A 57,671-nucleotide genomic window follows, 5' to 3' on the forward strand; every position below is an offset into this window, starting at 1 on the left:
CCTCGGTGGCCTGGGCCGGGATCTCGGCGTCGGCGACGGCCTTGCGGGTCCGGCGGCGTACGGGCTTGGCCTCGGTCGCCTCGGTCGCCTCGGCGGCCTCGGCGGTGTCCGTGGCGGTGCTCGCTGCCTTGCGGGTGCGTCGGGGCTTGGCCTCGGCGACCGTCTCGGTGACCTCGGTCGCGGCGGCCTCGACGGTGTCCACGACCGCTTCCGCCGCCTTGCGGGTGCGTCGGCGGGCGGCGGGCTTGGTCTCCGTGGCCTCGGTGGCCTGGGCCGGGATCTCGGCGTCGGCGACGGCCTTGCGGGTCCGGCGGCGTACGGGCTTGGCCTCGGTCGCCTCGGTCGCCTCGGCGGTGTCCGTGGCGGTGCTCGCTGCCTTGCGGGTGCGTCGGGGCTTGGCCTCGGCGACCGTCTCGGCGATCTCGGTCGCGGCGGCCTCGACGGTGTCCACGACCGCTTCCGCCGCCTTGCGGGTGCGTCGGCGGGCGGGCTTGGCCGGAGCCTCGGCGGCCTCGGTGACCGTCTCGGCGGCGGGAGCCGTCTCGACGGTCTTGCGGGTCCGGCGGCGGGCCGGCGCGGCCTGAGCCTCGGCGACGACCTCGGCGGCGGCGCTCTCGACCACGGCCTCGGCGGCGGTCACCACCGCCTCCGCCGTCTCCACGACCGTCGCGGCGGTCTTGCGGGTCCGGCGACGGCGCGGCGCGGCCGGCTCGTCGGTGACACCCTCCGCCGTCACCACGGCGGCTTCCGCGGCCTCGGTCACGGGGGCGGCGACGGCTGCCACGGCCTCGCCCGTTCCACCGCGCGTCCGCCGACGGCGGCGCGGCGTGCGGGGCTCGGCGGTCTCGACGGACGCGGGCGACTCCGTGGTCGCCGGAGCGGCCGTGGACGCGGACGTCTCGTCAGCGGGAGCACCGTTGCGGGTACGACGGCGCTGGCGGGGAGTGCGCGGCGCGCGCTCGTGCTCGGTGGGCGCGGGTGCGGCCGTACGGCCACCGCGGCCACGCGGACCGCCACGGCCGCCGGTCTCGCCCAGGTCCTCGACGGCTTCGGCCGCGAGCCCGGCGCGGGTGCGCTCGGAACGCGGCAGGACACCCTTGGTGCCGGCCGGGATGCTGAGCTCCTCGTAGAAGTGAGGAGAGGTCGAGTACGTCTCCGGCGGGTCCGGGAAACCGAGGTCCAGCGCCTTGTTGATGAGCTGCCAGCGCGGGATGTCGTCCCAGTCGACGAGGGTGATCGCGATGCCCTTGGCACCCGCGCGGCCGGTGCGGCCGATGCGGTGCAGGTACGTCTTCTCGTCCTCGGGGGACTGGTAGTTGACGACGTGGGTCACGCCCTCGACGTCGATACCGCGGGCGGCGACGTCGGTGCAGACCAGCACGTCGACCTTGCCGTTGCGGAACGCGCGCAGCGCCTGCTCGCGGGCACCCTGGCCGAGGTCGCCGTGGACCGCGCCGGAGGCGAAGCCGCGCTGCTGGAGCTGGTCGGCGAGGTCCGCCGCCGTCCGCTTGGTGCGGCAGAAGACCATCGCGAGACCGCGGCCGTCGGCCTGCAGTATGCGCGAGACCATCTCCGGCTTGTCCATGTTGTGAGCGCGGTACACGAACTGCTTCGTGTTCGCGACCGTCGCGCCCGAGTCGTCCGGCGCCGCGGCGCGGATGTGCGTGGGCTGCGACATGTAGCGGCGCGCGAGACCGATGACCGCGCCCGGCATGGTCGCCGAGAACAGCATCGTCTGACGGCGGGCCGGCAGCATGTTCATGATCTTCTCGACGTCGGGCAGGAAGCCCAGGTCGAGCATCTCGTCGGCCTCGTCGAGGACGAGCGCCTTGATGTGCTTGAGGTTGAGCTTCTTCTGGCCCGCGAGGTCCAGCAGCCGCCCGGGGGTGCCGACGATGACGTCGACGCCCTTCTTCAGGGCCTCCACCTGGGGCTCGTACGCCCGGCCGCCGTAGATGGCCAGAACGCGTACGTTGCGGACCTTGCCCGCGGTCAGCAGGTCGTTGGTCACCTGCGTGCACAGTTCGCGCGTCGGGACGACGACGAGCGCCTGCGGGGCGTCGGTGAGCTGCTCGGGCTTGGCCCGGCCCGCCTCGACGTCCGCCGGGACGGTGACGCGCTCCAGGAGCGGAAGGCCGAAGCCCAGCGTCTTGCCGGTGCCGGTCTTGGCCTGGCCGATGACGTCGCTGCCGGAGAGGGCAACGGGGAGCGTCATCTCCTGGATGGGGAAGGGGTTGATGATGCCGACGGCCTCAAGGGCTTCGGCGGTCTCAGCGAGGATTCCGAGGTCTCGGAAAGTCGTAGTCAGGGTGCTGCCTCTTCTGTGTGCGCGGTACGAGGCGAGCGCGGGGGTCGTGTCGGGACCGTGCCGGGGACGTCGGCCGCTCTTGACGGGCGGGCCGAGTGGCATGGGACCACTGCCGACGCTCGAGCTCTCGTGCCGCTGAGGGTTCCCTCCGGATGCCGTACGCAATGTGCCGTACCGACGGGGAGGGCTGTCGGGTCGGAGCCGATCGGGCCACCGACCGGGCATCCTCATTCGTGCGGCCCGTCGAATTACTCGCCGGGCGCATTACCACCATACCCCGGAATCGCGCACATGCGATGGCCGATTTGGTCACGTAGTCGTCGTCACACTGGTTGAGCAGGGACTTCCCTCGTACGGTGAGCGGGCTATTGTGCGCTTCATGACGACGCCTGACAACGCCGCTGAGAAGCCCGCCGAGGCCACCGCCGACACCGCCCCCGCGGCCACCGGAGTCGCCGCGCAGAACTGGGAGACGGCCTCGGCCGAGCCCCAGTACCGCGCCGCGGTCGTGGACCTGCTCGGAGCGCTCGCGTACGGCGAGCTCGCGGCGTTCGAGCGGCTCGCGGAGGACGCCAAGCTGGCGCCCACGCTGAGCGACAAGGCGGAACTGGCGAAGATGGCGTCCGCCGAGTTCCACCACTTCGAGCAGCTGCGGGACCGGCTCTCCGCGATCGGCGCGGAGCCCACGCAGGCGATGGAGCCCTTCGTCGCCGCGCTCGACGGCTTCCACCGGCAGACGGCTCCCTCGGACTGGCTGGAGGGGCTCGTCAAGGCGTACGTCGGCGACTCGATCGCCAGTGACTTCTACCGCGAGGTCGCGGCCCGGCTCGACTCCGACACCCGCGGGCTCGTCCTCGGCGTCCTCGACGACACCGGTCACGCCGGTTTCGCGATCGAGAAGGTGCGCGCCGCGATCGACGCCGACCCGAGGGTCGGGGGCCGGCTCGCGCTGTGGGCGCGGCGGCTGATGGGCGAGGCGCTGTCCCAGTCGCAGCGCGTGGTCGCCGACCGCGACGCCCTGTCGACGATGCTCGTGGGCGGTGTGGCGGACGGATTCGACCTCGCGGAGGTCGGCCGGATGTTCTCCAGGATCACCGAGGCGCACACCAAGCGGATGGCCGCGCTGGGCCTGGCGGCCTAGGACGGACACGCTCAGGACGGACCGCGCCTGGGGCGGACACGCCCTTGAGGACTACCGATGGGGACTACCGGCGCGGTTCGCGGTCGCGGGAGCGGGGCCTTCGCAGCGGCCTACGCCGTCGCCGAGCGGCGTCGAAAACGCTCCTCGGGGCGCAGCAGCAACGACAGCAGCGCCGCGGACACGGCCACCGCGCCGAGAAGGATGGCCAGGAAGTGGCCGGAGCCCAGTGCCGTGTGCGTCAGGAAGGCGCCGAACAGGGCTCCCGCCACGCCCGTCGACAGGACCAGGCTGCGTGCGGGCAACCGGTGGGGCAGGCGGTACGAGGCCGCCCACGCCAGCGCGAGACCGAGCAGCACGGAGCCGAACGCTTCCAAGAACATGGGTGGGGTCCCTCCCGCACGGCCGGTGCAAATCGGTCGTAGCCGGTCCTACCCCTGACGTCCGGAACGCAACCCTCCTCCGTGCCCGGCATGTGCTCCATCTGCCGAGGTGCCCGGCGCGCGGGAGCGGCGCTGATACGGATCGGAGTGCGCGCCGGATCGGAAGCGGGCGTGCGCCGGTCGGACAAACCGGCGAACCGGCGAACCCGGCGGGCCGGGCAGCAGGACGCAGTACGGACAGCGCGAAGCAGAGCGGTACGGGCGGCACGAAGCGGATGCGGGAAGGGCCCGGTGACATCGTCACCGGGCCCTTCCCGTACCGCCTCGTCGCCCAGTCGCCCTACAGGGCGCTGAATCCGACCTTGCGCTGCGTGGGCTCGCCGAGCTCCACGTACGCCAGCCGGTCGGCCGGAACCAGGACCTTGCGGCCGTGGTCGTCCACGAGGCTCAGCAGCTGCGACTTGCCGGCCAGCGCCTCGGACACCGCGCGCTCGACCTCTTCCGGGGTCTGACCGCTCTCCAGAACGATCTCGCGGGGCGCGTGCTGCACGCCGATCTTGACCTCCACGGCTTTGTCCCTCCGACGGTCAGTCATGTGCGCGTTCGTACGCGCCGTACGCAGCACACATTAGCCCGGCGAGGGGACGCGCACGCTCCGCCCGGGAACGCCAGGAGCGAACAGCCGACGGGAACAAAGAAGCGGCCGGGGGCGTGCCCCGGCCGCTTCCTTCGCGTCGGTGATCCAGCGATCCGGTGATCCGGCGGATCAGTGGTGGTCGGTGCCGTGCAGCGGGAAACCCGCGATGCCCCGCCAGGCGAGCGAGGTCAGCAGCTGGACCGCCTGGTCGCGCGGGACACTGCGGTCGCTGTGCAGCCAGGAACGGGCCACCACCTGGGCCAGACCGCCGAGGCCCGAGGCGAGGAGCATCGACTCCTCGCGGGAGAGACCGGTGTCCTCGGCGATGACGTCGCAGATCGCCTCGGCGCATTGGTGCGTCACCTTGTCGACGCGCTCGCGCACCGCCGGCTCGTTGGTCAGGTCGGACTCGAAGACCAGTCGGAACGCGCCGCCGTCGTCCTCCACGTAGGCGAAGTAGGCGTCCATCGTCGCGCGGACGCGCAGCTTGTTGTCCGAGGTCGACGCGAGAGCGGCCCGTACCGCCAGGAGCAGGGACTCGCAGTGCTGGTCCAGCAGGGCGAGGTACAGATCGAGCTTGCCCGGGAAGTGCTGGTAGAGGACCGGCTTGCTGACGCCCGCGCGCTCGGCGATGTCGTCCATGGCGGCCGAGTGGTATCCCTGCGCAACGAAAACTTCCTGGGCGGCGCCGAGGAGCTGGTTGCGTCGGGCACGGCGCGGCAGGCGAGTGCCCCGCGGGCGTGCTGCCTCTGTCTGCTCGATGGCTGTCACGCCGCCTCCCAAAATTGTCCACGTGCGGTGTGCGCCGCGCCGCCATCGTACTTTTCGGTAACCCTGCTGTGTGCGGTGCGAGCGGAGAATTTCACGGACCGGCCCCCTGCCGGGACGGCGCACAGTGTGCCGAAGGGGACGAGCTGGGCACTCGGCCGCCGCGGCGGCCCTGATCTGCGATGCCGGATCACCCGTGGATGTCAGGTCACCTGTAGTCGTCCTCGTTCAGCCGGACGACCCGGGCCTGCTCGGCCAGATCGCCGTCGTCGGCGTTGAGGCGGTCGCCCGGCGGTTCCGGGTCGACGTCGTCCGCGGGGTCCAGCTCGGCGGACTGCTCGGCGGCGTCGGCCTCGGGGGCCTCGGCGTCGGGGATCTCCCGGAACTGGTCGTCGAACGTTCCGGGGTCTGTCGGGTCGACTGTCATGGTTCCTCTTCCCGAACGGTACGAGTGCGCTCCTGATGTGCGGACGAGTGCCCTCGTTCGAAGCCTAGGAGACACGCGATCCGGACGCTATGCGATCGGCCCGCGATCTGTGACCGCGAACACATGAGCCCCCGCGTGATCGTCTCGTAACATTGCGGCATGTCTTCGACCGAACTCCCTTCCGCGCCGGCCGCCAGTGTCACGCCGCGGGTCGGCGCCGTCAGGGTCGCGGAGGGAGAGCGGCTGCGATCGGTCGGGCTGCCCGGCATCACGTTGACGATCCGGTCGAGACCCCCGGTCAGGGAGGACCTCCCGCCCGCCCTGTACGTGCACGGTCTGGGCGGTTCCTCGCAGAACTGGTCCGCGCTGATGTCCCGGCTCGACGGGCTCGTGGAGAGCGAGGCACTCGACCTGCCGGGCTTCGGCGACTCGCCGCCGCCGGACGACGGCGACTACTCGGTCACCGGACACGCGCGGGCGGTCATCCGCCACCTCGACGCGTCCGGACGTGGTCCCGTACATCTTTTCGGCAATTCCCTCGGCGGAGCCGTCACGACACGCGTCGCGGCCGTGCGGCCGGATCTCGTCCGGACGCTCACGCTGGTGTCCCCCGCGCTGCCCGAGATCCGCGCGCAGCGCACGGCCTGGCCGACCGCGCTGCTCGCTCTGCCCGGGGTGGCGGGACTGTTCACGAAACTCACCAGGGACTGGAGCGCTGAGCAGCGCGTACGAGGGGTTCTGGCCCTCTGTTACGGCGATCCCGGCATCGTGACGCCCGAGGGGTTCCGTGACGCGGTCGAGGAGATGGAGCGACGGCTCGCCCTGCCCTACTTCTGGGACGCCATGGCACGCTCCGCGCGCGGTGTCGTGAACGCCTACACGCTGGGCGGCCAGCACGGACTGTGGCGTCAGGCCGAACGGGTGCTCGCCCCCACGCTCCTGGTCTACGGCGGCCGCGACCAACTTGTCGGCTACCGTATGGCGCAGCGCGCGGCCCGTGCGTTCCGCGATTCCCGGCTGCTGTCCCTGCCGGACGCGGGGCACGTCGCCATGATGGAGTATCCGGAGACGGTCGCCACCGCCTTCCGTGAACTCCTGGCGGACCTGGGAGAGTCGACCACTTCGGTGGCAGTCGGCGCGGAGAGCTGAGGCGGGAAGTGGGACGACACAGTCGTCGGGGGCGGACCGGCAAGACGGACACCGCGCAGACGCGGGCGGTTCCGGCGGACGAGGCGGCACCGGCTCCCGCGCCGGGCCCGGACGGCGTCCGCCGCGCGGCGACACGCCCGCCCGGCTCCCTGGGTCCCTACCCGCCCTCGGGCGGCAGCCCGCAGCAGGGCGCGCCACGATTCTCCGACGGCACTCCGGCGCACGGTTTTCCGCGGGTCGCGGACGGCACTCCCGCGCGAGGGGTGCCGCGCCACCCGGACGGGACCCCGGCCCACGGAGTCCCGCGCTTCCAGGACGGCGCCCCTGTACGTGGGGTGCCGCGTTCCTTCGAGGGGACCCCGGCGCACGGAACGCCGCGTCTCCCCGACGGGACCCCCGCCCACGGAATGCCGCAGGTGCGGGGCGGGCATCCCGAGCATCGCGAACAGGGCGGCGGCTGGGGCGAGTCCAGGACCGACGGGGCTCCTCAGGGCGCGGCCGCCGGACCGCGGGTGCCCCAGCAGCGCCGGCAGGCCGTGGCGGGACCCCGGCAGGCGTACGTCGACGCGTTCGACCTCGACGAGCGGCGGAGCGGCGGCGCTGCGGGCCGGACGGCCGGCTCCCGTACGGGGTTCGACGACCCCGCCGACTGGAACGCCCAGCCCGTCGGCACCGGGGACCGGCCGCTGCCGGAGGCCGGCGACCAGGACGAGGGCAAGGCCCGCAAGGGATGGGCGTTCACCGGGATCGCGGCGGCCGCCGTCACCACCGTGCTGGCCGTCGTCGTGGCCGGACAGATGGCCACGGGAGGGCACGACGCCGACGCACGGGCGCGGTCCGCCGACGCGGGCGGCCGGGCGACCCAGGACTCCGCCTCGCGCGGCGACGACCGGCCCACCCAGTCGGGACAGCCGCAGGTGGCCGCCGCGCCCCTGACGTACGACCAGCAGATGGCCAGGACCTACCAGCTCGGGGCGAAGCTCAAGGCGTCGGGGAAGTTCACCGCGGTGCCCGGATTCGCCAAGGCGCCCGGCAAGGGCCGCAAGTACACCTACCGCGTCGACGTCGAGCAGGGCCTCGATCTCGACGGCGCGCTCTTCGCCGACGCCGTGCAGAAGACCCTGAACGACAAACGGAGCTGGGCGCACGGCGGCGCCCGGACCTTCGAGCGGATCGATTCCGGCAAACCGGACTTCGTCATCACGCTGGCGAGTCCCGGCACCACCGCCGAGTGGTGCGCCAAGTCGGGGCTCGACACCACGGAGGACAACGTGTCGTGCGACTCGGCGTCCACCGAGCGCGTCATGATCAACGCGTACCGCTGGGCCCAGGGCTCCAAGACCTACGGCTTCGGTGACGAGATTCACGCCTACCGGCAGATGCTGATCAACCACGAGGTCGGCCACCGGCTCGGATACGGGCACGTCACCTGCGAGAAGGACGGCGACCTCGCCCCGGTCATGCAGCAGCAGACCAAGTTCCTCGACCACGACGGAATCCACTGTCTGCCCAACGCCTGGCCCTATCCCACGAGTTGACGGAAAGCGACCGTATCGCTTTGACACGCGGAAAAAGATCGTTCATATTTTCCGCATGTCCTCCCGTCACGCCTCCGTTCGCGCCGCCATCGAGCTGGCGCTCATCGGCGTGACCGCGCTCTGCGTGGCCGACATCCACTGTTGCTGACGCCCGCCCCCGGCGAGTGCGTCGCTCTCCCTCCCGTCTTGTTCCCGTGCGCTCCCGAACCTCCGCGGTTCGGCGCGCCCGTGCCCCTTTCGGTCCGGTCCGACTCCGACGCCTGACGCCCTGGGCGAGCTCTGCGCTCCGCTGTCTCACTCCGTGTCATTCCGTCTCAGTATTCGAGTCATCCGAGAGGTCGTCTTCCGATGCGTCAATCGTCCGTCATAGCGCGCCGCGTGGCCGCGGCATCCGTCAGCCTGGTCGTGGCAGCGGGCGCCGCCGCCTGCGGGCCGAAGGACAACGATGCCAAGAGCTCCGGTGGCGACTCCCGGCCCCACAAGGGCGGCACGCTCACGGTCCTGAACTCCAATCCGCAGTCGGACTTCGACCCCGCGAGGCTCTACACCTCCGGCGGCGGCAACGTGCCCTCGCTCGTCTTCCGTACGCTCACCACCCGCAACCGCGAGAACGGGGCCGCCGGTGCCGAGGTCGTCCCCGACCTCGCCACGGACACCGGCCGCCCGAGCGAGAACGCGACCGTGTGGACGTACACCCTGAAGACAGGCCTCAAGTTCGAGGACGGCACGCCGATCACCTCCGCCGACGTCAAGTACGGCATCGAGCGCTCCTTCGCCGCCGAACTCTCCGGCGGCGCGCCCTACCTGAGGGACTGGCTCATCGGCGGCGCCGACTACCAGGGTCCCTACAAGGACAAGAAGGGCCTCGACTCGATCGAGACGCCGGACGCGCTGACCATCGTGTTCCACCTGAACAAGCCCGAGGGCGAGTTCCCCTACCTGGCCACGCAGACGCAGTTCACGCCCGTCCCGAAGGCCAAGGACACCGGCACGAAGTACGAGGAGCACCCGGTCTCCTCGGGCCCGTACAAGGTCGTCAAGAACGAGAACGACGGCGAGCGCCTCACCCTGGAGCGCAACACCCACTGGTCCGCGTCGACCGACGCCGAGCGCAAGGCCTACCCGGACACGATCGACGTACGGTCCGGGCTGGACTCCTCCGTGATCAACCAGCGGCTGTCCTCCTCCCAGGGCGCCGACGCCACCGCCGTCACCACGGACACCAACCTCGGCCCGGCCGAACTCGCCAAGGTGACCGGGGACAAGGCACTGGCCTCGCGCGTCGGAACCGGCCACTTCGGCTACACGAACTACCTCGCCTTCAACCCGAAGGTGAAGCCGTTCGACGACCCGAAGGTGCGCCAGGCGATCTCGTACGCCGTCGACCGCAGTTCGGTGATCAACGCCGCGGGCGGCTCGTCCCTCGCCGAGCCGGCGACGACGTACCTGCCGAACCAGAAGTCCTTCGGCTACACGCCGTACGACCTCTTCCCGGCGGGCGCCTCCGGCAACGCGGCCAAGGCCAGGGAACTGCTGGCGCAGGCGGGCCACAAGAACGGCCTGACCATCACGCTCACGCATTCCAACAGCAAGGACTTCGAGACCAGTCCGGAGATCGCGACCGCCGTCCAGGACGCGCTCAAGAAGGCCGGCATCACCGTCAAGCTCCAGGGTCTCGAGGAGAACGACTACAGCGACAAGATCCACAGCGCGAAGAACGAGCCCGGCTTCTTCCTCGCCCACTGGGGTGCCGACTGGCCCTCCGGCGGTCCCTTCCTGGCCCCGATCTTCGACGGCCGGCAGATCGTCAAGGACGGCGCCAACTTCAACTCCGGCTTCCTCGACGACAAGTCGGTCAACGACGAGATCGACGCGATCAACAAGCTGACCGATCTCGACGAGGCCGCCGAGCGCTGGGGCGCGCTGGACAAGAAGATCGGTGAGCGGGCGCTGACCGTGCCGCTGTTCCACCCCGTCTACAAGCGCCTGTACGGCGAGGGCGTCAAGAACATCGTGATCAGCGACTGGACCGGCGTTCTGGACATCTCCCAGGTCGCGGTGAAGTAGCACCGTGAGCGAGGCACTCGTCGCCTCCCCGGCCCCCGTGGCGGACTCGTCCGCCGCGGGGGCCTCGGGGGCCCGTCAGTTCTGGCGGCGGCTGCGCGCGCAGCGCGCCGCCCTCGTCGCGGCGGCCGTCGTCGCGCTGCTCGTCCTGATCGCGCTCGCCGCACCACTGCTCACGGCGATCGAGGGCCAGGACCCCACCACCTACCACCCCTCGCTGGTGGACTCCGCGCGCGGCGGCGTCCCCGTCGGCCCGCTCGGCGGCATCGGCGCCGACCACTGGCTCGGCGTCGAACCCCAGACCGGCCGCGACCTGTTCGCACGCCTCGTCCACGGCGCCCGGGTCTCCCTGGGCGTCGCCCTGGGGGCGACGGTCGTGCAGGTCCTCATCGGGGTCGTGGTCGGTGTCGCCGCCACCCTCGGCGCGCGCTGGGTCGATCAGCTGCTGAGCCGGTTCACCGAGATCATCATCGCGATGCCGCTCATGATCATGTCGCTGGCGCTGCTGGCGATCGTGCCCAGCGGCTTCCCCCGGCCCCTGCTGGTCGCACTCGTCATCGGCCTGATCGCCTGGGGCAACGTCGCGAAGATCACGCGAGCCCAGACGCTCGCCCTCAAGGGACTCGACTACGTCTCCGCCGCCCGGCTCAGCGGCTGGGGCACCTGGCGGATCGCCCGCCGTGAACTGCTGCCGGGACTCGCCGCGCCGGTCATCACGTACGCCGCGCTCCTCGTCCCGATGAACATCAGCGTGGAAGCCGCGCTCTCCTTCCTGGGGGTCGGGGTCAAGCCCCCGACTCCCTCGTGGGGGCAGATGCTCACCGCCGCCGACGTCTGGTACCAGGCCGCCCCGCAGTACCTGCTGCTGCCCGCCGGCGCGCTCTTCGTGACCGTCCTGGCGCTGACCGTCCTGGGCGACGGCATCCGCACGGCCCTCGACCCGCGCGCGGCCTCCCGCCTGCGCGTCGGCACCGGCCGCAAGCAGGAGGCCAAGGCGGACGCGGACACCAGGAAGTCCCCGGCGGACACGAGCGCCGAGGCGGAAACCGCCGGCGGGAAGGGGGCCGGGGCATGAACGGCTTCGGAGGATTCCTCCTGCGCCGCTCCGCCGGCACCGTGATCACCCTGCTCGCCATCTCGGTGATCGTCTACGTCGTCTTCTTCGTCACCCCCGGCAACGTCGCCCAGATCACCTGCGGCCCCCGCTGCTCCCCGGAGCAGGTGCACCAGGTGGCGCAGCAGCTGAGGCTCGACGACCCCCTCCACGTGCGCTACTGGCACTTCCTCCAGGGCATCCTCGTCGGCCAGGACTACTCCACGGGCACGTCCGTGGAGCACTGCTCGGCACCCTGCCTCGGCCAGTCGTACCAGAGCGGCCGGCAGGTGACCCAGCTGATCCTCACGAAGCTGCCGGTCAGCCTGTCGCTCGTGTTCGGCGCGATGATCCTCTGGCTGGTCCTCGGCGTCGGCACCGGCGTCCTGTCCGCATGGCGGCGCGGCCGGCTCACCGAGCGCGTGCTGACCGGCGTCACGCTCGCGGGCGTGGCCACGCCCGTCTTCGTGATCGGCCTCGTCCTCATGATCGTCGTCTGCGGGCAACTGCGGCTGCTGCCCTTCCCGCAGTACGTCAGCCTCACCGAGGACCCCGAACAGTGGGGCTGGAACCTGCTGCTGCCGTGGCTCTCCCTGGCCCTCATCGAGGCCGCCACGTTCGCCCGGCTCACCCGGGCGTCGATGCTCGAGACGCTCGCCGAGGACCACATCCGGACCTTCCGCGCGTACGGGGTCGGCGAGCGGTCGATCATCGGCCGGCACGCGCTGCGCGGGGCGTTCGCGCCGATCATCGCGCTCAACGCCAACAACGTCGGCGGTGCCATCGGTGGAGCGGTGCTCACCGAGACACTCTTCGGGCTGCCCGGCATCGGCCAGGAACTGGTCCACGCGGTGAACGTCGTCGACCTTCCCGTGGTCGTCGGCATGGTCCTGGTCGTCGGCTTCTTCGTGGTCATCGCCAACGCCGTCGCGGACGTGCTCTACGCGGTGGCCGACCGACGGGTGGTGCTGGCATGAGCGACTCTTCCCCGACCCTCTCCACGCTTCACGAGGCGGGCCCGGGTTCGTCACCCGGTACCTCCGCGGACTCCTCCCCGGCCGGTTCCGCCGCCCCGCTGGTCGAAGTGGACGACCTCGTCGTCGACTTCGGGGGCCTGCGTGCCGTCGACGGGCTCTCCTTCCGGCTGGAGAAGGGCGCCGCACTGGGCCTGGTCGGCGAGTCCGGCTCGGGCAAGTCCACCGTGGCGTCGGCCCTGCTGGCGCTCCACCGGGGCACCGGAGCACGCGTCGACGGCGCGGTCCGCGTGGCCGACGTCGACGTGCAGCGGGCGTCCGACGACGAACTGCGGCGGCTGCGCGGCGGAAAGGCCGCCATGGTCTTCCAGGACCCGCTGTCCTCCCTCGACCCGTACTACGCGGTGGGTGACCAGATCGCCGAGGTGTACCGGGTGCACACCAGGGCGTCCCGGCGAGCGGCACGCGCGCGTGCGGTGCGGGTGCTGGACCGTGTCGGCATCCCCGACGCGGCCCGCCGGTCCCGCTCGCGCCCGCACGAGTTCAGCGGCGGCATGCGCCAGCGCGCCCTCATCGCCATGGCGCTGGTCTGCGAACCCGAGCTCCTGATCGCCGACGAGCCCACCACGGCCCTGGACGTGACCGTCCAGGCGCAGATCCTCGACCTCCTGCACGCCCTGCGGCAGGAGACCGGCACAGGGCTGCTGCTGGTCACCCACGACGTCGGGGTCGCGGCCGAGAGCGTCGACGAGATCCTGGTCATGCGGCACGGACGCGCGGTCGAGCACGGCCCCGTGGGTGCTGTCCTGGGCGCGCCCCGGGAGCCGTACACCCGCGAACTCCTCGGCGCCGTCCCGCGGGTGGACACACCTCGGGCGGCCGGGCCGGCCAAGCGCGAGGACGGTGCCGCTCCGGCCGGGGAAGCCGGTCCGGACGACGTCCTCCGGTCCGACGACGTCATCCTCGAAGCGGTCGGGCTCCGGCGGGAGTTCGGGCGCGGGAAGCGGCGGTTCGCCGCCGTCGACGACGTGTCGCTGAGCGTCCGCCGGGGCGAGACCCTCGGCGTCGTCGGCGAGAGCGGCAGCGGGAAGACGACCCTGGGAAGGATGCTGGTCGGGCTCCTGGAACCCACCGCCGGCGTGGTCCGTCACGAGGGGCGCGAACAGTCCGGCGTCCGCCCCTCGGTGCAGATGGTCTTCCAGGACCCGGTGTCGTCCCTCAACCCCCGGCGCAGTGTGGGCGAGTCCATCGCCGACCCCCTGCGGGCGCGAGGGGAGCGGGACGAGGAGCGCATCCGGGGGCGCGTACGGGAACTGCTGGAGCGCGTGGGGCTCGACGGGGCGCACTACGACCGCTACCCGCACGAGTTCAGCGGCGGACAGCGCCAGCGCGTCGGCATCGCACGGGCCCTGGCCGCCGAACCGCACGCCATCGTGTGCGACGAGCCGGTCTCCGCGCTCGACGTCACCACGCAGGCCCAGGTGGTCGCCCTGCTCGGCGAGCTGCAACGGGAGCTCGGTCTCGCGCTGGTGTTCGTGGCGCACGATCTCGCGGTCGTACGCCAGGTCAGCGACCATGTGGCCGTGATGCGGAGCGGCCGGCTCGTCGAGTACGGTCCCGCCGACGAGGTCTACGAGAGCCCCCGGGACCCGTACACCCGGCAGCTGCTGGCCGCCGTACCGGCGCTCGACCCGGAGACCGCGGCACGGCGCCGGGCGCGGCGCGAGGAGGTGTCCCCGGCGTGATCCGGGGGCCGGTGGCCCTCGGACGCGTGCCCGCGTGATCTCGTAGCGCGACGAAACGCGACCTGCGCGGGAAAGTTACGACCGTTCACCCCTTTTGGTGGTGCGATGGACAACCGTCCGTCGTACCACCTCCTTGTCCGCATACCTTCGTCCCGCTGTGAGCCGCCGGGTCAACGGCGGCTCCCCATACGGGAGATCGGGGGTGTGCTCGTGCGCATCGGACTGCTTACGGAGGGTGGCTATCCGTATGTGAGCGGTGACGCCGGACTCTGGTGCGACCGGCTCGTGCGCGGGCTCGGGCAGCACACGTTCGACATCTACGCGCTCAGCCGCACCGAGCGCCAGGAGGACCAGGGCTGGATCCAGCTGCCGCCCCAGGTCGGCCGTGTCCGCACGGCACCGCTGTGGACGGCGCACGACGACGGCGTGGTGCACGGGCGCCGGGCCCGGCGCCGGTTCTCCGAGGCGTACGGAGAGCTGCTCGCGGCGGTGTGCGGGGGACCGCGGGCCGCGAGCCCCGGAGTCCCCGGAGCCCACGAAGTCCCCGGAGACCCGGCGGATTCCGTCGGCGCCGAGGCGGACCGTTTCGCCAGTGCCCTGTACGGACTGGCCGAACTCGCCCGGGACGAGGGCGGACTGGTGGGCGCCCTGCGCTCCGAGAACGCGGTGCGTGTCCTCGAACGCGCCTGCCGCGCACCGGGCGCACTCCGTACGGCCCGCACCGCGCGCGTTCCCGACCTGCTCACCGTCGCCGCGCACATCGAGCGCGCCCTGCGGCCCCTCTCGCTGGACTGGTACGAGGACGACGCGCTCGGCTCGGCGGACCTCTGCCACGCCGCGGCCGGTGGGGCGGCGGCGCTGCCCGGCCTCCTCGCCCGGCACTTCCTCGGCGTCCCGCTGCTGGTCACCGAGTACGGCGTGCACCTGCGGGCGCACTACCTGGCCGCCGCGACCCTCGAAGAGGCCCCCGCCGTCCGGGCGCTGCTCGCCGCGTTCCACGGCCGGCTCGCCACCGAGGTCTACCGCGCGGCCGTGCTCGTCACGCCCGGCAACGCGCACGCCCGCCGCTGGCAGGAGCGCTGCGGCGCCGACCGCGCCAAGCTGCGCACCGTCCACCCCGGCATGGAGGCCGCCCGCTTCGCGGACGTCGGGGAGGGAGTGCGGGGCAGCCGGTGCGCGGACCCCGACACGCTGGTGTGGGTCGGCCGCGTCGAGCCGGCCAAGGACCTGATGTCCCTGCTGCACTCCTTCGCCGAGATCCGCAGGGCCGAGCCGCGGACCCGGCTGCGGATCGTCGGCGCCCCCGCCGAGGACCCGGACGCCGCCGCCTATCTGGCCCACTGCAAGGCGCTGGCCGCGCAGCTCTTCCCCGACGAGGCGGAGGGGGTGCACGCCGTCGGCGACAACCCGGTCTCCTTCGAGGAGATCGGCGGCCCCGACATCCCGAGCCTCGCGGAGGCCTACGCCTGCGGAGCCCTGGTCGTCCTGTCCAGCGTCGTCGAGGGCTTCCCGGTCAGCCTCGTCGAAGCCATGCTCTGCGGCCGGGCCACCGTCTCCACGGACGTGGGCGCGGTCGTCGAGGTCATCGGCGGTACGGGTCTCGTGGTCCCGCCGCGCAATCCGCGAGCGCTGGCGGAGGCGTGCGTGGCACTGCTGCGCGACCCCGAGCGCCGTGAGCGGCTCGGCGCGGCCGCCCGCGCCCGCGCCCTCGAACTCTTCACCGTCGAGCAGAACATCACGGCATTTCACGGCATTTACCTGGAGATCGTCTCGCACTCCCCGGTGCGTCGCCCCGTCGTGGACGACGAGGGGGAGCCGCTGCCCTTCGGCGTTCCCGCCGAGGCCCATGTGCCGGGGCGCTGGACCGAGACCCGCTTCATGACCGCGTGCCGGCCGCGCTGGGCGGAAGGGGCACCTGTACGGGCCACCCTGCCCCCGTCCACGCCGGTACCCGTTTCCGCGGGGGAGGGCGCGTGACGATCGACAGCGCGGGACCGGGCGCCCCGCACGAATGCGACGACCCGGGCGAACCGGCCCGACCCGCCCCGACGACCCCCGCCCCGACGGCGACCCCCAGGACGCCGATCCCCGCCCTGGCCGGGCTGACGACACGTCCTGGCACGACGACCGGCCCCGGCACGGGGGACGAGCGGTCGGCCCGCGCCGCCGGTCCCTTCGGGGACACGGACAGCGGCGGGGACGGCGAGGGCAGGAGCGGGGCCGGGGGCGGCGACTCGGCACGCGGCATCGCTCCCCTCCGCGAGGGCGACTTCGCGCGTGAGGGCCTCCAGGGCACGCGCGGGTCCGCCGGGCGGCGTGGCGCGGTGGACCCCGTGAAGGCACTCATGCACCGGCACCGCGAGCTCTGCGAACGGGCCGTGGACCCCCTGGAGATCGCGGCGGGTCTGGAGGCGCACGGGGTCACCGACCGGACCGCCGCCCGCCTGCGCCACCGGGACGTCTTCTCGCTCGCCGAGGAGATGTACGCCCGCGCGGCCCGCGACGGGGAGGCGATCCCCCGCACCGGGCCTTCCGGACACCCGGGGCCGCGTGCCTACTGGGCGGCGCTCGCCCTGGTGCCCGGCGCCCTCGGCGCGGCCGTCGTCGTCGGGCTGCGGCTCACCGGCGGGCAAACTCGTCCGGCCGTCGCCGCGTTCGGCGCCCTGGCCGTCGCGTCGGGCCTGTACCTCGCCTTCCGTCGCGGCCCCTTGAGCACCCCGCACCGCACGACGGGCGCCGCACGCGTGGGGACCTGCTGGCTCATCGCGTACGCCCTCGCCGGAGACGGACTGCTGAGCGCCGCCCGGGACGGCGGCCCGCACGGCCCCTGGCCCCTGGCCGCCGCACCCGTGCTGGCTCTCCTGCTGGCCTGCGCCCCGGCGGCCTGGTGCGCCCACCTCTTCGCCGCCCGCGCCCGCCGCCGGCTGGGCGCGAGCCGCGGCCTGGAGGAGTTCGCCACCTCCGTACGCCCCCTGCTCCTCGGGGCGTTCGGCCTGTTCACGGTCGCGCTGTACGGGCTTCTCGCGCTGTGCGGGACGGCACTGGACGAGCCTCCCGCCCACGCCGGAGCCGGTGCCCTCGGCGTACTGATCCTCCTGGCGCGGCTGCTCACGGCACGCGGCTTCACCCGCGTCCCGGGCCGTGCGCTGGCCGGCGCGGGTGCGGTGGAGGCCACGGCCCTCGCCATGGTCTTCGCCGCGCGACTGCCCGGCTGCTCGCTCCTGGCCGCCCCCGTCGACAGCCTGGTCGAAGCGGCGGGCGCCGGGGCCGTGCCGGCCCTGGCCTGCGGGGCGGGCGCCCTCGTCCTCCTCGTCCAGGCGACCCGCACACTCACCCGCGCCTCGGCCCACGCCCTGCCCCGCGAGGGCCCATGAGCCGCGATCGATCCGAGCCCCCCGGCGCACCGAGCACGCCGGCCCGGCGGTCCGTCTCGCCGGGCGGCCGGGCGGCCGAGGCCATCCGGAACCGGCCCACGACGGCTCCACCGCCGTGATCCCTCCCCGGAGTCCGGGCAGTTTCCCGGATCCGGACCCCCCTTCTCCCGCGGGGCCGACACCGCGGGCCCTCTCCCCGACCTATGGCATCACCTTGAAGGAGACAGTCAGATGATCACCTCCCGAACCGGAGAATCCGCCCCGGGAGCCGCCCGATGAGGGTCCTGCTGATCGGAGCCAACGGCTACCTCGGCCGCTTCGTCGCCGACAGACTGCTCGCCGACCCGGCCGTGCAGCTCACCGCGCTCGGCCGGGGCGACGACGCCGACGTACGGTTCGACCTCGCCTCGGGCAGCCCCGGCGCGCTCACCCGCTTCCTGGACGCGGTGCACCCCGGAGTCGTCATCAACTGCGCGGGCGCCACCCGCGGCGGTGCCCGCGAACTGACCCGGCACAACACCGTCGCCGTCGCCACCGTCTGCGAGGCCCTGCGCCGCAGTGGCTGCGGGGCCCGGCTCGTCCAGCTCGGCTGCGGCGCCGAGTACGGGCCCAGCCAGCCCGGCTCCTCCACCGCGGAGGACGCCGTGCCGCGCCCGGGCGGCCCGTACGGAGTGAGCAAACTCGCCGCGACGGAACTCGTCCTCGGCTCCGGCCTGGACGCCGTCGTCCTGCGTGTCTTCTCACCCGCGGGACCCGGCACGCCCGCCGGATCCCCGCTCGGCCGGCTCGCCGAAGCCCTGCGCCGCGCCATGCAGGCCAGCGACGGCGAACTCAAGCTCGGCGGCCTCGGCGTCCAGCGCGACTTCATCGACGTCCGTGATGTCGCCCGCGCCGTCCACGCCGCCTCCCTGTCCGCCGCGCAGGGGGTGATCAACATCGGCTCGGGCCGCGCCGTACGCCTCCGCGACGCCGCCGCCGTCCTCGCGCGCGTGGCCGGCTACAGCGGCAGCCTGCACGAACTCGACGGCCCGTCCGGTCCGTCCATGAGGTCGTCCATCGGCCACCCCCGTCCCGAACCCGACCATGTGGCCCCGGTGTCGTACCCCTACCCGGACGGCTGCGGCAGCTGGCAGCAGGCCGACGTGCGCACCGCGCGCGACCGGCTCGGCTGGCGCCCCCGGATCAACCTCGAGGAATCCCTGGCCGACATCTGGATGGAGGCGGCATGTCGTATCTGACCAGGACCGCGACCGGCAGCGCGAGCACCGATCTGGGACTCGGCTTCGGTGTCCCCGGCTATGCGCATCCCCTCGTCGCTCCGCTGGAATGGGACGAACTCACCCGCCCCGGCACCCCCTTGCACTGGGTCGTGCTGAACGTGGACAGCGGCCCCGGCGAGCGGCCCGACCCGCGCTGCCTGGAGGCCACTGGACGGCTGCGCAACGCGGGCGTCCGGGTGCTGGGACTTCTCGACGCCGCCCACGGCGTACGCCCCTTCGGCGAGACGATCGCCGACGCGCGCCGCCATCTCGACTGGTACAAGGCCGACGGATTCCTCCTCGACCGCTGCCCCACCGAACGCGCCGCGCTGCCCGACGTCCGCCGGACGGCCGGCGCGCTGCGCGCGCTCCGGGACGGCGCCCACATCGTGTTCGGCCACGGCACCCACCCGCATCCGGGATATGCCGAGAACGCCGACCAACTGGTGACCTTCTCGGGCCCCTGGAGCGAATACCGCTGGTCGCAGGTCGCCGAATGGACCGCCGACTATCCCCCGGAGCGCTTCTGCCATTTCGTGCACGGCGTGCCGCGCGGTCACCTGGACGAGGCGCTGCGCATCGCCCGCTGGCAGGGCGCCTCGACGATCTACTTCACCGACCGCACCGATCACGGCGGGACGGCCGACCCCTGGGAGACGATGCCCGGCTACTGGGACGAGATCGTCTCGCGGATCGGAACGGGTGTCTCGGAATGAAGAAGGGCGTGGCAGTGTTACGGGGAGAACAACTGTAGTGATAGACCGACCAACGGAGTCCCCGTGTCGCTGCCACCCCTGGTCGAGCCAGCCTCTGAGCTCACCGTAGACGAGGTCCGCAGGTACTCCCGCCACCTGATCATTCCCGATGTGGGCATGGACGGGCAGAAGCGGCTGAAGAACGCCAAGGTGCTCTGTGTGGGCGCCGGCGGCCTCGGATCGCCGGCGCTGATGTACCTGGCCGCGGCGGGCGTCGGCACGCTCGGCATCGTGGAGTTCGACGAAGTCGACGAGTCGAACCTGCAGCGCCAGATCATCCACAGTCAGGCGGACATCGGCCGTTCCAAGGCCGCGTCCGCGCGCGATTCCGTACTGGGCATCAACCCGTACGTGAACGTGGTCCTTCACGAAGAGCGGCTCGAGGCCGAGAACGTGATGGACATCTTCAGCCAGTACGACCTGATCGTCGACGGCACCGACAACTTCGCGACCCGTTACCTGGTCAACGACGCCTGCGTGCTGCTCAACAAGCCGTACGTGTGGGGCTCGATCTACCGCTTCGACGGCCAGGCCTCCGTCTTCTGGTCCGAGCACGGCCCCTGCTACCGCTGCCTCTACCCGGAGCCCCCGCCGCCGGGCATGGTCCCCTCCTGCGCCGAGGGCGGCGTCCTCGGCGTGCTGTGCGCGTCCATCGGCTCCATCCAGGTCAACGAAGCGATCAAGCTCCTCGCGGGCATCGGTGAGCCGCTCGTCGGCCGCCTGATGATCTACGACGCCCTGGAGATGCAGTACCGCCAGGTCAAGGTCCGCAAGGACCCGAACTGCGCGGTCTGCGGCGAGAACCCCACCGTCACCGAGCTCATCGACTACGAGGCCTTCTGCGGCGTCGTGTCCGAGGAGGCCCAGGAGGCGGCCGCCGGTTCGACGATCACTCCCAAGCAGCTCAAGGAGTGGATCGACGACGGCGAGAACATCGAGATCATCGACGTCCGCGAGGTCAACGAGTACGAGATCGTCTCGATCCCCGGCGCCAAGCTGATCCCGAAGAACGAGTTCCTCATGGGTACCGCCCTGGAGGGCCTGCCGCAGGACAAGAAGATCGTCCTGCACTGCAAGACGGGTGTCCGCAGCGCGGAGGTCCTCGCCGTCCTGAAGTCCGCCGGTTTCTCCGACGCGGTGCACGTCGGCGGCGGTGTGATCGGCTGGGTTCACCAGATCGAGCCCGAGAAGCCGGTGTACTGACCGGCGGACCGGACCGCACTTTCGGTGGCGGGGGTTTCGTGGACCTGGTGTCCGTGGAACCCCCGCCGTCGTCATGAACAGACCTTGCCGTCCTTCGGCACCGTTCCGTCCAGCAGATAGCTGTTCACGGTCGAGTCGACACAGTCGCTCCCGCTCCCGTAGGCGCCATGGCCCTCGCCCTTCCAGGTGAGCACCACTCCCACGCCCTCGCCGAGCTCGTCCGCCATTCTGCGCGCGCCCTCGTAGGGTGTCGCCGGGTCCCCGGTGTTGCCGACGACCAGGACGGGTCCGGCTCCCGGCGCACTGACCTCGGGAGTGTCGTACTGGCCGGCCACCGGCCAGTCGTGACACCAGCCCGCCGTGTCCCAGCCCATGAAGGCCCCGAAGACGGGCGAGATCTTCTCGAACTCGGGCAGCCGCTTCCTGGTCTCCTCGGGAGTCGGCCGCTCCTTGTCGTCCAAGCACGATATGACCCGCTGGGACTGGGTCGTCGTGCCGTAGTGCCCCGAGGCGTCACGGTCGTTGTAGTTGTCGGCGAGCGCCAGCAGGGCCGAACCGTCCCCGTCCTCGGCGTTCTTCAGAGCCTCGGTGAGGCTCGGCCAGCGCTCCTGGCTGTAGAGCGGCAGCACGATGCCGGTGAGGGCCAGTGTCTGGCTCAGCTCGCGCCCGCCGGAAGCGGGCAGCGGGTTCGCGTCGATCCGCTTCAGCAGGTCCGCGATCTTCCGGGAGCCCTGCTTCGGGTCCTGCCCGGTGGACTTGAGGTAGTCGTCCAGGGCGCGCTGGAAGCCCAGCGTCTGGTTCTTGGCGTGGCCCACGGTGTCGGCGCTCGGGTCGACGACCGCGTCCAGCGCCAGGCGTCCCACGTTCTTCGGGAACAAGTGGGCGTACACACCGCCCAGTTCGGTGCCGTACGAGATGCCGAAGTAGTGCATCCGGCGGTCGCCGAGGACCTGGCGCATCAGGTCCATGTCGCGGGCCGTGTCCGTCGTCGAGACGTGGGACAGCAGCTTCCCCGCGGCCTTCGCGCAGGCTTTCCCGAAGTCCGTGGCGTCCTTCAGGTACGCGGCCTCCTCGGCCGCGTCGTCCGGTGTCGCGTCCACCGACTCGGAAGCCTGGATCGCCTTGTCCCCGCGGCACCGCACCCCTTCGCTGGCAGCCACCCCGCGCGGGTCCCAGCTCACCAGGTCGTAGCGCTGGTGGAGCGGGCCGACGATGCTCTCGTACCACGGCATCGTGGAGACCCCCGAGCCGCCGGGACCGCCGAAGTTGAAGAGGAGGGAGCCGATGCGCTTGCTCCGGCCACCGGTCGCCTTGGAGCGGATGAGGGCCAGATCGATCGTCGCACCGCCGGGCCTCGCGTAGTCCAGCGGCGCCTTGAGCGTGGTGCACTGCCAGCCGTTCCCGGGTGCGGGGGAGTCCGAAGTGCCTTTGCACCGGCCCCAGTCGAGCCTCTGCGAGGTGAGCGAGGCGGGCAGCCCCGGCGACCCGCCGGAGGGCGGCGCGGTGGAAGGCGCCTTGTCGCCGTTCTTCTCCTCGTTCTTGCCGCCGTCCGGCGAGCCCCCGCCGCAGCCGGCCAGCAGCAACGCGGCGGCGGCCGCGGCCGTCCACCGTGCGAAACGTGTCATGAGTGCCCCCCTCGCCAGTGGTCCGCACGAGTTCGCGGATCACATGCAGGCCATAGTAGGCGCCCGCCACCGACCGCCGTCGAGGCCTGTGGATAACGCTCTGACCTGCCGCTTTCTAGGAACAGACGGTGCCGGTCGACGGCACGGTTCCCTCCAGCAGGTAGCCGTTCACCGCACCCTGCACACACTTGTTCCTGCTGTCGTACGCCCCGTGCCCCTGGCCCTTGTACGTCAGCTCGACCCCGACGCCCTTGCCGAGCGCGTTCACCATCGCCCGGGCTCCCTCGTACGGCGTCGCGGGGTCGCCGGTGTTGCCGACCACGAGGATCGGTGCCGAGCCGGGGGCGCTGACGTCCGGGTGCTCGGCGGCTCCCGGCACCGCCCAGTCGGTGCAGCTGACCATGCCCCAGGCCAGATAGTCGCCGAACAGCGGTGAGGCGGCCCGGAAGCCGGGAAGCTTCGACTTCACATAGTCCGCGGTGTAACGCGGCTTGTCGTCGGCGCAGTTGATGGAGATGTTCGCGGGGGTGATGTTGCTGTACTGGCCGTTCTCGCTGCGCCCGTTCATCGAGTCCGACAGCAGCATCAGCACCTTGCCGTCGCCGTCGTAGGCCTGCTGGAGTCCCTCCGTCAGGTACTCCCAGAAGTCCTTGGAGTACAGCGACTGCGCGATGCCGCTCGTCGCGGCGGTCTGGGTGAGCCGGCGGGGGAAGACACCGGGGATCGGGTTGCTGTCGAGGTCCTTCAGCAGTCGGGCGATGCGGTCCTTGACGTCCTGCGGGCTGTCGCCGATGGGGCAGTCCTCGACCTTGGAGGTGCAGTCCTCGGCGAAGTTGTCCAGCGCGAGCTGGAAGCCCCTGGCCTGGCCGAGGGAGCTCTGTTCCGCGTTCTGGGTCGGGTCGACGACCCCGTCGAACACGGCTCGGCCCACGTTCTTGGGGAACAGGTGGGCGTAGACGCCGCCCAGTTCGGTGCCGTACGAGATGCCGAAGTAGTGCAGTTTGTCGTCGCCGAGCACCTGCCGCATCAGATCCATGTCGCGAGCGGCGTCCGTCGTGCGCACATGGGGGAGGACCTTGCCGGAGTTGTTCTCGCAGGCCGCGTTGAACGTCCTGGTGTTCCGCAGGAGCGCCTGCTGCTCGGCGTCGTCGTCCGGAGTGGCGTCCTGCTGGAAGAACCTGTCGAGCTGCTGGTCGTTCTCGCACTTCACCCCCGCGCTGCGGCCGACTCCGCGGGGGTCGAAGCTCACCAGGTCGTACCGGGTGCGCAGGGCGTCGTAGTCCTGGCCGAAGGCGGGCAGCGTGGCGACGCCCGAGCCGCCGGGGCCGCCGAAGTTGAAGACGAGCGAGCCGATGCGCCTGCCGGGGTCGCCGCTCGCCTTCGCCCGGATCAGCGCGATCCCGATCGTGTCGCCCTTGGGGTCGGACCAGTCGAGGGGCGCCTTCAAGGTGGCGCACTGCCATTCCGCGCCACCGGGCAGAGGCGAGGGGGCGCTGCCGCCGCCCTGGGCCTCGGACGGCGCCGGGCACGCCTTCCAGTCCAGCTTCTGCGCCGTCAGATCCTCCTCCTCGGAGTCACCGTCGCAACCGGACACCCACGAGGCCAGCAGGACGGCGGTGACGAACACGGCGGCGGCGCGCGGGGACGGGTTCGGCATGTTCCCCATCCTGCGGGCGGGCGTGGTGGGGCGCTCGGGCACGAGCCGTGTGGGTGAGGGCGGGACCGGGGGCCCGCGCCCGTGGGCGCGGGCCGGGACGGGGCCGTCCGCCCGCCGCCGGTGCGGACGGGGACGGGCCGTCCGTCAATCGCTGTCACGGACGGTGCCGGGGCCCGGTCCGGCCGCTGGTACGGGCCGGTGCGGGACGCGTACGGGCGGTGTACGGGCGGTCCTCACGGAGGTCCCGCGGGTGCCCTAGAGCGCGCCCTTGCGTGTCAGGTGGTTGAAGAACAGCCATCCGGGCAGCACCGGGAGCCACAGTGTCAGCAGCCGGTACAGCAGCACCGCCGGCGCCGCGACCTCCTTGGGCAGTCCGACGGCGATCAGGCCGACGGTGAGGGTCGCCTCGACCGCGCCCACACCGCCCGGGGTCGGGGCCGCCGAGCCGAGCGCGTTGCCGGCGAGGAAGACGACGGCGACGCTGGCGAGGCTGAGCGAGGTCGTCTCCTCGTTGCCGAACGCCCGGATCGACGCGTCCAGGCACATCACGAAGCAGGCCGTCAGCAGCAGCATGCCGCCGATGCCGGTGACGAGCTTCTGCGGCCGCTGCAGCACGTCCAGCATGCGCGGCACGACGCCCGCGAACAGCGACCTCACGCGCGTGGAGACGAACTTGCGCAGCAGCGGCACCGACGTCACCACGAGGATGAACACCGCGACCGTCAGCAGGCCCGCGATGACCGTGCGGGACGGCGACAGGGACGGCGTCTTCTCCGTACCGGTCAGATAGCCGAAGGACAGCAGCATCAGGATGTGGCAGCCGAGCCCGAACAACTGCGACGCGCCGACACTCGCCACCGCGAGCCCCGGCCGTACCCCGGCACGCTGGAGGAAGCGCGTGTTGAGGGCGACGCCACCGACCGCGGCGGGTGCCACGATCTTCACGAACGAGCCGGCGACCTGGGCCGCCGCCGTCCGCAGGAAGGGCACCCGCTCGGGTACGAAGCCGAGGAGGCTCATCGCCGCCGCGAAGTAGCTCAGGGCGGAGAACAGCGCGGCCGCCGCCACCCAGCCCCATTCGGCGTTGTCGAAGAGGGTCCCGAACTCGATGTGGGTGAGCTGGGTGAGCAGGAAGTACGCGCCGATCGCCCCGGCGATGAGACTGATCAGCGTGCGGGGCTTGACCCGCTCCAGCCGGGCCGGCTCCACGGGCGCCTGGGGTCTGATCAGCAGGACCTGATGGCGGATCTGGGTGAGCAGATCCTCTTCGCGTGCCTCGTCCAGGGCCTCGTCGATGGCTCGCTTCTCGGCGCGCTGCTCGGCGCGTACGGCCTTCTTCCCGGCCTTCTCCGGCAGGGCCGGGGCCGCTTCCCCGCCTTCTTCGGCCGCTTCCGCGGCGCGGGCGAGTTTGGCCTGCCGCGAGGCTTCCAGTACCGCCTCGCGTTCGCGCTGCGCGCGCTCCCGGGCGAGTCTGCGCAGCGTCGCGCGCGTGGAGCGCGTCAACGCGATCGGCTGGAGCATGGGCAGGCAGTCCGCGACGGCGTCAGGACCGAGCACGCCCACCGCGGACGCCACCGCGCGCTCGGCGCCCACGCGCAGCCCCAGGGTGGTCACGAGCTGGGCGATGTCCATGCGCAGCACCAGATCGCCCGCCGCGATCTCGCCGCCGCGCAGATCCGTGAGGATCACCGTGCCGGAACGATCCACCAGAATCGCGTCGCCCGCGAGCCGGCGGTGCGCGATGCGCCGGGACTGGAGCGCCTGCACCTGGTGCCAGGTGTCGCGCAGCAGTTCGTCGGTGATCAGCTCGTCGGGCAGGGAGTCCAGGGTGTGCGCGCCGGTGTGCTCGTAGACGAGCATCACGGCGTCCGGGCCCAGCTCGGAGGTCGCGATCAGCTTGGGCGCGTTGGCGCCGGCCGCGATGGCCGCGTAGGCGAGGAGGGCTTCCTGCTCCAGGGCCTGGCGCAGTGACTGGAGGCTGCGGCGCGTGGTGATGCCGCGCAGCGTCAGCCGGCGCCAGGCGCGGTAGAAGAAGCCCTGTGCCTGCTGCTCGCGGTCGACGACCGTGACGTCGAGCGGCGGGCCGTCCTCCAGGGTGACGAAGTAGCGCCGGCCGCGGTCTCCGCTCTCCGTGCTCTCCGGAATCTCCTCGCGGGCCGCGCTGACCGGGTGGAAGCCGACGTGCCGAAGGCCCGCCATCAGCGTCCGTCCGGTCGGCCGTACGTTCGGCGAACCGACCGCGTACAGCGTTCCGTAGGCGACGGTCCAGCCGATCAGCACCGTCAGGATGATCGAGAACGGGGTCGTGTAGCCGGTGACCAGCATGGAGAAGGCGTCGAGGAGCAGCACGACCCACAGGACCCCGCGCCAGCGCGGTCTGCGGGACATGCCGACCGCCGTCATGTAGGCGATGACGGGTGCGAGATAGCCGTGCACCGGGTCGGTGAGGGCGTGGACGTCACCGGGCGAGGGCTGGGTGAGCGCCTCCTGGATGGAGCCGGGGGCGCCCTTGGCGACCCACAGGTCCGTGGCGAGTGTCACTCCGTGCGCGAGGACCGCGGCGAGGACGCCGTCGGCGATGCGCAGTCCGTCCCGTTTGATCAGCCGCTCGATGGCGAAGGCGACCGGCACCAGGAGGATCGCGATGCTGGACGCCAGTCCGGCGATCTTGATCAGCAGATCGGGTGCCTGGCCGGTGCCCTTGTTGATGTCCTGTTCGAGACCCGAGGTGGTGCCGTGCGCGAACGCGGCGATGGCCAGCAGCACCACGATCGCGAGAACGCCGACCAGGAGCCGCATCAGGTCGGAGGGGCGGTGCACGCGCGCGGGAAGCAGCGGTTCGTCGCCCTCGACCTCGTCCGCGTGGACCTCGTCGGCGCAGAGGGCGCCGCGCTCGGCCTGCCGCTTCTCGTCCCCGGGGGTCGGGGACGGGTTCGCCCGGGTCTCAGGAGACGGGGTCTCCCGGGCCTCGGGAGAGGATTCCGCGGCCTCGCCGGAGTCCGTCCCGCCCGTCACGGAGGCGGACTCGTTCGTCCGGTCGTCCGAGTCCTTCTCGCCGACGCCGTCGGTGTCCGGGCGTGACGAGGCAGCGGAGGTGCCCTCCGCGTCTTCGGGGTGCACGCCCTGCTGCCTCATCGTCTCTTCTTGATCTCGTATCACCAGTCACCGCCCGCACGATGGTGGCATGCCCGACCGACACACGGGGGCATCAGGGTGCAAATGCGGGGCGCGCAATCTGCTACAAGCGTCACCCGGCGGGAAGGAATATGCACAGTCGCCGCGGGGTCGCGTTGTCGGTGGGGTGGGGCAGGATGGGGCGGATGAGCGAGGAGAGCCTTCCGGCGGACGCGCTGCCGGAGTACGCGGAGCGGGTCCTCGACGTCGCCGAGCAGATCCCGCCCGGCCGCGTCATGACGTACGGCGACATCGCCGAATGGCTGGAGGAGGGCGGGCCGCGCCAGGTGGGCCGGGTGCTGGCCCTGTACGGCGGAGCGGTTCCGTGGTGGCGCGTCACGCGTGCCGACGGTGTGCTGCTGCCCGGCCACGAACTGGACGCGCTGGCCCGCTACCGCGCCGAGGGGACGCCTCTGAAGGAGGCGAGCCGGGCCGCCGCGGGTCATCTGCCACGCGTCGACATGAGACGGGCCCGATGGGACGGCGGCGAACGCGCGGAAGGTCACACCTGACAGCTTCCGGCATTCACGGGGCCGAAGGGGACACTGAGGCCCGTACGAGGGAAACGAGGCACATCCGTGACATGCCGTACGTTCGTGCACCACGGGACGCACGGGACGTGCGAGTCGTGAGGGAAGAATCGGAAGCCCTCCTTCCGTGAACGGCACCGGCGTAGCGTCGTCGGCACGTGTCCCCCTCACCCCGCGGTCACCGCCCCGCAGGCGGCCGTCCGCCCACCCGTACGACCACCAGGACCGGCGAACCACGTGAGCTCGACTTCCTCCACCAGGCGCCTGACGCACCCCTCCGTGCGCCAGGGGGCCCGCGGCGCGTACCGACTGGTGCGTACCGCCCCGGCCCGGGTGGATCCCCCTCGTCTTGACGCAGGACAGCGCGCGGTGGTTGACCACGGGAGCGGGCCGCTGCTCGTTCTCGCGGGTCCCGGTACGGGCAAGACGACCACGCTCGTCGAATCCGTGGCCGCGCGGATCGAGCGCGGCGGCGACCCGGAACGGATCCTGGTGCTCACGTTCAGCCGCAAGGCGGCCGTCGAACTCCGCGACCGCATGGCGCTGCGCATAGGGGCCGCCCGTGCGCCCCGGGCCACCACGTTCCACTCCTTCTGCTACGCCCTGATCCGGGCCCACCAGGACAGCGACCTGTTCGTGGAGCCCCTGCGGCTGCTGTCCGGCCCCGAGCAGGACGTGGCCGTGCGCGAGCTGCTCGCGGGCCAGCCCGATCTGGAGCGGCTGGGTCTCGCCCATGTGCGCTGGCCGGACGAACTGCGCGCCTGCCTGACCACGCGCGGCTTCGCGGACGAGGTCCGCGCGGTTCTCGCCCGCAGCCGGGAACTCGGGCTCGGCCCCGACGCCCTGGAGGCCTTCGCGCGGCGCATCGGCCGCCCGGACTGGGGCGCGGCGGCCGCCTTCCTCGCCGAGTACCTCGACGTCCTCGACATGCAAGGAGTCCTCGACTACGCGGAACTGGTCCACCGCGCGGTGCTCCTCGTCCGCCGCCCCGAGGTCGCCGAGCGGCTCGCGGCGCAGTACGACGCCGTCTACGTGGACGAGTACCAGGACACCGACCCCGCGCAGGTGCGGCTGCTGCGCGGCCTCGCCGGCGGCGGGCGCACCCTCGTCGCCTTCGGTGACCCCGATCAGTCGATCTACGCTTTCCGCGGTGCCGACGTGAACGGCATCCTGGAGTTCCCCGACGCCTTCCCGCGCGTGGACGGCCGTCCGGCCCCGGTCGAGGTTCTCGGCACGTCCCGCCGCTCGGGCGCCGATCTGCTGGAGGCCACCCGCCGGCTCACCCTGCGCATGCCGCTGACCCGGCTGCCGGCGCAGAAGGTGCGCGCCCACCGCGAGCTGTCCCCGGTACGGGACGGAGGGCATGTCGAGGTCTACACGTACCCGACGTCCGGGACGGAGCTCGACAACATCGCGGACATCCTGCGACGCGCCCACCTGGAGGACGGTGTTCCCTGGGGAGAGATGGCCGTCCTGGTGCGCGCCGGTTCCCGCACGATCCCCACGATCCGGCGGGCGCTCACCTCGGCCGGCGTGCCCCTCGACATCGACGGCGACGATCTGCCCCTGCGGCACGAACCCGCGGTCGCGCCGCTGCTGACGGCGCTGCGGGCGGTGGCCCGCGCGGAGTCGGAGACCGGTACGGAAGGGCCGTCCGGTACGGAAGGAGCGTCCGGCGCGGCTGAGATGTCCGGCGCGGACGAGGTGTCGGATCCGGGTGGGATCTCCGGCGCCGCCGACGATCCGAGGGAGGGGACGGCCGGCGTCCGCGCCGCGTCCTGGCTCGACACCGAGACCGCGCTCACCCTCCTGGCCTCGCCTCTCGCGAGCATGGACGCCGCCGACCTGAGGCGCCTGGGGCGTGCCCTGCGGGAGGAGGAGCGGGCCGGCGGAAACCTCGTACCGCCGCCGTCCGACGTCCTGCTCGCCCGCGCGCTGGCCGAGCCGGAGCGGCTCGTCGCGCACGATCCCGCGTACGCCCGGGGTGCCCAGCGCCTCGGCGCGCTGCTGCGCAAGGCGCGTGAGCGTCTCGCGGGCGGCGGAACGGCCGAGGAGGCCCTGTGGGACCTGTGGGACGGCACGCCCTGGCCGCAGCGCCTGGAGCGGGCCGCCCGGCGCGGCGGCGCGGCCGGCCGCAACGCCGACCGGGACCTCGACGCCGTGTGCGCGCTGTTCGCGACCGCCGAACGCGCGGAGGAGCGCACCGGAGGCCGTGGCGCCCTGAACTTCCTGGAGGAGATCGACGCCGAGGACATCGCGGCCGACACGCTCACCCGCAGGGCTTTCCGCCCCGAAGCCGTACGCCTGATGACCGCCCACCGCTCCAAGGGCCTGGAGTGGCGCCTCGTCGTCGTCGCGGGCGTCCAGGAGGGTCTGTGGCCGGATCTGCGCCGCCGCGGCTCCCTGCTGGAGGCCGACCGCATCGGGCGGGACGGACTCGCCGAACCCCTCACCCCCGGGGCACTCCTGTCCGAGGAGCGCCGGCTGTTCTACGTGGCCGCCACCCGCGCGCGTGAACGGCTCGTCGTGACGGCGGTGAAGGCACCGGCCGACGACGGTGACCAGCCCTCCCGTTTCCTCACCGAGCTCGGCGTCGAACCCAAGGACGTGACCGGCCGCCCGCGCCGCCCGCTGGCCGTCGCCCCGCTGGTCGCCGAGCTGCGCGCCACCACGGTCGACCCGCGTGTCTCGGAGAGCCTCAGGCAGGCCGCCGCACGCCGCCTCGCGCGGCTCGCCGCGCTCGCCGACGAGGACGGCCGCCCGCTGGTCCCCTCCGCGCACCCCTACCGCTGGTGGGGCATGTACGAGCCGACGGAGAGCAAGATCCCGCTGCGCGACCGCGACCAGCCCGTCGTGCTCTCCGGCAGTGCCCTCGACCAGCTCGCCAACACCTGCGCCCTGCAGTGGTTCCTCGGGCGGGAGGTGAAGGCCGACGCGCCCGCGACGGCCGCCCAGGGCTTCGGCAACGTGGTGCACGTCCTCGCCGACGAGGTCGCGTCGGGGCGCACCCCCGCGGACCTCGACGTCCTCATGGAGCGCCTCGACTCCGTGTGGAACGCGCTCGCCTTCGACGCGCCCTGGAAGTCCGCGCAGGAGAAGGAGCACGCGCGCGTGGCGCTCGAACGCTTCCTGAAGTGGCACGTCATGGACCGCACCGGCCGTACGCCGGTGGCCAGTGAGCACGACTTCGACGTGACGCTCGAAGCGGGCTCCTACGAAGTGCGCATCCGCGGCTCCATGGACCGTGTCGAGGCCGACACCGAGGGCCGCGCCTACGTGGTCGACTTCAAGACCGGCAAGCAGGCGCCGAGCGCCGCCGAGGTGACCCACCACCCGCAGCTCGCCGTCTACCAGCTCGCCGTCGGCGAAGGCGCGGTCGACGACGTCTTCGACGGCGTACGTCCCGAAGCGGGCGGCGCCGAACTCGTCCAGCTCCGCCAGGGCGCCGCCAAGAAGAACGGCGGCGAGACCCTTCCCAAGGTGCAGGCGCAGGAGCCGCTGGAGGGCGAGTGGGTCGGCGACCTGCTGGCGAACGCCGCCGGCAAGGTCCTCGACGAGCGGTTCTCGCCGACGACGGGCCAGCACTGCACGCACTGCTCCTTCCGGGCGTCCTGCAGCGCCCGGCCGGAGGGCCGCCAGGTGGTCGACTGAGCGGCTCCGGGGACATGACGTCAGCGAGTGACGCATAGCACCACATGTGCTGACCTGCTGTTCTTTCGCCCCGAGCGCCGATCTGCGCCGATCTGGCCACCGCTGTCAGCGGACGCCGCTAGCCTCTGCGACATGCCCGCCCGCATCACCGACCCCGAACAGCTCAAAGAGCTCCTCGGCATCCCGTTCACCCCGGAACAGACGCAGTGCATCACCGCGGAGCCCGCCCCGCAGGTGATCGTGGCCGGAGCGGGTTCGGGCAAGACCACGGTGATGGCGGCCCGCGTGGTGTGGCTGGTCGGCACCGGGCAGGTGGCCCCCGAGCAGGTCCTCGGCCTGACGTTCACCAACAAGGCGGCGGGCGAACTCGCCGAACGGGTCCGCAAGGCGCTCGTCAAGGCGGGAGTCACCGACCCGGACGTCATCGACCCCGACAACCCGCCGGGCGAGCCGGTCATCTCCACGTACCACGCCTTCGCGGGCCGGCTGCTGACCGACCACGGTCTGCGCATCGGTCTCGAACCGACGTCCCGGCTCCTCGCCGACGCCACCCGCTACCAGCTCGCCGCGCGCGTGCTGCGCGAGGCACCGGGCCCGTACCCGGCACTGACCCGCTCCTTCCCCGACCTGGTCGGGGACCTCCTGACCCTCGACTCCGAGCTCTCCGAACACCTCGTGACGGCCGGGGACCTGCGCGCCCACGACGCCGAGCTGCTGCGCACCCTGGAGAGCGCGCGACTGACCAACGCGGATCTGCGCAAGGTCCCCGAGGCCGCCGCGGCCCGGCGCGAACTCGCCGAGCTGGTGGGCCGCTACCGCGCGGCGAAACGAGAGCGTGACCTCCTCGACTTCGGCGACCAGATCGCCCTCTCGGCCACCCTCGCCAGCACCCGTCCCGAGGTCGGGGAGATCCTGCGCGACGAGTTCCGGGTGGTCCTGCTGGACGAGTACCAGGACACGTCGGTGGCCCAGCGCATCCTGCTCGCCGGGCTGTTCGGCGGCGGCACAGGGCACCCCGTCACGGCGGTCGGCGACCCCTGCCAGGCGATCTACGGCTGGCGCGGCGCCTCCGTCGCCAACCTCGACGACTTCCCCGAGCACTTCGCGCGCCCCGACGGCCGCCCCGCCACCCGCCAGTCGCTCAGCGAGAACCGCCGCAGCGGCGGCCGCCTCCTCGACCTCGCCAACGGCCTTGCGGAGCCACTGCGCGCCATGCACGCGGGCGTGGAGGCCCTGCGGCCCGCCCCCGGGGCCGAGCGGGACGGCCTGGTGCGCTGCGCGCTGCTGCGCACCCACGCCGAGGAGATCGGCTGGCTCGCCGACTCGATCGCCCATCTCGTCCGCACCGGAAAGGCACCCGCCGAGATCGCCGTCCTGTGCCGCACAGCCACCGACTTCGCCGAGATCCAGGGCGCGCTCGTCGCCCGTGACATCCCCGTCGAGGTGGTGGGCCTCTCCGGCCTGCTGCACCTGCCCGAGGTGGCCGACCTCGTGGCTGTCTGCGAAGTCCTCCAGGACCCGGGGGCGAACGCCTCCCTCGTCCGGCTGCTCACCGGTCCGCGCTGGCGGATCGGTCCGCGCGACCTCGCCCTCCTCGGGCGCCGCGCCCGGCTGCTCGTCTCCCACGCGCGCGCGGGGGCCGACGACGATCCGGACCGCAGGCTCGCGGCGGCCGTCGAGGGGGTCGACCCGGCCGAGGTGATATCGCTCGCCGACGCCCTCGACACGTTCCTGGAGACGCCCTTCGAGGCCGCGGGGGACGACGACGGGCTGCCCTTCTCGCCGGACGCGCGCGTGCGCTTCGCGCGGCTCGCCGCCGAACTGCGCGACCTGCGCCGCTCGCTGGCCGACCCGCTCATGGACGTCCTGCACCGGGTCCTCGCCGTCACCGGCCTCGAGGTCGAGCTCTCCGCGTCCCCGCACGCCCTGGCCGCCCGCCGCCGCGAGACCCTGTCCAACTTCCTGGACGTCGCCGCGTCCTTCGCCTCCGGCGACGGCGAGGCGAGCCTGCTGGCCTTCCTCGGGTTCCTGCGCACCGCCGCGCAGTACGAGAAGGGACTGGACAACGCCCTGCCCGGCGGCGAGAACACGGTCAAGGTGCTCACCGCGCACAAGTCCAAGGGCCTGGAATGGGACGTGGTGGCCGTCCCCGGCCTCGTCGAGGGCACCTTCCCCAGCGGCCAGGGCCGCGAGAAATGGACCGCCCAGGGCAAGGTCCTGCCGCACCGGCTGCGCGGCGACGCCGACACGCTGCCCGACGTCGACACCTGGGACGCCAAGGGCATCAAGGCCTTCCACGAGGCCATGAAGGCTCACCAGCACACCGAGGAACTGCGCCTCGGCTACGTGACGTTCACCCGCCCCCGTTCGCTCCTCCTCGGCTCCGGCCACTGGTGGGGGCCCTCCCAGAAGCGGACGCGCGGCCCCTCGGACTTCCTGCACGCCCTCTACGACCACTGCGTGGCCGGACACGGCGAGATCGAGGTCTGGGCGGACGAACCGGCCGAGGACGAGGAGAACCCGGCCCTGCGCGAGGCCGCCGCCGACCACGCCTGGCCGCTCCCGCTCGACGACGAGGCCCTCGCCCGCCGCCGCGCGGCGGCGGAGACCGTACTCGCCCACCTGGAGCGGGTCGCCTCTCACGACGGGGCCCACCCGGGCGACGACGCCGACGGAGGTAAGGGGCACTCCTACCCGGCCGCCCACGACCCCGGCTCGTACGACGATCCGGAATGGCCGCCCCCGCCCGAGGACGACACCCCGCCCTACGACGAGTACGACGGGTACGACGAGTACGACGAGGACGGCCTCCCAGAAGACGGGTTCCCCGAAGGGGGCCTTCCCGGAGAGCACTCCCCGCGGGGCGGTGTCCCGGAGGGTGCCCTTCCCGAAGGCGACGGCTCGGACTGGGACTTCTGGGCGACGGAGCGGCCGGGAGAGCGCCCGGCCGGCCGCGGGGGCGAGCGTCCCACGGTGCCGCACCAGGCCCAGGGCCCCGCCGACCGCCGGCACCCCCGGGAGACCGGGACCGAGCGCCTCACGCCCGAGGAGGCGCGCACCCTCGCGTCCTGGGACCGCGACCTGGACGCGCTCGCCGGGGAGCTCATGCGCGCCCGCGCGAGCGTCACCCACGTCCCCCTGCCCGCCTCGCTCACCGCCTCCCAGCTGGTGCGCCTGGCCGCCGACCCGGACGGCTTCGCACAGGAACTCGCCCGCCCCATGCCGCGTCCCCCGCAGCCCGCCGCACGCCGGGGCACGCGCTTCCACGCCTGGGTGGAGTCCCGCTTCGAAGAACTGCGGCTGCCGATGCTGGACCCCGACGACCTGCCCGGCGGTGAGGCGGAGATCGCCGACGAGCACGACCTGGAGACCCTGAAGGACGCCTTCGAACACAGTCCCTACGCGCAGCGCACCCCGTACCGCGTCGAGGTGCCCTTCCAGCTCTCGATCGCCGGCCGGGTCGTCCGCGGCCGGATCGACGCCGTCTACAGGAACGGCGAAGGCGAGGAGACGACGTACGAGATCGTCGACTGGAAGACCGGCCACGGCCGCACGGCCGACCCGCTCCAGCTCGCGCTGTACCGCCTGGGCTGGGCCGAGCGGCAGGGAGTGCCCGTGGAATCCGTCACGGCCGCGTTCCTGTACGTCCGCGACGGGGAGGTCGTACGACCGGACGGCCTCCCGGACCGCGCGGCGCTGGAACGGCTGCTCACCGAGGACCCGACGGGGGTACAGGACGAGGCCCCGGGAGAACCGCCGGACGAACACGCCTTCGTGGGCGGATAGGCTCAGGAACATGAGCAAGCCCGTTGACAACGCCGTCAGCACCGTCCGTACGTACATCGAGACCCATCGCGCCGCCTTCCTCGACGACCTCGGTCGGTGGCTGCGCATCCCCTCGGTCTCGGCTCAGCCCGAGCACGCCGCGGACGTGGCACGCAGCGCCGACTGGCTCGCCGCCGAACTCCGGAGGACGGGCTTCCCGACCTGCGAGGTCTGGCCGACCGCGGGCGCGCCGGCCGTCTTCGCCGAGTGGCCCTCCGCGGACCCCGACGCACCCACGGTCCTCGTCTACGGACACCACGACGTGCAGCCCGCCGCCCGCGAGGACGGCTGGGACACCGACCCCTTCGAGCCGGTGATCCGGGGCAACCGCCTCCACGCGCGCGGGGCCGCGGACGACAAGGGCCAGGTGTTCTTCCACACACTCGGCGTCCGGGCCCACCTCGCCGCCACGGGCCGCACCACCCCGGCCGTGCACCTCAAGCTGCTGATCGAGGGCGAGGAGGAGTCCGGCTCCCCGCACTTCCGCGAGCTCGTCGAGAAGCACGCGCGGAGGCTCGCCGCCGACGCCGTGATCGTCTCCGACACCGGCATGTGGTCCGAGGACACCCCCACCGTCTGTACGGGCATGCGGGGCCTCGCCGAGTGCGAGATCGTCCTGCACGGACCCGAGCAGGACATCCACTCCGGATCCTTCGGCGGTGCCGTGCCCAACCCCGCCACCGCGGTCGCCCGCCTGGTCGCGGCCCTGCACGACGAGCACGCGCGCGTGGCCGTGCCCGGCTTCTACGACGGGGTCACCGAACTCACCGACCGCGAGCGCGAGCTCTTCGCCGAGCTGCCCTTCGACGAGGAACGCTGGCTGCGCACGGCCAGGTCGACGGCCACCCACGGAGAGGCCGGTCACACCACCCTGGAGCGCGTCTGGGCCCGCCCGACCGCCGAGGTCAACGGCATCGGCGGCGGCTACCAGGGCGCGGGCAGCAAGACGGTCATCCCGTCCTCGGCGCTGGTGAAGCTCTCCTTCCGGCTCGTCGCCGGGCAGGACCCGGACCACATCGAGAAGGCCGTACGCGCCTGGGCGGCCGGGCAGGTCCCCGACGGCATCCGGCACGAGATCACGTTCGGCGCGGCCACCCGCCCGTGCCTGACCCCGCTGGACCACCCCGCCCTGCAGTCCGTCGTACGCGCCATGGGCAGGGCCTTCGAGCAGCCGGTCCGCTACACCCGCGAGGGCGGCTCGGGACCGGCGGCCGACCTCCAGGAAGTCCTCGGCGCCCCGGTGCTCTTCCTGGGCATCTCCGTTCCCTCCGACGGCTGGCACGCCCCCAACGAGAAGGTCGAACTCGACCTCCTCATGAAGGGCGTGGAGACGGCCGCCTACCTGTGGGGCGACCTCGCCGAGAACTGGCGCGAGACACACTGAACAAGCCGAACCGCAGCCCCAAGAGCGCACCGCACGCGCGTCCTGCTGAACCGCCCGCCGAAATAACCGTTCCACCGGGGGAGTTGGAAGCATCCGTGACCACCTGGACCGACCACAGCGCCGACCGTCCCATCTCGCTCACCGCTCCGAGCGGCATTGACCGGGCCGCCCACCACCGGCTCGACGAGGCCTGGCTCGCGGCGGCCTGGAGCCACCCCACGACCCGCGCCTTCGTGGTCTCCGGCGGTCAGGTGCTCATCGACGAGATGGCCGACGGCACCACCGAACTGCTGATGACGCCCTCCTTCGAGGCCCCGCTCACCGAGGCCCACCGCTATTTCCTGGGCACGGACGACGACGGGGTGAGCTACTTCGCGCTCCAGAAGGACGCGCTTCCCGGCCGGATCGACCAGTCCGCCCGCCCGGCGGGCCTGCGCGAGGCCGGTCTCCTGCTGTCCCCGCGCGACGCCGGTCTGATGGTCCACGCGGTCGCGCTGGAGAACTGGCAGCGACTGCACCGTTTCTGCTCCCGCTGCGGCGAGCGCACCGTCATCGCGGCCGCCGGTCACATCCGCCGCTGCCCGGCGTGCGGCGCCGAGCACTACCCGCGCACCGACCCGGCCGTGATCATGGCCGTCACGGACGACGAGGACCGCATCCTGCTGGGCCGGCAGGTGCACTGGCCCGAAGGCCGCTTCTCCACCCTCGCGGGCTTCGTCGAGCCCGGCGAGTCGATCGAGCAGTCGGTGCGCCGTGAGGTCTTCGAGGAGGTCGGAGTCACGGTCGGCGAGGTCGACTACGTCGCCAGCCAGCCCTGGCCGTTCCCCTCCAGCCTCATGCTGGGCTTCCGGGCCCGCGCCACCTCGTCGGAGATCGACGTCGACGGCGAGGAGATCGAGGAAGCCCGCTGGTTCTCCCGGGACGACCTGCGGTCCGCCTTCGAGTCCGGGGAGGTCCTGCCTCCCTACGGGATCTCGATCGCGGCCCGCCTGATCGAGCTCTGGTACGGCAAGCCCCTGCCGACCCGCAACGCCCCCTGAGCACGCCCCGGACATGACGCTGCCCCTCCGGCGAGCTCGCCGGAGGGGCATTGCCGTGCGCGCGTGAGGTCAGGCGGTGAGGGCCTGCTTCACCTGGGCGAGACTCGGGTTCGTCATGACGACCTCGGCGCCGCCGGCGGCGACCACCAGGACCGTCGGAACGGTCTGGTTGCCACCGTTCGCCTTCTCGACGAACGCCGCGGACTGCGGGTCCTGCTCGATGTTGATCTCGTTGTACGCGATGCCCTCACGGTCCATCTGGCTCTTGAGCCGACGGCAGTAGCCGCACCACGTGGTGCTGTACATCGTCACAGTTCCCTGCATGTCTCATGCGCTCCTTCACGGCTTCGGGTGCGTGGTCGCTGCAAGTGGAACGCAGGTCGTCCGGTCACCATTCCCGTGGGGGGTATCGGGGCCGCCCGCCGGGACGTGACGCTCGCCGCACCCGCGTCCCACCGCAGGTGACACGGTCGCGGCGAAGCAGGAGCGTGACACCGGGGCATGGCCGAAAGGCGCCCCCGGAACACCCGGCGCACGTGACGCTCGCCGCATTCGTACGACCGCAGCCGTCTCCCTGTGGACAACCGGCTCACCCGCCTCCGCCGACCTGGCAGCATGGCTGTGTGACAGCAGCAACGCACTCCACCCTCTTCCCGCAGGTTCCGGACACGGCCGACGCGGTGCTCGACGGGCTCGACCCCGAGCAGCGCGCGGTCGCGACCGCCCTGCACGGTCCGGTGTGCGTGCTGGCGGGAGCCGGCACGGGCAAGACGCGGGCGATCACCCACCGCATCGCCTACGGGGTGCGCGCGGGGATCCTCCAGCCCTCCAGCGTGCTCGCGGTCACCTTCACCAACCGGGCCGCGGGAGAGATGCGCGGCCGGCTGCGCCAGCTCGGCGCCGGAGGAGTCCAGGCCCGCACCTTCCACTCGGCCGCGCTGCGCCAGCTCCAGTACTTCTGGCCGAAAGCCGTCGGTGGCGGACTGCCCCGGCTGGTGGACCGCAAGATCCAGCTCGTCGCGGACGCGGCGGCCGCCTGCCGCATCCGCCTCGACCGGGGAGAGCTGCGGGACGTCACGGGCGAGATCGAGTGGTGCAAGGTCACCCAGACCATCCCCGCCGACTACGCCGCGGCCGCCGCCCGCGCCGGACGCGAAGCCCCCCGGGACCCGGCCGAGACCGCCAAGATCTACTCGGCGTACGAGGACCTCAAGCGTGACCGCGCGGTCATCGACTTCGAGGACGTCCTGCTGCTCACGGTCGCCATCCTCCAGGACCGGCACGACATCGCCGAGCAGGTCCGCTCCCAGTACCAGCACTTCGTGGTCGACGAGTACCAGGACGTCAGCCCGCTCCAACAGCGCCTCCTGGAGCTGTGGCTCGGCGAGCGGGACAGTCTCTGCGTGGTGGGCGACGCCAGCCAGACGATCTACTCGTTCACCGGTGCGACCCCCGACCACCTTCTCGACTTCCGCACCCGCCACCCCGGAGCCACCGTCGTCAAGCTCGTCCGCGACTACCGCTCCTCGCCCCAGGTCGTCCACCTGGCCAACGGACTGCTCTCCCAGGCCCGCGGCCGGGCCGCCGAGCACCGTCTCGAACTGATCTCCCAGCGGCCCCCGGGCGCCGAGCCCGTCTACGCCGAGTACACGGACGAGCCCACCGAGGCCGAGGGCGCCGCCCGCCGCATCCGCGACCTCATCGCCTCGGGCGTCCCCGCCGGCGAGATCGCGATCCTGTTCCGCACGAACTCCCAGTCCGAGACCTACGAACAGGCGCTCGCCGACGCGGGTGTGCCCTACCAGCTGCGTGGCGCCGAGCGGTTCTTCGACCGCCCCGAGGTGCGCAAGGCGGGTGCGGCCCTGCGCGCCGCGGCCCGTTTCGGCGGCAACGACTCGCTCCTCGACGACGTCGTCGACCTGCCGTCGCAGGTCCGCGCCGTGCTCTCGGGAGAGGGCTGGACCGGCAAACCCCCGGCGGGCTCCGGCGCGGTCAGAGAGCGCTGGGAGTCGCTGGCCGCCCTGGTGAACCTCGCGCAGGACTTCGCGATCGCCAAGCCCGGCGCGACGCTCGGCGACCTGGTGGCCGAACTCGACGAACGCGCGAGTGCCCAGCACGCCCCGACCGTGCAGGGCGTCACCCTCGCCTCCCTGCATTCCTCCAAGGGGCTGGAGTGGGACGTCGTCTTCCTGGTGGGGGTCGCCGAGGGCATGATGCCGATCACCTACGCAAAGACCGAAGAACAGATCGAGGAGGAGCGCCGCCTGCTCTACGTCGGTGTCACCCGCGCCAGAGAGCACCTCTTCGTCTCCTGGGCGCTCGCCCGCTCGCCCGGAGGCCGCGCGGGCCGGCGCCCCAGCCGGTTCCTCGACGGTCTGCGTCCCGGCTCCGTCGCCACGGCGGGCGGTCGCGCCGGCGCCGCCGGCGGCGGTATCGAGCGCGGCGCCGCGAGAGCGGGCCTCGCCGCCGAACGGCGTACGAGCCGCAGCCCCGCGCGCTGCCGGGTCTGCGGCCGCACGCTCACCGACGCGGGTGAGATGAAGCTGATGCGCTGCGACGGCTGCCCCTCCGACATGGACGAGGGTCTCTACGAGCGGCTGCGCGAGTGGCGCGCGGTGCAGGCGGAGCGCAGCGGACAGCCCGCGTTCTGCGTCTTCACCGACAGAACGCTGATGGCGATCGCGGAGACCGCGCCGGACGACGGGGGCGAGCTCGCTCGCATCCCCGGCGTCGGTGTCCGCAAACTGAACCGTTTTGGAGCCGATGTTCTGGCCATCTGCGCAGGTCGGGAGGTCGCGGAACACGATGAGGGCAACTGATTCAAACTCGTCGGGAAAATAGTTTGCGCATGCCCCGGCAGTCCCCATAGGTTCTTAACCACGGCAGCAGCGGCCTTCTCGAAGGCCCTGGTTCCGTGCTGTACTTAATATCCGTCGGATCGGTTCGCCCCGGTCCCCCAAGACGCCGAGAGGAGGCGATTCCAGTGATCAGCATCGACACCAGCTTCATCAACACCGTGAAAATGACCGATCCCTCGGTCGTCGTCTCCACGTGCCCGCTCGGCGTCTCGAACCTGGGTACCGGTCTGTCCGGCGTTCCTGCCGTCCGGCCGGCGTCCTCCCTGTCTCTCACGGGTCTTCCCGTCCGTGAGCGCAATGAGCGACCGATTCAGGCACTGGAAGCGGCAGTAGTGGCAGAAGCACATGCCTATGCCTTTGCGGCAGCCGGTGCCGGATCCCTGAAGCAGACGCAGCAGCACCACACGATGTGGGCCTTCCGTGGGCCTGAACCCTGGAGTGATCCAGCCTGATCCACCATCAGGCCGGCGCCTTCAGGGCCGCGGAACCCCACCCGGGATCCGCGGCCCTTCTGTTTGTCCCCGACCGGGGACGGCAGAGCGAAGGGGCCTCGGGACAAGAAAAGAACCCGGTACCAGCCGCCAACCGGCCGACCCCGGCCGGCACGACCAGACGAGGAAGACGAACCGTGCAACTCGAAGCGCACGCCCCGTCCGTACCGCCTTCCGAAACGATCCCCCCGCCCGGCCTCACGGAGGACTCCACCTTGATCCCCCTCACCGCGCTCACCGCGCTCGACGACGCCATCGAGAACCTCGGCGTGCCCGTCCCCTGCCGTTCCTACGACCCGGAGGTCTTCTTCGCCGAGTCGCCGGCCGATGTCGAGTACGCCAAGTCCCTCTGCCGCACCTGCCCGCTGATGGAGGCCTGCCTCGCCGGCGCCAAGGAGCGGCGTGAGCCCTGGGGCGTCTGGGGTGGCGAGCTCTTCGTCCAGGGTGTTGTCGTGGCCCGCAAGCGGCCGCGTGGCCGCCCGCGCAAGAACCCGGTCGCCGCATGAACATCCGAGGAACGATCGACCGCCCCCTGACGCACGACCCCAAGAAGCAGGCCCCGATGAAGCCGTCCACGAGCGAGCCCGCAGGCTCCGCGACCCCAGACTTCGCCAGCACCGGCGCGAACGACTCGCGTCAGAACAGGACCCGAGAGATGCAACTCATCCCAGAAGCCTTGGCTCGTGCGCATATGCACGAGCGACTGCACCAGGCCGAGCAGGAACGCCGGGCCATGCGCCTGGTGACCGCTCGCCGCATGCAGCGCAAGGCCGAGCGCGCTTCGATGCGAGCCCGGCGCGCGCTGGCCATGGCGGTCATGCAGTAATCGACGCACGCCGTCGTAGCAGCCGTTGCAGTCGCAGCACTCACACGCAGGAAAGCCCGCGGGGGCCGGTCCGAAGGGGACCGGCCCCCGCGGTGCGTTGCACCGCGCGAACCGCCCGCCGCGGCGATATCGTCGCCTAGGTGACGAGTCTTCCCGAAGACAGTGACAGCACCGGCCCCGCACCGAAGCCCGACGCCGACGAAGCCGAGAAGATCGTGTGCGCCCTCTGCGGCACCACGGCCACCGGCCCCCGGCCGACGTGGACCTGTTCCGTCGAGAACGGCACCCGTCACTACTTCTGCGACGACTGCGCCCGCAGCAACCTCAGAGCGATCGAGGGCCGTCTCGACTCGGCCTGGTGGTAGCCGGACCCGACGACCGCCCCGCCCCGCCGCCCCGCCGCCCCGCTGTCCGGACCCGACGGCCGCTCCTTCCGCCCCCGGCCGGGCCGCGACGGGACGCGGACTCACGCCTCGGCCGCCGCCACTTCCTCGCCCAGTTCCCCGACTTCCAGTTCCCCGATTTCCAGGTCCTCGGCTTCCAGGCCCTCCTTCGGCACGAACCCCGGCAGCCACTCCTCCAGTTCGTCGCGCAGCCTGACCGTCGCGCCGAGCTGGCACAGGACACCTATGGTGCTGAGGGTCACCCGGTGTATGAGGAGATACGCGGGCGGCAGGTTCAACTGCCTGCCCAACTGATGGGCGGGGGAGCGCGGGTCGGCGATGCGGGCGGCCTGGTTGCGCATCCAGCCTCGGGTGAAGGTGAACTCGTCCACCTCGGCCGGCTCGATGATCGGCAGCAGATAGTCCAGGACCGCGTCGGGTGCGAGGTCTATCGACTCCTTGACGAAGCCTTCCTCGCAGAGCAGTTCGTAGACCGACTCGGCGTCGCCGTCCAGGGTCATCCGGAGGGAATCGCCGATCGGCTGGGGCAGACCGCCGGGAAGCCGGTCCACCGTGCCGAAGTCCAGGACACCCAGTCGCCAGCCGCCCTCCCCGTCCGGCAGGAGACGGAAGTTGCCCGGGTGCGGATCGGCGTGCAGCAGGCCGGTGCGGGCCGGGCCCGAGAAGAGGAACCGGGCCAGCAACTGGCCGGCGCGGTCCCGCTGTTCCGGCGTGCCGTCGGTGATCACCTCCGACAGCGGAACACCGTCGATCCACTCCGTCACCAGGACCTGCTCGCACTGGTGGACCACCGCGGGCACCAGCACGTCCGGGTCGTCCGCGAACTCCTCGGCGTGCGCTGCCTGAGCCTGCGCCTCCAGGCAGTAGTCGAGTTCCTCGGAGACCCGGTCGCGCAGCTCCGCGATGAGCGGCTTGATGTCCATTCCGGGGATCAGGGGCCCCAGGAGCCGGGCGAAGCGGCTGAGTTGGGTCAGGTCGGACAGAAGGGCCTCGCCCGCCCCCGGATACTGAACCTTGACGGCGACCTCCCGTCCGTCGTGCCACACCGCCCGGTGCACCTGGCCGATCGAGGCGGCCGCCGACGGCTTGTCCTCGAACTCCACGAACAGCTCGGCCCAGTTCGCGCCGAGCCGCTCCTCCAGAACGGAGTGGACCGTGCGCGTCGGCATGGGAGGCGCCGCGTCCTGGAGTTTCGTCAGCGCCGCACGATAAGGGCCCGCGATCTCCTCCGGCAGCGCCGACTCGAACACGGACATCGCCTGCCCGAACTTCATCGCACCGCCCTTCAGCTCTCCGAGGACCTTGAAGAGCTGTTCGGCCGTGCGCTGCTGGAGTTCGCGGCCCACGATCTCCGCCGACTTCCCGCCGATCCGCTTCCCGAGTCCCCAGGTCGCCCGCCCGGCGAAGCCGAGTGGCAGCGCGGCCAGTTTGGCAGTCCGGGTGACTGCCTTCCGGGGAAGATCAGACATGCGCCCTCCAGGTCCCAGCAAGCTGTGCCGCGTGCGGCTGTCGCCCTGACATTGTCGCGTGTGCTTCGCCGTCCTCGGGGGTTCGCCCACCATTTGTTTTCGTAGCGGTGCCGCAGGAGCAGGCGGGGTGCGCCCGGACCGGTGTCGACCGCCACTCGCATCCGGGCAGGGACGCCTCCCAGCGGACCCCCGTGCAGGCGGGCGGATCCCCGTCCAGGAAGGTGAGCGCGTGGCTCGCGGCGAGTCCGGCGACCATCGCGGACAGGGCGAGATCGCACGCGGCCACCCGGCGCTGCCGCCCCGAGCGCCACTGCGCGACCAGCCGCGGCCAGGTCGGATCCATGTCGGCACGTTGCTGGTCCAGGCAGCCCGCGCAGCCGGTGTCGCCCGGCAGGACCAGGGGACCCACGACTCCGGTCGCTTCGGCGACCCCCGCGTAGAGGTGGGGCGTCCCCGAGATGATCAGGCCCTCGGCCGAGACGGGGTCCGGCGCGTGGACGGCGAGGCCGTCCCGGGGAGCGAGGATCACGAGGGACAGTCCGCGCGTCTCCTCCCCCTTCTCGTCCCTGGCGGACGCGCGGGGAGGACGGTCCGGGGCGGCGCGGCGCACCGCCCGCCGGGCGGCGTCCTCCCGGCGCTCACCGATGGACTCGACGGGAAGGCCGCCGGGCGCCACGTCCCACGGTTCGACACGGCCGGGGTCACGCACCTCGACCTCCCCCACACCGGCGCCCGCGAGCAGCGCGGCCAGCAGGACCCCCACCCGGCCGGCGCCCCGCACCCGTACGCGCAGGTGGCGGCGGGCGGCCAGGCGCTCGACGGCCCCGCCCGGCTCGCGGGAGAGAAGGGAGAGGGAGGCGAGGTCAGGCCGCAGCCGTTCCATGACCTCCTTCCTCTCGCGCAGAGCGTCCGCGGCCGGGCCGCCCCCGGTCGTGTCGTCCAGGAGGCCGGACCCGGCCAGCCGGTCCACCAGCCCGTCCACATGGCCGTCGGGCAGCCCCATCTCGCGTCCCTGCTCGCGTAGCAGCGGCATTCCGCGTGTCCCGTCGAGCAGTTCGAGGAAGCTGCCTGTCGCCGTGTCCACCGGGCCCAGCACCATCGCGTGCGCCGGTGTCATCCCGAACTGCACGGTGTTGAGATCCCGCCAGCCGCGCCGCAGAGCGGGCTTCACGATCGGATGCATGACCTACCCCCGTAGACCCGTAGTACGTCCCCGTATGTCCGCGACGCACTCCCGCAGCGCGGACCGAGTGCCAGCATGCCCGTGCCCGCCGGACCCCGCCGAAAGTTGTCCACAGACGGCACCGTTCGTCGTACGAATCAGACGGGCAGAGCGCGGATCGGCATCGAACCGTCCCGGGGGCGGGACTTCAGCCATGTGCAGCAGGTAACGTCGGGGCGTGCCCGCCGACCCACCGCACAGCGCCGCGACATCACAGCGCAGCACGACGAGCCCGCCGCCGAGCGGTTCGGGGGCGAGCGCGATCGAGGTCCGCAGGAGCGCCCGACGGCGCAGAACGGTCTCCGCGTACCGCGAGGGCGACCGCACCGTCGTCCTCATCCCCGCCCGGATGTCCGAGGCGGAGGAGAAGCGCTGGGTGACCGTCATGCTCGACAAACTGGCCGCCCAGGAGAGCCGGCGGGTGCTCGGCGACACCGAGCTGGCCGAACGCGCCGAGCGGCTGTCGGCCCACTACTTCGACGGTCGCGCGCGGCCCAAGTCGGTGCGCTGGGTCACCAACCAGAACACCCGCTGGGGCTCCTGCACCCCCGCCGAGGGCAGCATCCGCCTGTCGCACCGGCTGCAGGGCATGCCCGAGTACGTCGTCGACTACGTCCTCCTCCACGAGCTCGCCCATCTGCTCGTACCCGGTCACGGGCCCCGATTCTGGCGGCTCCTGGAGGCCTATCCGCGCACCGAGCGCGCCCGCGGCTATCTCGAGGGCGTCGTCGCCGCGGAGCGGCTGCCCCACCTCCCGGCGGCACGCGACGAGTAGGGGCGCGCGGACCGTCCCGTCCGGAGTGCGATTGTGTACCGGGTCTGTACCGGCTTCTTCCACTTCCGGACTTTGCCGTTAGCCTGGCGCGACGCACTCGCATTCGGGATGGGGGACGGTCGTTACGCATGGCCAGGGAATTCCAACGCGGCCACAAGGCCAAGATCAGTGACCTCACCGCGGGCACGGACCTGTACGTAGGCGTGCAGATCACCGGCCCCGGGCTCACCTTCGACATCAGCTGCTTCGGTCTGGACGCCGACGAACGGCTGTCGGACGACCGGTACTTCGTCTTCTTCAACCAGCCGAAGTCCCCCGAGGAGTCCATCCAGCTCCTCGGCGCGCAGTCGGGCGACACGGAGTCCTTCCGGGTCACTCTCGACCGGATTCCGGCGCAGATCCAGAAGCTGTCGTTCACGGCGACGATCGACGGCGCCGGACAGATGTCGCAGATCGCTCCCGGATACCTCCGCGTCGTCGCGGGCGGCGAGGAGGTGGCCCGGTACGCGTTCAGCGGTACCGAGTTCTCCACCGAGCGCGCCGTGATGCTGGGCGACTTCTACCTCAAGGACGTCTGGCGCTTCGCCGCGGTGGGACAGGGCTTCGACGGCGGTCTCGACGCGCTGCTGAAGAACTTCGGCGGCGAGGTCGCCGAGGAGGAGCCCGCCGCCGCCCCGCAGCCGCAGTCCGGCGCGGCTCCGTCCTTCGCCCCGCCCGCGTTCGGCGCGCCGCCGGCGCCCGCTCCCGCGCCTCCCGCTCCGGCGCCCGCGCAGGGCTTCGCGCCGCCCCCCGGGGTCGCGCCGCCCGCCCCCGCGCCATCGATGCACGGCGCGCCGACGATCGTGGCGCCGCTGCACACCCCGCCGGGCGGCACCGTCCCGCCGCCGGGCCCCGCGCCCTACGGGCAGCCGCCCGGCCCCCCGCCCGGCTACGGCCAGCAGCCGCCCGGCCAGACGGCTCACATGCCGCCCGGCTACGGCCAGCAGGCACCGACCGCTCCTCCCGGATACGGCCAGCAGCCCCCGACGGCGCCCCCCGGCTACGGCCAGCAGCCGCCGTACGGCCAGATCCCCGGCCAGGCACCCGGGCAGTACCCGGGCCAGCCCGGCGCCCCGTCCCCCTACGGCGCACCCCAGGGCGCTCCGCAGGGCGGGGCCGGTGTGGCCGCGGCGCTGGGAGCCTTCAAGGAGACGCCCACCGGCCAGCGGTGGACTCCGCAGAACAAGAAGCTCATCCGTGTCGACCTCGGCGTCGGAGGCCAGCCCGTACTCGCCCGCCAAGGCAGCATGGTGCTGTACCAGGGCAAGGTCGACTTCAGCTACAAGGGCGCCGGATTCGCCGGCCGCATCGTGGGCAACGCCACCGGCCAGGAGATGCAGCTGATGCGCTGCACCGGCCAGGGCCAGGTGTTCTTCGCCGAGAACGCCACCCATGTGCACCCCATCGAGCTCCAGGGGGACGCGATCTGTGTCTCCGCGGAGAACGTCCTCGCCTTCGACGAGTCCCTCCAGTACGAGGTCCGTCGCATCGAGGGCCACGGCATCCCCGGGGGCGCCCTGTTCACGATGCAGTTCCAGGGGACGGGCACCATCGTCGTCAAGACGCACGGCGCGCCCGTCGTCCTGCCGGTGACGCCCACGACGTTCGCCGACTGCAACGCCGTCGTCGCCTGGTCCGCCGCGGCGCAGGTGATCGTCTCCAGCCAGGTGAGGATGCGCCGGAACGCCTACGCCGGTGACACCGGGGAGAGCGTGAACCTCCAGTTCCGTGCCGCGCCCGGCAATTTCGTCGTCGTCCAGCCGTACGAGGTCTGAGGGAGCCCGTCATGAACCAGCCACTCGCGGGCTTCGCCCCTGCGCCCGTCACCGCGCGCATGGAGAACCACGGCAATCACATGCTGAAGGTCGCCATGCAGACCGGAAACGACCTCCTCGCGCGCGTGGGGTCGATGGTCGCCTACGAAGGGTTCGTCCAGTACGAGCCCAACCCGCCCGCCGTACGCCAGATCGCCCGCGACTGGATGACCGGCGAGGGCGCGCCCCTCATGAAGTGCTCCGGCGACGGCCTGCTCTACCTCGCCGACTACGGGGCGAACGTCGTCGTGATCAACCTCAACGGGGACGCGATCTCCGTCAACGCGACGAATCTGCTCGCCTTCGACGCCCACCTCACGTGGGGCGTCGAGCGCGTGAAGGGGCTCGCCAAGTTCGCCGGACAGGGTCTGTGGAACACCAAGATCTCCGGTCAGGGCTGGGTGGCGCTGACCTCCCGCGGCAAGCCGATCGTCGTCGACTGCGGCGGCGGTGAGGACGAGACGTACGTCGACCCGGACGCGCTCGTCGCCTGGTCCCCGAACCTCAAGGTGAAGGGCAAGCGCAGCTTCAAGGCGCAGTCGCTGATCGGACGCGGCAGCGGCGAGGCGTACCAGATGGCGTTCTCCGGGCAGGGCATCGTCGTCGTCCAGCCCAGCGAGGACAGCACCGACCGCCTCCGAGTCCGGGGCTGAGGGGGAGCAGGACATCATGCAGAGCCCGCTTTTCGGCTACAACGAGCAGCAGACCCAGGACCGCTACAGCCTGCAGAACTCGCAGATGCTGCGCGTCGTCCTGGGGGGTCACGACGACATCCTCGCCCGCAAGGGCACCATGGTCGCGTACCAGGGTCTCGTCGAGTTCGACGCCGAGTACCAGAACAACGGCCAGCGCCGCTCGCGTGCGCACACCGGCGAGGGCCTCGACCTGATGCGCTGCCACGGGCAGGGCACGGTCTACCTCGCCAACCTCGGCCAGCACGTGCACGTGGTCGACATCGAGCAGGAAGGCCTCACCGTCGACAGCAGTTATGTGCTGGCGATGGACTCCGGTCTGCACCACGAGGTCATCGCCGTGGACAGCCAGTACGGCATCTCCGGCTCCGGCAAGTACCAGCTCAACATCACGGGACGCGGCAAGGTCGCGCTGATGACCTCCGGGATGCCGCTGATGATGCAGGTCACCCCGGACAAGTACGTCAACTGCGACGCCGACGCGATCGTCGCGTGGTCCACCGGTCTGCGCGTGCAGATGCAGGCCCAGACCCACTCCTCGGGAGTGTGGCGGCGCCGGGGCAACACCGGTGAGGGCTGGGAGCTCAGCTTCATGGGCAGCGGTTACGCGCTCATTCAGCCCAGTGAACTGCTGCCGCCGCAGAACGCGGTGATCGGCCAGGGGCTGCGTGCCCAGTACGGCATGGGGCAGCAGGGCGTGCAAGCGCAGAACCAGGGCAACGCCTGGAGCTGACGTCCGCCCGTCCCGGAAGGCGACGGGCCGGGCGAACGGAGGTCGGACAGGTGAGGGGCGACCGCAAGGGCGGTCGCCCCTCACCCCTGCCCGGCCGCGCGCCGGTCACAGCCGGGCGCGGGCCGCCTCCAGGAGCCGTACGACAGAATCGTCGGCCGCCTCGGCGACCTCGTCGTAGGCGAACCAGCGCAGGTCGAGGGACTCGTCGCTGATGGCCTCGACGGCGTCGGCGGGGGCGAGGACGGCGTACTGGACGTCCAGGTGCCAGTGGCACGGCGCCGGGATGGCGTGCCGGTCCAGCGTCACGGGGCCGCCCGGCAGCAGGGTCAGACCCTCGATGCCCGACTCCTCCGCCGCCTCGCGCAGGGCGGCCTCGGCCAGGGTCGAGTCGCCCGGCTCGCAGTGTCCGCCCGTCTGGAGCCACATCTGGAGCTTGCGGTGCAGCGTCAGCAGGACGCGGCCGCGTGACGGGTCCATCACCAGGGCGCTCGCCGTGAGATGCCCGGTCCGGCAGGACTTCCACATCCCGTCCGGATGCGCGGACAGGTGGTCCAGATAGACCTGGCGCAGCTCTTCCTGGCCCTCGTGGTTCTTCAGCACGAGGGCCGCGTCGTCGTGCAGGCTCACTCGGCGCCGTCGCCCTTGCCGGAGTCCTCCGTGTCGTCGTGCTTCTTCAGGTCCGGCTTCTCGGCGGTGCCGCTCGCGGCCTCGCCGAGCATCTTGTCGATCTCCGAGAAGTCCATGTGCTCGCGGTGCACGAAGCCGTCCGGGTCGTCCAGGTCGGACGCCGTCGGCAGCATGTCCGGGTGGGCCCACAGGCCGTCCCGGCCGTCGACACCGCGCGCGTCCGTGAGCGAGGCCCACAGGCGCGAGGCGTCGCGGAGCCGGCGCGGGCGCAGCTCCAGACCGATCAGGGTGGCGAACGTCTGCTCGGCGGGACCGCCCGTGGCGCGACGGCGGCGCAGCGTCTCGCGCAGCGCGTCGGCCGACGAGAGCCGGGGCTTGGCCGCCGAGTGGACGACCGCGTCGACCCAGCCCTCGACCAGTGCGAGCGCCGTCTCCAGGCGGGCCAGCGCCGCCTTCTGCTCCGGCGTGTCCTCGGGCTGGAACATGCCCTGCTGGAGTGCCTGCTGGAGCTCCTCGGGGTTCTGCGGGTCGAACTGGCCGACCACGTCCTCCAGCTTCGCGGTGTCGACCTTGATCCCGCGCGCGTATCCCTCGACAGCGCCGAACAGGTGCGAGCGCAGCCACGGCACGTGGGCGAAGAGGCGCTGGTGGGCGGCCTCGCGCAGGGCGAGGTAGAGCCGTACCTCTTCCTGGGGGACGCTCAGGTCCTTGCCGAACGACTCGATGTTCAGCGGCAGGAGCGCGGCCTTGCCGACCGGGCCGAGCGGCAGACCGATGTCGGTCGAGCCGACGACCTCTCCGGCGAGCACGCCCACGGCCTGGCCGATCTGCGTACCGAACATGGCGCCGCCCATGGATCGCATCATGCCGATCAGCGGGCCCGCCATGGCCTGCATCTCCTCGGGCAGCACATCGCCCATGGCCGCGCCGACCCGCTCGGCGACCGGGTCGACGAGCTCCTTCCACACCGGCAGGGTCGCCTCGACCCACTCCGCCCGGCTCCAGGCCAGCGCGGAGGCCGCGCCGGACGGCAGGGACGTCGCGTCGTCCAGCCACAGATCGGCCAGACGGACGGCCTCCTCGACCGCGAGCCGCTCGGCTTGTCCGACGCTCGCGTCCTTGGTGCCGTCGGAGGTGCCCTGGGCGACCGTCTGCCGGGCGATCTGCTTGGCCATGTCCCAGTTCACCGGGCCGCCCTCGTACGAGAGCATCTGTCCCAGTTGCTGGAACGCGGCGCCCAGGTCGTTCGGGTTCATCGAACCGAACATGGCTGCGAGCGGATTGTCGGCTCCTGGGCCTCCGGCTCCGGGCAGCCCGAAACCGAACGGTCCCTGACCACCACCGCTCTGCTGGTCCTTCTTCTTGCCCTCGTCGCCGTTGTCCGGCTCCTCCGGCGGAAGGCCGAATCCGAATGGGGTGTCACTCACGGGATTCCTCGGCTGGTAAGGCCGCCGGTTCGTTCCGACGGCGACTGCCCACAACACCACCCAGCGTAGACACCTGAACCCGATCGGGCCTCGGTGCTTCGCCGACTCGTCGCCTGCGGCAGGATGGATGCCAACTGGTAGGGACGCGTCAGACGCGTCCATTACTGAAGACAACCGCTGGAGACGCCCGGTGAGTTCCCCAGATCCGCAGGTTCGCGCAGCGCGAAACCACTCAACCAGCCCAGCCTCGCGCGGCCCCGTCGTCGCGGTCACCGGCGCGGCGGCCGGTGTGGGCGCGCTGCTCACCGAGCGGCTGGCCGCCAGCGAGGAGATCAAGCGGGTCGTCGCCATCGACGAGCGGCGTGGCGAGTGCGCCGACGCCGAGTGGCACATCCTGGACGTCCGGGACCCGGCGATCGCCGAGAAACTGCGCGGGGCGGACGTCGTGGTCCATCTGGCGCTCGACCTCGATCTGGAGACGGACGCGGCGGCCCGGACCGCCTACAACGTCCGGGGGACGCAGACCGTGCTCACCGCCGCCGCGGCGGCCGGGGTCCACCGGGTCGTGCTGTGCACGTCGGCGATGGTCTACGGAGCGCTGCCCGACAATGAACTGCCCCTGTCCGAGGACGCCGAACTGCGGGCGACGGCGGAGGCGACGGGTGTCGGCGACCTGCTGGAGATCGAGCGGCTCGCGCGCCGCGCGCCGCGGGCGCACCCCGGGCTGAACGTGACCGTCGTACGGCCCGCGGTACTCGTCGGCGGCGGTACGGACACCGCGCTGACCAGGTATTTCGAGTCCCCTCGGCTGCTCGTCGTGGCGGGGTCGAGGCCCGTGTGGCAGTTCTGTCACGTCGAGGACCTGTGCGCCGCGCTGGAGTACGCGGTCGTCGAGAAGGTCGAGGGCGAGCTGGCCGTCGGGTGCGACGGCTGGCTGGAGCAGGAGGAGGTGGAGGAGCTGAGCGGGATCCGGCGGATGGAGCTTCCCTCCGCGGTCGCGCTGGGCGCCGCCGCCCGGCTTCACCGGATCGGGCTCACTCCCTCGCCCGCCGGGGACCTCGCCTACACGATGTACCCCTGGGTGGTGAGCGGGAGCCGCCTGCACGATGCCGGGTGGCGGCCGCGCTGGACCAACGAGGAGGTCCTGGCGGAACTGCTGGAGGAGGTCGCGGGGCGCCACACGGTGGCCGGCCGGAGGCTGGGCCGCAAGGACGCGACCGCGGCGGGCGCCGCGGGCGCGACGGTGGCCCTGCTGGGCGCGGCGGCGGTGGTCCGCCGGGCCCGGAAGGCCCGGCGCAGGTTCTGACAACGGATCCGCGCCGCTACGCCACCGGGGTGACCGCCGACGAGCCACGCCGGTTCTCGCGGGGCGGCGCTGGTCCCCGACGGTTCTCGACAGGCGGCGCTGGTCCTCGACAATCCCCGACGGGCCCGCCGGTCCCAGACGGGCCGCGTCGCGCTGGGCCGCGGGCCACGCCGGGCTGAGCCGGTCCGGGCTGAGCCGGGCAGTGCAGGGCTGAGCCCGTGCCGTGCCGGGCTGCACCTTTGCGTGCCGTGCCGTGCCGTGCCGTGCCGGGCTGAGGCGCGCTGCCCTCGATCGGCCCCGCCGTGCCGCGCCGTGTCGGGCTGAGCCCCAGACCGACCCCGCCGTGCCGCGCCGTGCCGGGCCGTCTGGAGGAGGCTCCAAGCGGTACGCGTGCGTGCCGGGTGAAAGCCGTATTCCACCGGGTCGGCGGGGTGCGGCACGATGGGGGGCATGGCATCTACCTACGACCACCCCGGTGAGCGGGCCGCGCAGGACCCGATCAGGCTGCTCGCGATCCGCGACGAACCGCTCTCCCTGGACGAGGTCTTCAAGGCGGTGGGGGACGACGCCGCCGGGGGGACCGCGTTGTTCGTGGGGACCGTGCGGAACCACGACGGCGGCGCCGACGTCGACGAGCTCGGGTACTCGTCCCACCCCACCGCCGAGGCGGAGATGCGTCGCGTCGCGGAGAAGGTGGCGGCCGCCTATCCGGTACGGGCGCTGGCGGCCGTTCACCGGGTGGGCGACCTGCGGGTCGGGGACCTGGCCGTGATCGTCGCCGTGTCGTGCCCGCACCGTGGCGAGGCCTTCGAGGCCTGCCGCAAGCTCATCGACGACCTCAAGCACGAGGTGCCGATCTGGAAGCACCAGAGGTTCTCCGACGGCTCGCAGGAATGGGTCGGCGCCTGCTGAGAGCGGCCGGATCCTCCGGCGACCGGCACCCATCCGGGTCCGATCGACCGATAACCGCCGTCCGGTTGCGTAACCGGGGCCCTGCCGCGAGCGTTGGCACTGCGGATGGTTAATCTGCTGATCAGTCAGTAGCGGTCGCTCTTGGGGTTGGGAGGTCGACATGGCGGCGCTTGCCTGGTTGCTGATTCCGCTGATGGCCGCGATCGGTGCCAGTCTGTGGGGCAGTTGGGCCGGCCGGAATCGCAAGGCCGCGGGAGACGGTGTCGAGCTCGCCGGATACACGCGCTTCCGTGAGGCCATGGAGCGGACCGGGGCCCGGGAGAAGTCACACTCCGACGCGCTCTGAGGTCCACCGGTCGGTCCCTCCGGGCTCGCGCGACGCGTCCGTGTGTTCGAGGGGCCGTGTCCGCTGTCCCGGGCTGGCTCCGAACCATCCCGGGTCGGCTCCGAACCGTCCCGGGCCCGCTCGGAAAGGTCTCGGGCCGGGATCGAAGGGTCCCGTGCGGAGTGCCTCGGGGTGCCCGTCCGGAACACGCTTTTTCGTGCCTTTCGGGCGTGTTCCGGGCCCACCACGTACGGACGGCCCCGACGGTGCGCCTACACCACCGTCCCGTACTGTCGTTCCATGCCACGCCGCACCGCGACGATGCTCGCCTCCACTCTGATCCTGATCGCGCTCCTGTGCGCGGGAGTGTTCATCAAAGTGCCGTACTCGGAGATGTCACCGGGTCCCACGGTGAACACGCTGGGTGACCACGACGGTGAGCCGGTGCTGCAGATCTCGGGGCGCAAGACGTATCCGACGACCGGACACCTGAACATGACCACGGTCCGGGTCACGAGCGCCGACTACAACATGAACCTCGTCGAGGCCGTGTACGGCTGGCTGGCGCACGACAGCAAGATCGTGCCGCACGACACGCTCTACCCGAACGGCAAGACCGAGCAGGAGTCGACGCAGGAGAACGCCGAGGAGTTCAGCCAGTCGCAGGAGAGCGCCAAGGTGTCCGCCCTGAAGGAACTGGGCATCCCCGTGAAGTCCTGGGTGATCGTCTCCACCGTCGTCAAGGACTCTCCGTCCGAGGGACGGCTGCACGCGGGTGACGTGATCAAGGCCGTCGACGGTACGGCCGTGAAGGAGCCCGAGGACGTCGGGAAGCTCGTCACCAAGCACAAGCCCGGTGACAAGGTCGTGTTCAGGATCGTGCCCGCCAAGGAGCAGGCCGCCGCCACGAAGGAACACACGACGGCGACCGCGACCAAGGATGTGACGATCACCACGGTCAAGTCCGACGACGACAGCGCCGACCGCGCGGTCGTCGGGATCTCGGCCGGGATCGACCACACGTTCCCGTTCACCATCGACATCAAGCTCGCCGACGTCGGCGGCCCGAGCGCGGGTCTGATGTTCTCGCTCGGCATCGTGGACAAGCTCACTCCGGGGAACCTCACCGGAGGCAAGTTCGTGGCCGGCACCGGCACCATCGACGACGACGGCAAGGTCGGCCCGATCGGCGGCATCGACATGAAGACGGTCGGCGCGCGCAACAAGGGCGCCCAGTACTTCCTGACGCCCAAGGACAACTGCGCCGAGGCCGCCGAGGACACCCCCGACGGACTCAGGCTCGTCAAGGTCGACACCCTCGACGACGCGATGAAGGCCCTCAAGGACATCAACGCGGGCCGGACGTCCGACCTGCCCAAGTGCGGCACCAAGGGCTGACGGACACCGCCCGCCCACGGCAGGGGGCGCCTCGCGAGTCGCGGGGCGCCCCCTGCCGCGTCCGTGCGCGGATCAGTCCGCGAAGGTCGCCGACAGCGCCTCCGCCAGTCCCGGCACGAGGCCCGCGCCGGTGAGCACCTCCGTCGCCGCGTCCTTCTCGCGCAGCCGCAGCGCCGAGTCGCGGGTGCCGTCGCGCAGGACACCGACCGTCATGCGCACCTCCTGGCGGTCCGGGTGCGCCGCGACCCACTGGGTGAGCTTCTTGCCGCTCAGACCCTCCGGGACCGAGTTCTCCGCGGACGGCGGCAGCATCAGCCGCTCCACGGTGAGCGCGCAGCCGACGACGGCGTCGGGCCAGGCGATGGTGCCGAGGAACTCGTCCAGCGGCTTGCCGGCAGGGATCTCCTCCTGCTCGACGGGGGTGAGACCGGTGGTCTCCTGCTCGTGCTCCAGGCCGAGCTGAGCGGCGAGGCCGGGTTCCTGGGCCCGCAGCCGTGCGGTGTCTACGAGGGCGAAAAGGCGGGCGGGCTGATCCCAGCCGAGGCCGGAGGCGTACTCGTCGATCTCGAGTACGGCCCGGGTCAGGGGGCTCGCTGCCATGGGAGTGTTGGACATGGTCACAATCCTGCCTCGTTCGTAACCTGAATCGGGAACCGAGTAAAGCGTGAGTAAGTTGCATAGATGAGGCTCCTCGATCACGGAGCCTTGCTGACGGTCCTCCGACACGGAGGCCTGAAGGATTCGACAGCGACTTCGAGGTGCGCACCTTGGCTTTCCAGATGCCGGACCGCGGCGGAGGCCCGACGGGGCCACGGATCAGAGTGGGCCGGCCGTCCCGGCGTGTCCGGACCCTGCTCATGACACTGGGCGTGCTGGCCGTACTGGCCATGGCCTTCGTCATGTTCGCGGGGTTCTGGACGGACTGGCTCTGGTACCGCTCGGTTCACTACTCGTCGGTCTTCACCACCACACTGTGGACCAAGATCGGGCTCTTCTTCGTCTTCGGTCTGCTGATGGCGGCCGCAGTGGGCTTCAACATCTGGCTGGCGCACCGGCTGCGCCCGCCGCTGAGCGCCATGTCGATGGAGCAGCAGAGCCTCGACCGGTACCGCATGGGCATCGCGCCCTACAAGCGCTGGCTGCTGCTCGCGATCACCTCCCTGGTGGGGCTGATCGCCGGCGCGTCCGCCTCGGGCCAGTGGCGCACGTGGCTGATGTGGGTGAACGGGGTTCCCTTCCACCAGAAGGACCCCCAGTTCCACCTCGACGTCTCGTTCTACGCCTTCGACCTGCCCTGGTACCGCTTCCTGCTCGGCTTCGGCTTCGCCGCCGCCGTGCTCTCCCTGATCGCCGCCGCGCTCACGCACTACCTGTACGGCGGTCTGCGGATCACGAGCCCCGGAGCGCGTGCCACGGCCGCGGCCACCGGACACCTCTCGGTGCTCCTCGGCGTCTTCGTCGCCCTGAAGGCGGTCGCCTACTGGCTCGACCGGTACGGGCTCGCGGTGAAGTCCAGTGACTTCAAGGCGACCGGCAACTGGACGGGTCTGCGGTACGTCGACGCGAACGCGTACCTGCCGGCCAAGACGATCCTGTTCTGCATCGCCGTCATCTGCGCGCTGCTCTTCTTCGCGACGCTGTGGCGGCGCACCTGGCAGCTGCCGGTGATCGGCTTCGGCCTCATGGTGCTCTCGGCCGTCCTCATCGGCGGCCTGTACCCCGCGATAGTCCAGAAGTTCCAGGTCGAGCCGAACGAGCAGGCCAAGGAAGCGCCGTACGTCGAGAAGAACCTCAAGGCGACCCGCGACGCGTACGGGATCGCCGGCACCGACGTGCAGGACTACGCGGGGGCGAGCGACACCAAGGACAAGGCCGAGCTCCGTGACGACGCCGACACCGTCGCCAGCATCCGGCTGATGGACCCGAACATCGTGTCGCCGACCTTCCAGCAGCTCCAGCAGGTGCGGAACTACTACGGCTTCCCGTCGAACCTGGACGTCGACCGGTACACCAAGGACGGCAAGGACCAGGACACGGTCATCGGTCTGCGCGAGCTGAACCTCGCGGGCATCCCGAAGAGCAACTGGATCAACGACCACTTCCGGTACACGCACGGATACGGCGTCGTCGCGTCCAAGGGCACCACGGCCGACAGCGAGGGCCGTCCGGTCTTCACCGAGTACGACCTGCCGTCCAAGGGTGACCTGGGCGCGTACCAGCAGCAGATCTACTACGGAGAGAAGACCACCCAGTACTCGATCGTCGGCGGTCCCCAGAAGGAGATCGACTACTCCGACGACAGCGGTGAGAAGACCACCAGCTACAAGGGCAAGAGCGGCATCAGCCTCTCCGGCCCGGTCAACCGCGCCGCGTACGCGGTGGCGTTCGGCGAGCCGCAGATCATGTACTCGGGCGCGATCGGCGAGGGTTCGCGGATCCTCTACAACCGCACGCCCAAGGAGCGGGTCGAGGCGGTGGCCCCCTGGCTGACCATCGACGGCGACGCCTACCCGGCGGTCGTCGACGGGAAGATCCAGTGGATCGTCGACGCGTACACCACCACCAACGGCTATCCGTACGCCTCGCGCACCACGCTCGGCGACACCACGGCGGACTCGCTGACGGCGGCCAACGACCAGCGCGCGGTGGTGG

Annotated in this window: 46 protein-coding genes (1 of these 46 running past the window's edge); 32 read left to right on the forward strand and 14 right to left on the reverse strand. The window is 71.8% G+C overall.

What is annotated here, in order from left to right; translation table 11 throughout:
• Window positions 1-2,410: DEAD/DEAH box helicase (locus tag ACFYW9_RS00960; protein WP_389142965.1), on the reverse strand; the 2,410-nt coding region annotated here is incomplete at its 3' end.
• Window positions 2,411-2,687: 277 nt separating this feature from the next.
• Here ACFYW9_RS00960 and ACFYW9_RS00965 point away from each other — a divergent pair.
• A complete protein-coding gene (locus ACFYW9_RS00965; RefSeq protein ID WP_351859119.1) occupies window positions 2,688-3,449 on the forward strand; it encodes a ferritin-like fold-containing protein in 762 nt (253 codons plus the stop codon).
• A gap of 110 nt (window positions 3,450-3,559) precedes the next feature.
• Here the strand turns inward: ACFYW9_RS00965 and ACFYW9_RS00970 are convergent, their stop codons facing one another.
• From ACFYW9_RS00970 to ACFYW9_RS00985, 4 genes are all read right to left on the reverse strand, one after another.
• On the reverse strand, window positions 3,560-3,829 hold the full coding sequence (locus ACFYW9_RS00970) for a hypothetical protein (RefSeq protein WP_351859121.1): 270 nt from the start codon (window positions 3,827-3,829) through the stop codon (window positions 3,560-3,562).
• Window positions 3,830-4,169: 340 nt separating this feature from the next.
• Complete coding sequence (locus ACFYW9_RS00975; RefSeq protein ID WP_028801993.1) at window positions 4,170-4,397, reverse strand: DUF3107 domain-containing protein; 228 nt, start codon at window positions 4,395-4,397, stop codon at window positions 4,170-4,172.
• 198 nt (window positions 4,398-4,595) lie between these two features.
• Window positions 4,596-5,237, reverse strand: a complete 642-nt coding sequence (locus ACFYW9_RS00980; protein WP_326785658.1) for a TetR/AcrR family transcriptional regulator — start codon at window positions 5,235-5,237, stop codon at window positions 4,596-4,598.
• Window positions 5,238-5,442: 205 nt separating this feature from the next.
• Complete coding sequence (locus tag ACFYW9_RS00985; RefSeq protein ID WP_351859124.1) at window positions 5,443-5,661, reverse strand: hypothetical protein; 219 nt, start codon at window positions 5,659-5,661, stop codon at window positions 5,443-5,445.
• Between the two features lie 159 nt (window positions 5,662-5,820).
• On the opposite strand from ACFYW9_RS00985, the gene ACFYW9_RS00990 reads away from it, so the two are divergent.
• From ACFYW9_RS00990 to moeZ, 12 genes are all read left to right on the forward strand, one after another.
• Window positions 5,821-6,810, forward strand: a complete 990-nt coding sequence (locus ACFYW9_RS00990; protein ID WP_389142971.1) for an alpha/beta fold hydrolase — start codon at window positions 5,821-5,823, stop codon at window positions 6,808-6,810.
• Window positions 6,811-6,818: 8 nt separating this feature from the next.
• Window positions 6,819-8,348 carry a DUF3152 domain-containing protein gene (locus ACFYW9_RS00995; protein WP_389142974.1) on the forward strand — a complete coding sequence of 510 codons (1,530 nt, stop codon included), beginning with the start codon at window positions 6,819-6,821 and terminating at the stop codon, window positions 8,346-8,348.
• Window positions 8,349-8,403: 55 nt separating this feature from the next.
• Window positions 8,404-8,496, forward strand: a complete 93-nt coding sequence (locus ACFYW9_RS01000; protein WP_318658278.1) for an Ms4533A family Cys-rich leader peptide — start codon at window positions 8,404-8,406, stop codon at window positions 8,494-8,496.
• Window positions 8,497-8,696: 200 nt separating this feature from the next.
• Entirely contained in the window at window positions 8,697-10,415 is a 1,719-nt protein-coding gene (locus ACFYW9_RS01005; protein WP_389142978.1) for an ABC transporter substrate-binding protein, read from the forward strand.
• Between the two features lie 4 nt (window positions 10,416-10,419).
• Complete coding sequence (locus tag ACFYW9_RS01010) at window positions 10,420-11,487, forward strand: ABC transporter permease (RefSeq protein ID WP_389142981.1); 1,068 nt, start codon at window positions 10,420-10,422, stop codon at window positions 11,485-11,487.
• Window positions 11,484-12,482 carry an ABC transporter permease gene (locus ACFYW9_RS01015; RefSeq protein ID WP_389142984.1) on the forward strand — a complete coding sequence of 333 codons (999 nt, stop codon included), beginning with the start codon at window positions 11,484-11,486 and terminating at the stop codon, window positions 12,480-12,482. Before ACFYW9_RS01010 ends, ACFYW9_RS01015 begins: the two co-directional genes overlap by 4 nt.
• Entirely contained in the window at window positions 12,479-14,224 is a 1,746-nt protein-coding gene (locus ACFYW9_RS01020) for a dipeptide ABC transporter ATP-binding protein (RefSeq protein WP_389142987.1), read from the forward strand. The genes ACFYW9_RS01015 and ACFYW9_RS01020 overlap by 4 nt, the downstream gene beginning before the upstream one ends.
• Before the next feature lie 210 nt (window positions 14,225-14,434).
• Window positions 14,435-16,201 (forward strand): DUF3492 domain-containing protein, encoded by a 1,767-nt coding sequence (locus tag ACFYW9_RS01025; protein WP_389143558.1) that lies wholly within the window; start codon window positions 14,435-14,437, stop codon window positions 16,199-16,201.
• A gap of 116 nt (window positions 16,202-16,317) precedes the next feature.
• Complete coding sequence (locus tag ACFYW9_RS01030; protein ID WP_389143561.1) at window positions 16,318-17,598, forward strand: hypothetical protein; 1,281 nt, start codon at window positions 16,318-16,320, stop codon at window positions 17,596-17,598.
• Window positions 17,599-17,873: 275 nt separating this feature from the next.
• Window positions 17,874-18,836, forward strand: coding sequence for an NAD-dependent epimerase/dehydratase (locus tag ACFYW9_RS01035; protein ID WP_351859137.1), 963 nt, complete (start codon window positions 17,874-17,876; stop codon window positions 18,834-18,836).
• Entirely contained in the window at window positions 18,824-19,573 is a 750-nt protein-coding gene (locus ACFYW9_RS01040) for a spherulation-specific family 4 protein (protein WP_389142991.1), read from the forward strand. The genes ACFYW9_RS01035 and ACFYW9_RS01040 overlap by 13 nt, the downstream gene beginning before the upstream one ends.
• A gap of 63 nt (window positions 19,574-19,636) precedes the next feature.
• A complete protein-coding gene (gene moeZ / locus ACFYW9_RS01045; RefSeq protein WP_326785647.1) occupies window positions 19,637-20,815 on the forward strand; it encodes an adenylyltransferase/sulfurtransferase MoeZ in 1,179 nt (392 codons plus the stop codon).
• A 71-nt stretch (window positions 20,816-20,886) separates the two neighbouring features.
• On the opposite strand, the gene ACFYW9_RS01050 is transcribed toward moeZ, so the two are convergent.
• The 3 genes from ACFYW9_RS01050 to ACFYW9_RS01060 form a co-directional block, all read right to left on the reverse strand.
• Window positions 20,887-22,440 carry an alpha/beta hydrolase gene (locus tag ACFYW9_RS01050; protein WP_389142994.1) on the reverse strand — a complete coding sequence of 518 codons (1,554 nt, stop codon included), beginning with the start codon at window positions 22,438-22,440 and terminating at the stop codon, window positions 20,887-20,889.
• 115 nt (window positions 22,441-22,555) lie between these two features.
• Window positions 22,556-24,097, reverse strand: coding sequence for an alpha/beta hydrolase (locus ACFYW9_RS01055; RefSeq protein ID WP_389142998.1), 1,542 nt, complete (start codon window positions 24,095-24,097; stop codon window positions 22,556-22,558).
• A gap of 255 nt (window positions 24,098-24,352) precedes the next feature.
• Window positions 24,353-27,232 carry a lysylphosphatidylglycerol synthase domain-containing protein gene (locus ACFYW9_RS01060; protein WP_389143001.1) on the reverse strand — a complete coding sequence of 960 codons (2,880 nt, stop codon included), beginning with the start codon at window positions 27,230-27,232 and terminating at the stop codon, window positions 24,353-24,355.
• Window positions 27,233-27,417: 185 nt separating this feature from the next.
• Between ACFYW9_RS01060 and ACFYW9_RS01065 the strand changes: the two genes are divergently transcribed.
• From ACFYW9_RS01065 to nudC, 5 genes are all read left to right on the forward strand, one after another.
• Window positions 27,418-27,783 (forward strand): MGMT family protein, encoded by a 366-nt coding sequence (locus tag ACFYW9_RS01065; protein ID WP_389143004.1) that lies wholly within the window; start codon window positions 27,418-27,420, stop codon window positions 27,781-27,783.
• 255 nt (window positions 27,784-28,038) lie between these two features.
• Complete coding sequence (locus tag ACFYW9_RS01070) at window positions 28,039-31,452, forward strand: ATP-dependent helicase (RefSeq protein ID WP_389143007.1); 3,414 nt, start codon at window positions 28,039-28,041, stop codon at window positions 31,450-31,452.
• 132 nt (window positions 31,453-31,584) lie between these two features.
• Entirely contained in the window at window positions 31,585-35,238 is a 3,654-nt protein-coding gene (locus ACFYW9_RS01075) for a UvrD-helicase domain-containing protein (RefSeq protein WP_389143010.1), read from the forward strand.
• A 10-nt stretch (window positions 35,239-35,248) separates the two neighbouring features.
• Window positions 35,249-36,661 (forward strand): dipeptidase, encoded by a 1,413-nt coding sequence (locus tag ACFYW9_RS01080; protein ID WP_389143013.1) that lies wholly within the window; start codon window positions 35,249-35,251, stop codon window positions 36,659-36,661.
• Between the two features lie 95 nt (window positions 36,662-36,756).
• Entirely contained in the window at window positions 36,757-37,701 is a 945-nt protein-coding gene (nudC, locus tag ACFYW9_RS01085) for an NAD(+) diphosphatase (protein WP_328448471.1), read from the forward strand.
• A 69-nt stretch (window positions 37,702-37,770) separates the two neighbouring features.
• Here nudC and ACFYW9_RS01090 read toward each other — a convergent pair whose 3' ends face one another.
• A complete protein-coding gene (locus ACFYW9_RS01090) occupies window positions 37,771-38,025 on the reverse strand; it encodes a mycoredoxin (RefSeq protein WP_326785638.1) in 255 nt (84 codons plus the stop codon).
• A 299-nt stretch (window positions 38,026-38,324) separates the two neighbouring features.
• Between ACFYW9_RS01090 and ACFYW9_RS01095 the strand changes: the two genes are divergently transcribed.
• From ACFYW9_RS01095 to ACFYW9_RS01115, 5 genes are all read left to right on the forward strand, one after another.
• Window positions 38,325-40,520: an ATP-dependent DNA helicase UvrD2 gene (locus ACFYW9_RS01095; RefSeq protein WP_351859157.1), complete on the forward strand. Its 2,196-nt coding sequence runs from the start codon at window positions 38,325-38,327 to the stop codon at window positions 40,518-40,520.
• A 164-nt stretch (window positions 40,521-40,684) separates the two neighbouring features.
• Window positions 40,685-41,011 carry a hypothetical protein gene (locus tag ACFYW9_RS01100; RefSeq protein WP_389143018.1) on the forward strand — a complete coding sequence of 109 codons (327 nt, stop codon included), beginning with the start codon at window positions 40,685-40,687 and terminating at the stop codon, window positions 41,009-41,011.
• A 176-nt stretch (window positions 41,012-41,187) separates the two neighbouring features.
• Entirely contained in the window at window positions 41,188-41,556 is a 369-nt protein-coding gene (locus ACFYW9_RS01105; protein ID WP_028802016.1) for a WhiB family transcriptional regulator, read from the forward strand.
• A complete protein-coding gene (locus ACFYW9_RS01110; protein ID WP_351859161.1) occupies window positions 41,553-41,876 on the forward strand; it encodes a hypothetical protein in 324 nt (107 codons plus the stop codon). Before ACFYW9_RS01105 ends, ACFYW9_RS01110 begins: the two co-directional genes overlap by 4 nt.
• Before the next feature lie 140 nt (window positions 41,877-42,016).
• Entirely contained in the window at window positions 42,017-42,241 is a 225-nt protein-coding gene (locus tag ACFYW9_RS01115; protein ID WP_351859163.1) for a hypothetical protein, read from the forward strand.
• Between the two features lie 101 nt (window positions 42,242-42,342).
• On the opposite strand, the gene ACFYW9_RS01120 is transcribed toward ACFYW9_RS01115, so the two are convergent.
• On the reverse strand, window positions 42,343-43,749 hold the full coding sequence (locus ACFYW9_RS01120) for an ABC1 kinase family protein (RefSeq protein WP_389143022.1): 1,407 nt from the start codon (window positions 43,747-43,749) through the stop codon (window positions 42,343-42,345).
• The gene (locus ACFYW9_RS01125) at window positions 43,742-44,932 is read right to left on the reverse strand and encodes a TOMM precursor leader peptide-binding protein (RefSeq protein ID WP_389143025.1); all 1,191 of its coding nucleotides are present in this window, start codon (window positions 44,930-44,932) and stop codon (window positions 43,742-43,744) included. Before ACFYW9_RS01125 ends, ACFYW9_RS01120 begins: the two co-directional genes overlap by 8 nt.
• A gap of 217 nt (window positions 44,933-45,149) precedes the next feature.
• Here ACFYW9_RS01125 and ACFYW9_RS01130 point away from each other — a divergent pair, with 217 nt between their 5' ends.
• The 4 genes from ACFYW9_RS01130 to ACFYW9_RS01145 all read left to right on the forward strand — a co-directional run bounded on the left by ACFYW9_RS01130 (window position 45,150) and on the right by ACFYW9_RS01145 (window position 49,024).
• Entirely contained in the window at window positions 45,150-45,746 is a 597-nt protein-coding gene (locus ACFYW9_RS01130) for a M48 family metallopeptidase (RefSeq protein ID WP_351859169.1), read from the forward strand.
• A gap of 128 nt (window positions 45,747-45,874) precedes the next feature.
• Complete coding sequence (locus ACFYW9_RS01135; RefSeq protein ID WP_389143029.1) at window positions 45,875-47,560, forward strand: TerD family protein; 1,686 nt, start codon at window positions 45,875-45,877, stop codon at window positions 47,558-47,560.
• An 11-nt stretch (window positions 47,561-47,571) separates the two neighbouring features.
• The gene (locus ACFYW9_RS01140; RefSeq protein ID WP_326785629.1) at window positions 47,572-48,252 is read left to right on the forward strand and encodes an AIM24 family protein; all 681 of its coding nucleotides are present in this window, start codon (window positions 47,572-47,574) and stop codon (window positions 48,250-48,252) included.
• Window positions 48,253-48,268: 16 nt separating this feature from the next.
• On the forward strand, window positions 48,269-49,024 hold the full coding sequence (locus tag ACFYW9_RS01145) for an AIM24 family protein (protein ID WP_351859173.1): 756 nt from the start codon (window positions 48,269-48,271) through the stop codon (window positions 49,022-49,024).
• Between the two features lie 105 nt (window positions 49,025-49,129).
• Here ACFYW9_RS01145 and ACFYW9_RS01150 read toward each other — a convergent pair whose 3' ends face one another.
• Window positions 49,130-49,651 carry an NUDIX domain-containing protein gene (locus ACFYW9_RS01150; RefSeq protein ID WP_351859175.1) on the reverse strand — a complete coding sequence of 174 codons (522 nt, stop codon included), beginning with the start codon at window positions 49,649-49,651 and terminating at the stop codon, window positions 49,130-49,132.
• A complete protein-coding gene (locus ACFYW9_RS01155) occupies window positions 49,648-51,078 on the reverse strand; it encodes a zinc-dependent metalloprotease (protein WP_351859177.1) in 1,431 nt (476 codons plus the stop codon). Before ACFYW9_RS01155 ends, ACFYW9_RS01150 begins: the two co-directional genes overlap by 4 nt.
• A 190-nt stretch (window positions 51,079-51,268) precedes the next feature.
• Between ACFYW9_RS01155 and ACFYW9_RS01160 the strand changes: the two genes are divergently transcribed.
• The 4 genes from ACFYW9_RS01160 (at window position 51,269) to ACFYW9_RS01175 (ending at window position 55,019) form a co-directional block, all read left to right on the forward strand.
• Entirely contained in the window at window positions 51,269-52,384 is a 1,116-nt protein-coding gene (locus tag ACFYW9_RS01160) for an SDR family oxidoreductase (RefSeq protein ID WP_389143036.1), read from the forward strand.
• A gap of 450 nt (window positions 52,385-52,834) precedes the next feature.
• On the forward strand, window positions 52,835-53,296 hold the full coding sequence (locus ACFYW9_RS01165) for a molybdenum cofactor biosynthesis protein MoaE (protein WP_328671312.1): 462 nt from the start codon (window positions 52,835-52,837) through the stop codon (window positions 53,294-53,296).
• A 160-nt stretch (window positions 53,297-53,456) separates the two neighbouring features.
• Window positions 53,457-53,642 (forward strand): hypothetical protein, encoded by a 186-nt coding sequence (locus tag ACFYW9_RS01170; RefSeq protein ID WP_351859180.1) that lies wholly within the window; start codon window positions 53,457-53,459, stop codon window positions 53,640-53,642.
• Between the two features lie 279 nt (window positions 53,643-53,921).
• A complete protein-coding gene (locus ACFYW9_RS01175; protein ID WP_351859182.1) occupies window positions 53,922-55,019 on the forward strand; it encodes a PDZ domain-containing protein in 1,098 nt (365 codons plus the stop codon).
• 72 nt (window positions 55,020-55,091) lie between these two features.
• On the opposite strand, the gene ACFYW9_RS01180 is transcribed toward ACFYW9_RS01175, so the two are convergent.
• On the reverse strand, window positions 55,092-55,634 hold the full coding sequence (locus ACFYW9_RS01180; RefSeq protein WP_387303853.1) for a PPA1309 family protein: 543 nt from the start codon (window positions 55,632-55,634) through the stop codon (window positions 55,092-55,094).
• A gap of 164 nt (window positions 55,635-55,798) precedes the next feature.
• On the opposite strand from ACFYW9_RS01180, the gene ACFYW9_RS01185 reads away from it, so the two are divergent.
• A protein-coding gene (locus ACFYW9_RS01185; RefSeq protein WP_389143564.1) for a UPF0182 family protein crosses the window boundary here: on the forward strand, window positions 55,799-57,671 show its 5' portion. It continues 1,115 nt past the right edge of the window; only the first 1,873 of its 2,988 coding nucleotides appear in the window; the start codon lies at window positions 55,799-55,801; its stop codon lies beyond the right edge, outside the window.

This window comes from Streptomyces sp. NPDC002698 (assembly GCF_042888945.1).
GTDB lineage: Bacteria > Actinomycetota > Actinomycetes > Streptomycetales > Streptomycetaceae > Streptomyces.

Excerpts from the sequence above, each read along its gene's own strand:
- ACFYW9_RS00965 (WP_351859119.1), top strand. The coding sequence starts at position 2,688 with ATGACGACGCCTGACAACGCCGCTGAGAAGCCCGCCGAGGCCACCGCC.
- ACFYW9_RS00970 (WP_351859121.1), bottom strand. The coding sequence starts at position 3,829 with ATGTTCTTGGAAGCGTTCGGCTCCGTGCTGCTCGGTCTCGCGCTGGCG.
- ACFYW9_RS00985 (WP_351859124.1), bottom strand. The coding sequence starts at position 5,661 with ATGACAGTCGACCCGACAGACCCCGGAACGTTCGACGACCAGTTCCGG.
- ACFYW9_RS00990 (WP_389142971.1), top strand. The coding sequence starts at position 5,821 with ATGTCTTCGACCGAACTCCCTTCCGCGCCGGCCGCCAGTGTCACGCCG.
- ACFYW9_RS01000 (WP_318658278.1), top strand. The coding sequence starts at position 8,404 with ATGTCCTCCCGTCACGCCTCCGTTCGCGCCGCCATCGAGCTGGCGCTC.
- ACFYW9_RS01005 (WP_389142978.1), top strand. The coding sequence starts at position 8,697 with ATGCGTCAATCGTCCGTCATAGCGCGCCGCGTGGCCGCGGCATCCGTC.
- ACFYW9_RS01015 (WP_389142984.1), top strand. The coding sequence starts at position 11,484 with ATGAACGGCTTCGGAGGATTCCTCCTGCGCCGCTCCGCCGGCACCGTG.
- ACFYW9_RS01020 (WP_389142987.1), top strand. The coding sequence starts at position 12,479 with ATGAGCGACTCTTCCCCGACCCTCTCCACGCTTCACGAGGCGGGCCCG.
- ACFYW9_RS01035 (WP_351859137.1), top strand. The coding sequence starts at position 17,874 with ATGAGGGTCCTGCTGATCGGAGCCAACGGCTACCTCGGCCGCTTCGTC.
- ACFYW9_RS01040 (WP_389142991.1), top strand. The coding sequence starts at position 18,824 with ATGTCGTATCTGACCAGGACCGCGACCGGCAGCGCGAGCACCGATCTG.
- ACFYW9_RS01050 (WP_389142994.1), bottom strand. The coding sequence starts at position 22,440 with ATGACACGTTTCGCACGGTGGACGGCCGCGGCCGCCGCCGCGTTGCTG.
- ACFYW9_RS01055 (WP_389142998.1), bottom strand. The coding sequence starts at position 24,097 with ATGCCGAACCCGTCCCCGCGCGCCGCCGCCGTGTTCGTCACCGCCGTC.
- ACFYW9_RS01060 (WP_389143001.1), bottom strand. The coding sequence starts at position 27,232 with ATGAGGCAGCAGGGCGTGCACCCCGAAGACGCGGAGGGCACCTCCGCT.
- ACFYW9_RS01065 (WP_389143004.1), top strand. The coding sequence starts at position 27,418 with ATGAGCGAGGAGAGCCTTCCGGCGGACGCGCTGCCGGAGTACGCGGAG.
- ACFYW9_RS01075 (WP_389143010.1), top strand. The coding sequence starts at position 31,585 with ATGCCCGCCCGCATCACCGACCCCGAACAGCTCAAAGAGCTCCTCGGC.
- ACFYW9_RS01080 (WP_389143013.1), top strand. The coding sequence starts at position 35,249 with ATGAGCAAGCCCGTTGACAACGCCGTCAGCACCGTCCGTACGTACATC.
- ACFYW9_RS01090 (WP_326785638.1), bottom strand. The coding sequence starts at position 38,025 with ATGCAGGGAACTGTGACGATGTACAGCACCACGTGGTGCGGCTACTGC.
- ACFYW9_RS01110 (WP_351859161.1), top strand. The coding sequence starts at position 41,553 with ATGAACATCCGAGGAACGATCGACCGCCCCCTGACGCACGACCCCAAG.
- ACFYW9_RS01120 (WP_389143022.1), bottom strand. The coding sequence starts at position 43,749 with ATGTCTGATCTTCCCCGGAAGGCAGTCACCCGGACTGCCAAACTGGCC.
- ACFYW9_RS01125 (WP_389143025.1), bottom strand. The coding sequence starts at position 44,932 with ATGCATCCGATCGTGAAGCCCGCTCTGCGGCGCGGCTGGCGGGATCTC.
- ACFYW9_RS01135 (WP_389143029.1), top strand. The coding sequence starts at position 45,875 with ATGGCCAGGGAATTCCAACGCGGCCACAAGGCCAAGATCAGTGACCTC.
- ACFYW9_RS01140 (WP_326785629.1), top strand. The coding sequence starts at position 47,572 with ATGAACCAGCCACTCGCGGGCTTCGCCCCTGCGCCCGTCACCGCGCGC.
- ACFYW9_RS01145 (WP_351859173.1), top strand. The coding sequence starts at position 48,269 with ATGCAGAGCCCGCTTTTCGGCTACAACGAGCAGCAGACCCAGGACCGC.
- ACFYW9_RS01165 (WP_328671312.1), top strand. The coding sequence starts at position 52,835 with ATGGCATCTACCTACGACCACCCCGGTGAGCGGGCCGCGCAGGACCCG.
- ACFYW9_RS01170 (WP_351859180.1), top strand. The coding sequence starts at position 53,457 with ATGGCGGCGCTTGCCTGGTTGCTGATTCCGCTGATGGCCGCGATCGGT.
- ACFYW9_RS01175 (WP_351859182.1), top strand. The coding sequence starts at position 53,922 with ATGCCACGCCGCACCGCGACGATGCTCGCCTCCACTCTGATCCTGATC.
- ACFYW9_RS01180 (WP_387303853.1), bottom strand. The coding sequence starts at position 55,634 with ATGTCCAACACTCCCATGGCAGCGAGCCCCCTGACCCGGGCCGTACTC.